The sequence below is a fragment of the Imperialibacter sp. genome (assembly GCF_040222815.1).
In the GTDB taxonomy this organism is placed as follows: domain Bacteria; phylum Bacteroidota; class Bacteroidia; order Cytophagales; family Cyclobacteriaceae; genus Imperialibacter.
In genome coordinates this window covers 576715-634385 of sequence record NZ_JAVKCH010000022.1, presented here as the reverse complement: position 1 = coordinate 634385, position 57671 = coordinate 576715, and the positions used below count along the sequence as shown (strand labels likewise).

The window sequence follows — 57671 nt, the reverse complement described above, 5'->3', positions numbered from 1 at the left end:
TGTCGGCCGACAGTTTTTCGTCTTCAACTATTAAAACCTTCATTAAACTTTATCGAGGGTTAAAAGCGGCAGGGTTACTTCAAACTTACCGTTCTCCTGTGTGACAATTACTTTCTTGCCACTCAGAAACTCATACCTGTCCTTGATATTATCAAGTCCTGTTCCCGAAGAAGGCTCCCTGGTGTGCTTTACCTGAAGGGTATTGGAAACCCGCAACGTTTCCCCGTCAACGGAAATAGCGATTGTCAGCGGATGGTCTTGCGAAATTTCGTTGTGCTTGATGGCGTTTTCTACCAGCATTTGAACTGACAATGGAGGCACCATTTTGTTCATGTATGGGTCTGGAACACTTATGTCATATTTGAGGTTATCACCAAACCGAATCTGCTGCAGGAAGAGGTAGTCTTTCACAAACCTGAGTTCGGTAGAAAGGTCTATCAGCTCCTGCTTTCTTGACTCCAGCACAAACCTATACACTTCCGACAGCTTCTTAATGAACTTCACAGCAGTGTCTGGGTCTTGATGAACAAGCGACGTAAGCACATTCAAGGAGTTGAACAGAAAGTGCGGATTGACCTGGCTTTTGAGCGCTTCATATTGGGATGCCATCTGCTCCGACTTTAGCTTTTCAAAGTTAATAGCTGTTTGCCTCCAGCTAATAAAAAACTGCCGCCCAAACAGGAATGTCATGATCAACATGGTGCAGAACACCGGAAATACCAGGTTATACATGAATCCAGAGGATAGCAGTGTGGCTAAATCCTTCCCCATGTATACCACATAAAATAAGTAATAGATAATAGAAGCTGCAACCAAAGTATACACCACCATGACGACCAAACCCACCCACAACCGCTTGCCAGGTGCCTCCAGCCAGCTTATACGTGTTTCTATAATTTCGGAAAGGTATTGATTACCCTTCCAGAAAAACAGCCAAAAGGATGCGTTGACGCTAAAGATGGCGACCGTAAGTGAATTAAGCTCACTAAAGCAAGATTGGCAGGAAAGGTAGCCACCAATTAAGCCCCCGGCTACAATTAGTAAGGCAATTTCTTTTAACTCCCGAAGAACAGTCTTTCTGGTGATCTGCATCTCTGTTTTTTGAACAAAACCAAACGAAGCTTAAGGTGCAACAGGCTCCATTAAATTACAAGTATTTGATAGGCCTTTACTTTAGTTGCCTTCTCCGGAGGCAGCCTTCTGGCAATTCTTTAGCATTTGCTCCGCCGCCCCTTGTCCCCAGGTGGGCGAAAAATCCCCATTATCCTTTTGCCGACCATAGTTCTCCACTGCTTTGGCAAGGGTTTGACACGAGGCCTCATTACTTTGCCCGAAGAAGTTCTCAGTGCCGTCCTGCATTTGGGCCATAAAAAGTCTCGCTCTTGGATTTGCTGGATCCATTTGAATGGCTTTACCAAAAGTCTGAAAAACTCTCGTAGACAAAGTCTGGCCTCTGGTTCCCGGGTCAAAGGCGATACTCAACATATCGGTGTACCCTTGCATAGTAATCAGCTCCACATTGTCGGGAGACACCGCCAGGCCAGCTTCCACAAACTTCCTCGCCCGGTTCATTTTTTCATCCTGCAAAGTCAATGTTTCTTCTTTTGTGGCCATCCAGGCGTAAGCCAGCGCAGCGTAGTAGCTTGGCTGCCATTTATCCTTTTCCACATTGGCAATTCGCTCAAACTTGTTGGCTGCATTCTGCCAGTTCTCTTTGCCTCCTTCAGCAGAGAACAATTGTTCCAGGGCTCCCTTCATTCCTTTTTCATAGGAGTTTTGTGCATTGGTTTGGCCAACTGAAAACAATGCCAAAAGGGAAACTACTGCGGTTATTTTAAGTGTCTTCATGATAATTAGCGGTTAAGTTTGATTTCAATAGAAGTATCGTTTTTAAAGCTGATCTTGGTCTGCTCAAAGCTGGGCGGGCCAAACTTGCCCATTACATTATTGCTGAAGCCATAAGGCTCGGTGGGAATGACCAGGAAAGTGTCGAGTTCGCCATTTTCATTTTCATCATGAATCACACTTACGGCATATTCTCCGTACGGAAGGTTTTCAAAAACAAGCTCCTGGCCTTCGGCTGTTACTTTAGCTGAAACACCTTTTATTGGTTCTTTCAGGAAATTGTCCTCTTTGTCGAACAAGCCAACCATTACCTGACCTTTCAGGTCACCCAGGTTAGTAACTTTCACAACCAGTCTGCCCTGGTTTTCGCCGGCCTGGCTTTCAATGCCAGCCAACAGCAAAATCATCATTAGTAAATTTTTCATTGCTATGATATTTAAGTTGAATTATAAGTTTTCGAGTTGATTCTTTGACTTGTCCTTCGAGAGTGTGATGAAAACTCCAAGAAACAAGAAACGTTTAGCTGGCTGCCCAATAGCTCTTGACTCAAAGACACCGTCGCTGTTTGGGTTGTCTGCAAACTGATAGCCGAAGATATTGTCACGACCCAGCAGGTTGGTGGCTGAAGCATAGAAGATAACCTGCGGACGAAACAGATAAGCCATATTAAAGCTGAAGTCCTGATAGCTGGGAAGCTGGCTGTTCATGACCCCATCTTTGTTGGGGTCGTTATAGTAGCGGCCGCTGCCATAAGAGTAAGTAAACCCAACCTGCGACTTGATGGCCTCGATAAAATGCTTGTAAACGAAAGAAAAGTTATGTTTCGAAGCAAACCCAGGTACTGCTGACGACTGAAACGTGAGATAATCTCTCTCGGTGTCGAGAAATGAATAGGAGACCCAGTAGTCGATGTTGCGGAACGTTTTGGCGTCTCGGAAGAAAATATCCAGCCCATTGGCATCACCATATCCTTTGTTGTTGAAAAAGGTTGGGTTATAAGGTTCGTTTCCATTGTATTTTACCAATTTGTCATACGCCTTCATGTAACCCTCCACCCTGAAAGTCCTGTTATCTTTTTGAATTTGATAGTTAAGAATGTAGTGGGAAGCTACTTCCGACGTCAAGTCTGTGGTGACACGGAAGCGCTCGTTGTCAGGTGTCTGGTAGAATCTTCCATAAGCGAAGGACACCTGACTAAACTCCGTGGTTTTGTACGCCAGTGATGCTCTTGGTGCCAGGTTCCAGGTACCTATTAGTGAGGAATACTCTAACCTTGCTCCGGTTCTGAATACAAACTTATTGGACAGGTAAACATCAGCCTCTGCAAACGTAGCGGGCAAGGTCTCCGCCTTTTCATTGATCAGACTTTGCCCCTCTGCTGCTGTAATGTTATCGGTGAAATCTCTGACAATTACCTCCTGACCAAGCTTAAGCGTCACCTTCTCGTTACGGTCGTTGGTGAAGACTGACTTTACATGCCATGCGTGCTCACCTGTGTCAACACGGTCGTTGTCGAAGTCAATATTGTCTTCCGAAATGGTTTGGCTAACACCTCCGCTGTAGTACCAACCACCTCCCAGTTGGTTCTTGTAAGTGGCATTCAGGTAGCTGTACCCGTTCTTAATGGCAATTCTATTGCTTCCGCCGGGGTTGTTGATATCAGGTTGACGAAGTGCAAAAGACGCATTGGCAAACGAGCCATAAAGCTTGAAAATTCCGCTCTTTCCACTCTTCTGCCTTACCATAAAAGAACCACCCAGCGACTCAGACGGCTTTTCCCAGTCGTATGCCTGACTGATCAGCGACTGATAGGGCTTCAGGTTAGTATAAGCAAGCTCTCCGAATACTGAACCTCTCTCCCATCTTTCAGTGTGGCTCACACTTCCACCTACACTCATCAAAGAAATGTTTGACTCGGTTTGTTCGGGGAGGTCAAAGGTGTTGAGCACCAGCGCCGACGACATCGCCTGACCATATTCAGCGCTGTAGCCGCCCGTGCTGAAAAAGGTGCCTTTGAACAGGAAGGGCGAAAACCTTGAGCGGCCGGGCATGTTAGGGCCGCTGGTGTTGTAGAAGCTGTTCATCAGCATGCCGTCAACAAATGTCCTGGTTTCTGTGCTGGCCCCTCCCCGCACGAAAAGCCTTCCGGACTCTCCTACCTTTTGAGTCCCTGGCAGTGTATTCAGTGCACCGGGAATGTCGGCTGTGGCCCCCGCTGTCATGGCAATGTCAAGTGGTTTCAGCACTACCGATTTTTTCTCATCGCTTGCCTCGAAAGTGCCTGCCGTAATCGTGACGCCGTCAAGCTTGTTGATTTCCTCCTGGAGTTGGATGGTCAGTTGAATTGGGTTGCCAGTCAATTTCACCTCCGTTACATGCTTCTTGTAGCCAATAAACGTGGCCACTACCTGGTGGTCTCCTGCTTCCTCCGTTTCAAAGGAAAACGCCCCTTCCATGCCTGTGGTGGCGCCGTCGTAAGTACCGTCGATATAGATATTCACACCGGGAATAGGCTCACCTGACTTCTCGGTGATCACCCCCTTGATGACTGTTTGCGCTATAAGTGGTGTTGAAAAAAGTAGCGCCAGAACATAAAAAACGATTTTGAGTAGCTGTATCATTGAATCACTTGTTTGTCGTTGAATGATTCAAAGGTGCTATCCTCCCGGCCGCTTTAATAATAGAAGTGACTGAACTGTGGAAGAAGCCGGATGAAATGACGCAGGGTTTGGATGGATGTTTTTATCTTTAATCGACCTTGAATTGAAAAGCATGAAAACCATACTCTTTTTCTTCGTAATTACGATGGCAGCCACAGCCAGCCAGGCTCAGCGCTCAACTGACCCTGTTGATGTAGTGAGCCGTCAGTTGGACGCCTACAATGCAAGAGATATTGACAAGTTTCTTGAAACATACAGCGACACGGTCAAGATTTACAACTATCCCGACAAACTACTTATGGATGGAATTGAAAACCTTAGAAAAGGATACGAGGGTTTCTTTCAAACTGCCGTTGACCTCCACTGCGACATTGTCAACCGAACTATTCTGGGCAATACGGTTATTGACCACGAAAGTGTGGTCTTTGACAAGAACAAACCCCGGCTTGAGGCAATTGCCATTTACAAAGTAAGCAACGGAAAGATTTTCGAAGTGCGCTTTATCAACGCCAGAACTGAACCTTAGGGAGCACCAGCTGTCGGGTATTTACCTGGTACTAACAAATGAACTGATGCCAGCAAATGAACTAATACTTCTGTTATTTAGCCTGGGTGCTTTTCAGGGAGTTTTACTTTCCGTATTACTCAAAGTAAAATACCGTCGTTCTCATTCAGGCTACCTCTCGCTGATTTCTCTGTTCTTTGCGTTGCTGCTTGCCTTTTATGTGGCCTATTGGGCCAAACTGGGTACGCCCACCTACCTCTGGTGGGTTCAATACCTCACTTTTCTCATCGCTCCGCTTTTCTATTTTCTCATTAGAGGCATCTCCATTCAACAGGCAACGAAATGGCCGACAATCCTACATCTTCTCCCCTTCCTTGTGGCGGTCTTCGTTCTATACATGCCAATAAGCCCCATGTTTCTTTTCCTCTTGCAGCCGCTTCACCTGGTTATATATGTGGTTCTTTCCTTCCCATTCGCAAGAGGCAGGCGAGACAGTGTTCGACACTGGCTATTTATACCATTGCTGGCTTATGCCCTACTGTTTGTGCTCTACTCCATTATGGTTGCCACAAAAACACTGACGTTGGAATTTGACTACCTGATTGCCGTCGCTTCATGCTTTTTTATTTATGCGCTGTTGATCAAATCCTATCTCCAGCCCCAATTCATCAGCCAACTCTCTACAGAAGAAAAGTTGAGCACCTACATTTCGGAAACAGTACTTTCCCAAATTGAGCGCCATTTCAAAGACTGCAAGCCCTACCTTAATGGTGAATACAGGCTCAACGACCTTTCGAATGATTTATCCTTAAAGCCCTATCAGCTTAGCGAAATCATCAACCAGAAATACGATGGATTTAACAAGCTACTAAATGACTACCGGATAAGAGAATCCATCTACCTTCTGAACAACACGAATGAAAAGGTTATTGACATAGCCCACCTAAGCGGTTTCAACAACAAGGTATCTTTTTATAAGTCATTCAAAAGAGCAACGGGGAAAACGCCGGTGGAATGGAGAAACTCTCAAAAAAGGCCGGTTAACATTTCTATAGATTAACCACTTCCATTCATATCTGTGATAGATTGATCGGAAATCAAAAACTATCAATCTATGAAAGGGATATTATTCACCGTCTTACTGTGCTTCGGCTTTGCGCCACATTGCCAGGAGCTTCAACTTAGCAAAATTGACACAACCCAATACTTCGATTTTTGGGTGGGTAAATGGAAAGCAACCTACGACGAGGGAAATGGTGTGCAGCAATATGGCATCAACACAATTGACAAAATTCTCGACGGTACCGTGGTTCGAGAGACTTTTGAGCTCGATGGGGGCCAAAATAAAGGATTTAAAGGCACGAGTATTTCCGTTTACCAGCCACAGCTCAAGAGGTGGAAACAAGCCTGGGCTGATAACCAGGGCGGTTACTTCGATTTCGAAGGAGAATTTATCGGAGACAAACGAATCTTCAAGACCCAGATATTTGAGCGGGGCGAGAAGCGAATCCAGCAGCGCATGGTGTTTTACAACATCAAACACGACTCGTTTACATGGGACTGGGAGCTCTCCTCGGACGGAGGGCAAACCTGGGCGTTGAGCTGGAGGATTTTGTATGAGAGGACAGAATAGTACCTATCCCTGATAAACATTCAAATCCAAATACTCATTCCTGAACTTGCCTTGCGGGTCATATTTTTTGACTAGTTCCAAAAACGACTGGTATTTGGAGTACCTGGCGTGCAAGGTTTCGGGAGCTACGGTGAACAGTTTGCCCCAGTGTGGCTTAACTCCAAACGGAGACAACTCCGCTTCAATCATTGGTAGCAACTTGCCAACCTCTTCCGGGTTTTGCTTCCAGGTAAAATGTATCGCCACGCTTGGCTGCCTGTAGGCTGTGCTCATCCACAGCTCATCGGCTGCAATGGTGCGAATTTCAGTGATCATCAATTGAGGAAAGATCAGGTCACGCTTTTTCTCCAGGGCCAGGATGGCGTCAACGGCGTTTTCCATGGGGACAAAGAACTCTGACTGCAGCTCCTCGCCACTGCTAGGCGTAAAGCCCATTTTAAAGTGTGGCAGGCGGTCGTACCAGGGGCCTGGCTTACCCATTTGCTCCGTGCAATTTTCAGCTGAAAGGCGGGTAATGGGATGCAGGTTTTTGGTGGCAGCAGTTGCTCCGTAGAATTCGACGCAGGCATCTGTTATTTCCTCGTCCATCCGCCGTTTGATCCACACCTGGCTTATCACCTGATTTTGCCAGTCAGTAAATAAGCTGACGCTGTAGCCGGCAGACATGATGGCTTCAAAGTCTTTTTCCAAAGATGCCAGCGGCAAATCCTGAAAAACGTCTTGCCTCACGTCGAAGGTCTTCTCTATAGCGAGCGTCACTTTCGTAACAATGCCCAATGCGCCAAGACCGACGACAGCTCCATAAAAATCGGGGTCGCCTTCTTTCAATTTCACCAGTTTCCCGTTGCCATCTACCAGCTCCAGTCCCTTCACAGCGCTTGCCAGGTTTCCGTTCCCCACACCTGACCCGTGGGTGGCTGTGGTAGCTGCACCTGCAACAGAGATATGAGGCAGGGAAGCCAGGTTGTGCAAGGCATAGCCCTTTTGATGAAGCTCCGGAGCAAACTCCCCATACCTTGCACCCGACTCTACCGTGACCGTCATCGCCTCCTCATCAATCCCCAAAACCTTGTTGAAGTTCTTAGTAGATATCTGATTCTCGGGGCTGTCGGCTATATTGTTAAAGCAGTGCTTAGAACCCAACGCCTTCTGACTGGAAAGCTTTCTGACAAGCCTCTGAAGCTCCTCGGTCGTCTTCGGTTCCAGAAGATTCTTTGCTTTGTACTGATAGTTACCCGCCCAGTTCTTTCGAATTTCCGTCGGCTTGTCTTCGCAAGAAACCAGCGGCACCATCATTGATCCGGCTACAAATGCGCCTGTTGTTTTCAAAAACTCCTTTCTCTTCATAGGATGTCAGGTATAGGTTGGCAAGAAGTTAGCAATTTTCCTGATCAATGCCCCACCTGCATAGCTCAATTTCCTAGAGCATCTCCTCCAGTGCACCCACTAGCATGTTCACATGGTTTTTAGTACAGCTTTCGCCCATAATGCCTATTCGCCAGATTTTGCCGGCAAACACGCCTAGGCCGCCACCAACTTCGATATTATAGTCATTTAACAGACGGGTTCTGAGCGCAGCTTCGTCGACACCCTCAGGTAAGTAAACGGCATTCAGATTCGGCAAACGATGCTGCTCATCGACCACAAACTTAAAGCCCAACGCCTTCAGTTTCATCTTCAAATAGTTGTGCACCACTTCGTGCCTGGCCCAACGCTCTTCCAAGCCTTCTTCCAACACAATATTCAATGCTTCATGCAAAGCAAATATGGCGGAAACAGGGCCTGTGTGATGATAGGCCCGCTTCGCCCCTGCCCAGTAATTCTTCACCATGGTCAGATCCAGAAACCAGCTTTGCACTTTGGTTTTACGATTGTCAAGGACTTTCACAGCCGCTTCGGACAAGCTTACCGGCGAAAGCCCGGGAGGGGCGCTGAGGCACTTTTGCGAACCTGAGTAAATAGCATCAATGCCCCATTCATCGACTTTAAGGGGCGCACCTGTGTAAGAGGTAACCGCATCAACAACGAGTAGCGACCCTGCATTGTGCACCAGGTCACTTATCTCCTGCAAAGGTTGCATGGCTCCCGTGGAAGTTTCAGCGTGCACAATGGCTACCAGCTTTGGCTTTGGGCAAACATCCAACACTTTTTTGATCTGGCTCACTTCGGTCACCTTGCCCCAGTCGGTGTCTATCCTGTGCACCTTTGCCCCGCAGCGCTCGGCTATATCGACCATCCGACCACCAAACACGCCATTGACGCAAATGATGCACTCATCACCTGGCTCCAGCAGGTTGACCAGGCAGGTTTCCATGCCAGCCGAACCTGGTGCTGACACAACGAAGGTGAGATTATTGTTGGTCAACAATGTTTGCTGCACCATGCTTTTCACCTCGTCCATCATTCGAACAAACTCCGGGTCGAGATGGCCAATCAATGGGGTGGCCATGGCTTTCAGTACTCTTGGGTGGGCGTCGGATGGTCCGGGGCCCATTAATACTCTATGAGGGGGATTGAAGGGGTAGGTCATATATCAATAGGGGTTTGACTAGTATTATCTTAATTCCTGTTTAGATCTGTTCAAAGTTTGCAGTTTAATAGTTGAGCATTTGAGTATTCGAGTATTTGAAAGAATCTTTGATTACCTATCAAACATCCGTAATGCCCAGTCTTCCATTCCGTCACCTTTTAAGCTGAGTATTTCTCAATGCGTTCAATTTGTTACTTATCTCTTCAACCATGGGTCTAAGCTGATCCACTTCTTTCTCCTCGATATAATTTAAATCGGAAGCTATCAAAAGCAAATTCAACACTTCCATCAAACTGCCATATGCTATTTCAGTAAAACGAGCTTGGTCCTTTCCTGAATGTCTGCTGCTCCCTTCGGCAATATTGCAGTTTATAGAAACACATGCTCGTCGTATTTGAGATGTCATTCCAAATTTTTCATCGTCCGGAAACTTCTTCGAAAGAGTGTACACTTTCCTGATAAGGATTCTCCCTTTCTGCCAAACTTCTAACCTTTCAAAGTAAAACTGGTGCATAATGTATCTTTTTCAATTTATAGTTCAAATCTCCGATGACCCAAATACTCGACTCCTCAAATATTCAGTTCCTCAATTCCTCATCCTCCTTTCGCACTACTCACTTCATCCAGCAACTTCATCACCGATTCGTAATTTTTTCCTACGGCTTCAGACAGTGCTATCTCACAAGTCTTAGATGTAGAATAATATCCGTCGTATGTCTCTTGTTTCACCTCAGTCGACTCTTTCTTTGTCGCCGCTTTGGTCAACTCTGGGTAGTAAAACCCACGATCGCCAGCCATGCCACAACAGCCCGCAAATTCCGGCACCTTCACCTCTTTGGCGCAGGCACTACCAATTCGTTTCAACTGATCGAGAGAGCCCATTTTTTGAACAGAGCAGACCGGGTGAAAGGCAATCTTGTCTTTTTGTGCAGAAATGTGCAATTGCGGCAACACAATCTCGGCAGCGAAGTCAATTACATCATGAATGATCAGTTTGTCAAACCGAGCCTTGTTGGCAGTTGTAAGATACGGTCTGCTGGATTTTATGGTCTGAGTGCAGCTTGTCACGTCCAACACCACCGGAATTTTTCCTTCCTGCGAGCTTTGCCAAAGTCGTTCAACAGCCTGGTTGGCAGTGAACTTGTAAGCCTCTGCAAAGCCTTTGGAAGAGAATACTTGCCCGCAGCACGTCCCTTTCAACTGATCGGGCAATACGATATTGATATTGGCTTTTTCGCACACTGACAGAAAAGCTCTCACTCCGTTGCCATCCATCATCCTTGAAATGCAACTTGAGAAGTAAACGACTGACTGGCCCTCGCTACGTGCATTGCGACCCGCCTTAAAAAGCTCCCTGATAGCCGATTTTTGAAAGTGATTGGACCAAAGCGGCATACCTGGAATGATCCGTTTCATTCCCGAAGTCAACTTTTGCATGAACTGCTGACCCAACAGCCTGTTTAGAAGAAACCCTTTCCAAAGTGCCAGCCTGGTACCGCTTTCAAGCCATTTGAAGTTTCTGGCAACACCAAGAGCTACTTTATTCTCAAATGACGAATGGTTTTCCCGTCTTAATCGCTTAACCAAATCGCCCGTATTAATATCAACCGGACAATTGGTAGCACACATTCCGTCGACAGCACAGGTTTCTATGCCATCAAATGCATAGTCTTTCAACAGCGCATCTTTCGTAGCATGATCCCCGGCCATTTCTGCCCGCTTGATGGCCCTTCTAACGCCAATTCGCCTCCGGGGAGTTAAAGTATAGTCACGACTGGGACAGCTATTTTCACAGAATCCGCACTCAATGCACTTGTCGACCTCTTCTTCCACAATTGGCATCACCTTAAGGTTGTGCACGTGACATTTCTTGTCTTCTGTTATTACAATACCAGGGTTGAGGAGGTTGTGCGGATCAATTAGCTGCTTTAGCCGCTTCATTACGTGGTAGGCTTCAGGCCCCCACTCTGTTTCCACAAAAGCAGACACAGCTCTCCCTGAACTATGTTCTCCTTTCAACGAGCCGTCGTACTTATTGAGCACCAGGTCAAAAAGGTCATCATTGAACTTCTCATACAAAGCGATGGCCTCCGGAGTAGCGTAACTTTGCGATACCACAAAGTGCAGGTTGCCGTCTTTCGCATGACCGAAGATGATCCCATTTTCGTACTTATGCTTCACAAAAAGCTGTTGAACATCTACTACGGCCTCTCCCAGTCTTTCGACTGGAAAAGTAAAGTCTTCCATCAATGCTGACGTCCCTTTCGCCCGCATGCCAGCCACAGAAGGGTACATTCCTTTTCGGATTTTCCAATACAGTGCCTGCTCGGTTGGGTTTTGCGTAAAGCTTGGCTCAAACAGCATCGGAAGCTTCGCCAAAGTCGGCTTCGCTAATTCGTATTTAGTGTCCAGCCGCTCCTGTGTGCTTTCCTGGTACTCGCACAAAATGGCCGATGCCTGCTCAGGCAATGTTTTAATAAAATCAGGAACGCCTGGCATGTCTTCCACCGACCTGAGCGACGCCCTGTCCATAAACTCTAAAGCCTCGGCTCCAGTATCCCTTAGTGCTGCAATTGTATTGCAAGCCTCAGCAGGGTTGTCAAAATAGAGCATGCCCGTCATTTTGAAAGGAAAATCAGGGATTGTGTTCAAGACAGCCTCCGCAATGAATGCCAGCGTCCCCTCTCCCCCGATAATCACATGTGCCAATATATCGAGCGGATGATCGAAGTCGAGAAAGGCATTCATGCAATAGCCTACAGTGTTCTTCTGCCTGTACTTTTTACGAATACGGGTAACTAATATTGCATTTTGTTCGACCTCCCTCTTCAGCACGAGCAAACTGTTCGCTATTTCTTCGCAGTCCCTTACAAATCTATCGTAGTCCTCCTTCCTTTCTGTAGAAAAAATCTGCCCATTGGGAAGCACAAAGGTGATGTGTTTCAGGGTGTGATAAGAATTGTTCACGACGCCACAGCACATGCCACTCGAATTATTGGACAGAATACCACCCATCATAGCGGCGTTGATCGAGGCTGGATCCGGCCCTATCTTTCTACCAAACTTCTTCAGGTGAATATTTACATGGGAGCCGATTGCCCCCGGCTCCACCCTGACAGTTTCCCCATTATTCTCTGGGTTTACTTTCCGCCAATAATTACTCAAGTCTGCCAATATCCCATCGGTAACCGCCTGCCCTGACAAACTGGTACCCCCAGCCCGAAACGTAACGGGAACATTCAACTTCTGAGAAACAACAAAAAGTTTTTGAATTTCTTCAACAGTTATGGGCTGTACCACGGCTTTGGGCACCAGGTAAAAATGGCTGGCATCGCTTGCATAAGCATAACGGTCGATGAGTCGTGTCTTCACACGTGGCCTGGGTATTATTTTTAAAAGAGCGTCTTCAAGCATATCTCAAAATCTTGAGCACAAGTTCACGTGCTCATTAACGCTCCATATTAACTGATTTCAGGCAAAAAATCTCAGCTAAACTGATAATCGGTCAACAATGATATGTGCGATGGATACCCTGAAATTTTTCACACCAATTTATTATGCATGCATACTATTTTTCCTTACATTTGAAATAGTATGCATGCATACTATTTATCCGAATTACAAAACTTAAAATTCTTCATTAGCCATGGAAACTACAGTTGCCAAAGATGCCATCAAGGGAGGTGAATTTCTGATCAGAGAAACTGACGCCGACGAGATATTTATTCCTGAGGAGTTTTCGGAAGAGCAAAAAATGATGGCGGAAGCCACAAGAGATTTCATTGAAAAGGAAATCAAACCGAACGTAGAAAGGATGGACAGCCTTGAAGAAGGCTTTATGCCAGGAGTGCTCGAAAAAGCAGGTGAGCTGGGTTTATTGGGCATATCCATTCCTGAGCAATATGGCGGCCTTGGCATGAGCTTCAACACAAGTATGCTAATTGCAGATATTGTCAGCTCGGCCGGCTCATTTTCTACCGCATATGGTGCACATACTGGGATTGCAACACTCCCCATCTTGTACTATGGCAATGAAGAGCAAAAAAATAAGTATATCCCAAGGCTCGCCAGCGGGGAATGGAAAGGAGCCTACTGCCTCACTGAGCCAGATGCGGGCTCCGATGCAAATTCTGGTAAAACAAAAGCCGTTCTTTCATCCGATGGCAAGCACTACCTGATCACCGGGCAGAAAATGTGGATTTCTAATGGTGGGTTCGCCGACTTTTTTATTGTATTTGCCAAAATTGATGATGACAAGAACCTTACCGCATTTCTTGTAGAGCGTACGTTCGGTGGCATCACTATGAATGCAGAAGAAAAGAAACTTGGTATTAAGGGCTCTTCAACTCGCCAAATCTTCTTCAACGATTGCCCTGTGCCAGTCGAAAACATGCTTTCTGATAGAGAGAATGGATTCAAGATAGCCGTGAACATCCTCAATATTGGGCGAATCAAGCTAGCCGCCGGCGTTATTGGCGGCTGCAAAGACGTGGCCACCATGAGTACACAATACGCCAACGACCGCAAGCAGTTCGGTGTTTCCATCTCTTCCTTTGGCGCTATTCAGCATAAGCTGGCCGAGATGGCAGTTAAAACCTATGCGACAGAATCGGCCTGCTACAGGGCTGGGCAAAACATCGACGACAAAATCACCGATTTGATAGCTAACGGCATGCCCGAGAATGAGGCCAAGCTGAAAGGTGTAGAGCAGTTTGCTATCGAGTGCGCCATTCTTAAAGTGCATGGCTCTGAAGTATTGGATTTTGTGGTTGACGAGGGTGTCCAGGTTTATGGCGGCATGGGTTTCTCTGAAGAAGCACCAATGGCCAGGGCCTACAGAGATGCCCGAATCACTCGGATTTACGAAGGCACCAACGAAATCAACAGAATGCTTCTCGTAGGGATGGTATTGAAACGAGCCATGAAAGGCGAGCTTGATATACTGCAACCGGCTATGGCGGTGGCCAAAGAGCTTACGTCAGTCCCCTCTTTTGCATCACCAGACCTTACCAAGCCATTTGCAGAAGAAAAGGAAGTATTGAAGAACCTAAAGAAGGCCATACTAATGGTAGCGGGTAAGGCTGCTCAGACTTTTGGGCCTAAGCTGAATGACGAGCAGGAAATACTGATGTGCATCGCCGACATGATGATTGAGGTGTATGTAGCTGAATCGACATTGCTCAGAACTGAAAAGCTGGTGTCAAAAACCGGAGAAAGTGCCAACGCTCTTCAGGCAAAACTTGCCCGTGTATATTTGGCTGAGGCAGTGGAAAAGGTAAATCGTGCGGGAAAAGAGGCAATTGCTGGCTTTGTGAAAGGCGACGAACAGAAAGTAATGCTCATGGGGCTGAAGCGATTCACCAAAATGGGCCCTGTTAACACCATTCTGTTGAGACGTGAGATAGCCAATGTGATGATCGAGAAATCAGGATATCCCTTAGCATAGTAAGGTAGGTGGTTCCCAGTTTAAAAATCCGCCCCAACAAGGCGGATTTTTTTTTGCGTTATAGTCAAAAAGCAACAGGCTTTTGTGAGCTTTTTTGTGAATTAGAAATCAAAACAGCGCTTTGATTGTTTACATTAAAAACACCCAGCAAAGATTCAGTTTTAATAATAATACGAGTAATTTTGTTCAAACAGGACTAAGTGTATGGATGCATCCTTTCGAAAGCTCACTACCAAGGAAAAAGCGCTAAAAATAAATCTTGACGAAAAAATCTACGGTACCTTTGCTGAAATAGGTGCCGGTCAGGAAACCGCAGCTCATTTTTTCAAGGCAGGAGGAGCATCTGGCAGTATAGCCAAAACCATGTCTGCCTATGACATGACCTTCAGTGATGCCATCTATGGGCCTTGCGACAGGTATGTATGCCAGCCTCGCTTACATCAAATGCTGGATAAAGAGTATAACCTGCTCACCAGGCGCTTAAGCTATCGAGCCAAGCGAACGACTTTCTTTGCCTTCGCTAATACTGTAGAAACGCTCAATTTTAAGAGAACCAATAAGGGGCATGGCTGGATAGGCATCCGGTTTCAGCTCCACCCCAATACACAGCCCAACGACTGTATCATCCACCTTGTGCTGAACGACACTGATGCGTTGTGGCAGCAGCAAGCATTGGGTATAGTTGGCGTTAACTTGCTTTACGCCTGCTATCACTACATGGATCCAGAAGAATTTATCATTTCTCTGATCGACAACCTGAGTGAGGGTCGAATAGAAATTGACATGTTCCGCCTGGAAGGCCCCGACTTCCACCATGTGGACAATCGCCTGATGAGCCTGAAGCTTGTTAAAAACGGATTGACACAAATGGCCATGTTTGGTGCCAACCGAGATGTGCTGCAACCGTCGGAAGCACTGTACAAAAAGAACGTTCTCGTTCTTCGTGGAAGGTTCAGACCAGTGACGCTGGTCAATGTTGATATGATGATTGCCGGTTTGAGGCAGTTCAAAAAAGAAGCCGACGTTGACCCAAAGAAGCTTATAGTGCTTTCGGAACTTACTCTCAACGACTTAACCAAGGATGGTAAGATCGATGAAAATGATTTCCTCGACAGGGTTGATATCCTTTGTTCGCTTGGGCAGAACGTGATTATTTCAAATTATCAGGAGTACTACAAACTGGCTACCTATTTCGCTCAGTATACAAGAGGCAAGAAAATCGGCATCATCCTTGGCTTCAACAACTTGCTCAGGATTTTTGACGAAAAGTACTACTCAGACCTCAATGGTGGAATTCTACAGGCTTTCGGTGAGCTATTTGGCATTAATATCAAGCTATTCGTTTACCCCTACATCAAAGATTTTGAATCCAAGGAATTGATGACCTGTGCCAATTTCAAACCGGCACAACACCTCAGACATCTTTACGACTACCTTCTGGAAAACAAAAAAATAGAAGACTTATCAAAAGTAAATGAGAAAAATTTAAGCATCATTTCGGACAAAGTCTTGTCAATGATACAAAATGGAGAAGATGGTTGGGAGAAATTTGTTCCGCACAAGGTAGCCGCTGCTATCAAGAAGAACCTCCTTTTTGACTACCCTTCGCCAGTTGCTATGGAAGAAGATGACTAACGTTTTTATTGCTTTGTTTGGAGTTCAGGAACCCGTGGTTGTCAATAATTTCGAGAAAGTTAGCTTTGAGCGAAACTCTCTTTAAGAAAAATGAATAACTTTAATGTTGAGTCATTTTTTCAAATCTCTTTCACCTTTTGCTAGGTGACATATACTGATTTAAACGCTTTGTAGAGTCAACCTAACCTATTGTAGACAAAGTAGTATTTTAGACTTCTACCTAAACCAATATGTGATGCAATTCAGATTAAGTAGCGCACTGTTTTTTGTAATATCCCTGTACCTGTCTGTCTCTTCGACGCTCTCAGCGCAAAGCTGGGAATCGCTTCTTGACAGCAGTGACTATTATTATGATACCGACCAGAAAAGGGCCCTCATGTATCTGCAAGATGCCTATAGCGCACTCAATGCCGAAAACGCAGGTAAACCCAATGGTCAGGAGGCGGTATTACTCAATAACCTGGGAATGCTGTATTGGGATGTCGACGACTTAGGGAATAGCAAGAAGTACCTTCTGAAGTCAGTCGAGACCTGGCGCAATATTGGGCAAACCAGCAACGAAGACTATGTAAACGCCCTTACCAACGCTGCGAATGTTAGTAAGATATTGGGGGATTTCGGGGCAGCAGAGCGTTTTTATAAAGAGTTGCAAGAAGTAATCGGCAAAACTAAAGGCGATCGCAGTACCGATTATATTAAATCGATGCAGGAGCTGGGAAGTTTCTACGAACATATTGGCGAGTTGGAAATGGCCGCTGTGAATTTTGAGCGTGCACATACACTTATCGAAGGCCATCATTCGACAGTAATGGTTCTAATGGCAAACTCCTATAGCGACTTGGGAAGAATTTACATTAAGCTTGGGCAACCAGACAAGGCGTTTTCGTTTATTCAGCACAGCGACGAGTTGTATGAAGCTAACTCACTCACACACAAGCTGGAATACCTTGAAAACCTGGAACACCTGGGCATAGTGTATGAGTATCTGGGAAAATACGGCGAGTCCGAAAGAGTGCTTCTGAAAACCCTCGACTTAAAAAGGAAAAGAGAAGGGATTGACCAGGGTCTTATTTTGGAAACCTTAAATGATTTGGGAATTCTCTATATCGACCTGGGGAACTATGAAAAAGCGGGCGTGCACCTACAAGAGGCTTTTGTTCTCAGTAAAAAAATATTTGGTCCCCGACATCCCAACTATGCCACGGCTGCCAATAACCTTGCAAGTTATTACAACGACAGAGGCGAATTAGACAAGGCTTTCGAGCTCTTCAAGGAGTCCGCTGATATATATAAAGCCAACTATGGAGAATACTACCCTAAGTACGCTACTTCACTTAACAACATGGCTGGAATTCGCCGCACACAAAAAAAATATGAAGAGGCGAAAAAATACTATGAAGACGCCCTAAGGATAGACAAAGTAGTTTTGGGGGAGAGCCATCCCGACTATGCTACCTTGATCAACAACATGGCCGTTCTCTACTCGAACACAGGCGATCATCAAAGAGCTGAGGCACTTTATCTTCAGGCACTAAACCTAAGAAAAGTGAGCTTGGGCGAAAACCACCCTTCCTATGCCAGGTCGCTGGAGAATCTTGGTCTCTATTATATCACACATGATCAACCCAAAAAATCAGGAGAGTTCTTCAAGGAGGCTATCAAAATACAGGTGGGTCAGGTAGGAAAGATATTTCCTGCCCTTAGTGAAATTGAAAGGGAAGTTTTTTACAACACGGTTCGGGAGGACGTAGAGCGTTTCAATACAATAGCGCTCAAGCTCATGAAAGAAACCCCGGCGATACTGGGAGACCTATACGACAACCAACTGGCAACAAAGGCGATTATATTTTATGCCTCAGACAAAGTGAGAAAGAATGTGCTCGCCAGCGGTGACGAACAGCTAATACAGGACTATATTCTCTGGAAGACGCTCAAAGCCCGTCTGGCAAAATTTTACCAGGTAGGTACAGCCAAACTGAAGGAAATGAATATCAACATCGATGAGCTTGAGGTCAATATTAATAACCTGGAAAAAAAACTTGCCTACGAATCCTCCTATTTTAAATCCGGGGAAGATAAGGTTTATAGCTGGGTCGACATCAGAAGAAACCTTAAAGAAGGCGAGGCGGCCGTGGAAATTGTCAGATTCCGGGAATTCAAAAGCCTCTATGGTGATGACGACAACCTCATCTACGGCTTCTCGGATCATATACAGTATGCGGCCCTTATTGTAAAGTCCGACTCATACACGAATCCAGAGTTGGTATTGCTCGATAATGGTAATCAACTCGAAAAACAGTACTACTCGGCCTTTTTTAACTCTTTGAAATTTGGCGTGACAGACAACGAGACGTATGTGCAATTTTGGGCCAAAATACAGGAACACTTGGGTGGCATAAAAAAAATCTATTTCTCTCCTGACGGGGTCTACAATAAGTTTAACCCTGAAACATTATATATTCCCGATCAAAAGAAGTACCTGGCCGACTTACTTGACGTAAATTTTGTCACAAGCACCAAAGACGTTGTAGAATTTAGCAGAACCGAAAAAAACAACGAAAAAACGGCCATTCTCGTCGGCAACCCTGACTACGGCCATATACCCAGCGAACTGGCAACGAATGCCAAAACAGCCTTTATCAACATGTTTCAGCCCCTGCCAGGCACGATGGTTGAAATACACACTATTGACGACATGTTGCGGGATGCCGGATGGAATTCAAAAATAAGCACTGATAAATTGGCTCGGGAAGAAAAACTAAAGAGTTTGGTAAGCCCTAAAATTTTGCACATATCTACTCACGGGTATTTCCTTGAAAACCCTCCGTTCATTTCCCAGAATGTTAACACAACCGCCAACAACCCGCTATTCAAGTCGGGGCTTGTGCTGGCAGATGCCAACAATTTCTTTGTAGACTATGTAACAGGAAAGGATGCTGACCTGGAATCGGAAGATGGTATTTTAACCGCATACGAGGCAATGAACCTCACGTTGGACAATACTGACCTTGTCGTGTTATCCGCTTGTGAAACTGGCTTGGGAGAAGTGATGAATGGCGAGGGCGTTTATGGTCTTCAGAGGGCTTTTAAGGTAGCCGGGGCCAGGAACCTGATCCTAAGTTTAAACAAGGTAGACGATCAGGTCACAAAAGACCTGATGATTTCCTTTTACAAGTACTACCTGAGTTCTGGAAACATTCGAGACTCATTCCGAAAGGCACAACTGAACGTTAGGGAGAAATATGAAAGCCCCTATTTCTGGGGATCATTTATCCTGATTGGGAAAGGGTAATTCCAGACTCAAAATTGATGCCTGGCTATTAAAGACAGCCGACTAGCCTGAAATTAGCCACCCGTATTTTACTGGCTCAAAAGGGCTACCCGAAAACTAATTGAACGGATCATTCTGTATTTCTGGGGGGATTGTTTTTTGGCATGGGTATTTTGTGCTTGCATAAAAAAGCAAAAGGTCCAAGCGAGACGCATTGAACCAGTTTTGCTTTTTTATTGCAGCCTATTTGCTGAATCGAATAACGTTCCTTTTGAGTTTTACCCCCAGATTTTCCGCTTGATCCAATTGAACGGCGTACAAGCAAATCAAAAACCCCGAAAAAGCCTGATGGAGACTTTTTCGGTGTTTTTTCGTTAGACTCCTAGGCTACCTTTATTGATCAGGAAATTACCGCCGTTCAAAAGGAGTCATTCAGAGCCTCAGCAATATGTCGTCAGACCCCTACACTCAAGCTAAAGCAAAACACCAAACCGGCTGAAGCCATACTGCTAATAAGAAACGTAAATATCAATAACGTCTCCCGGGTTCAATTGATATCCGTTCAGGTTGTTCAATTCAAGTAACAGCTCTTCAGGAAGGTTGAACTTCTCGGCTATGGAGATGATAGACTCTCCCTTTTTCACTTTGTACTGTTTGTAATTAACAGCATGGTCATTTAACTCAACCAAGAGACTTAGGCTCGGTTTGATACTGTTTTTGCCTTCTATTCTAATAGGTGTATATGGCTTAACTACCCCCGATTGCAAGCCATTCATAGCTTGTATCCTATCTGCCGACAGGTTGAATGCCCTGGCAATAGCATCAATAGTAGCCCCGGGACGGGCAACATAAATCTTAGCCAGTTCAGTTTGCAAAGGTTTTGTAGAGTATACCTCAAGTTCCACCCGTCTGTTAAAAGCACGTCCATACGCCGTAAGATTACTGGCAACAGGGTCACCTTCTCCGTTGTAGTAAACGGTCAAGGCCGTCTCATCCACTCCATGACTTACAAGGTATTTATAAACAGCGTCACCTCGCAAATCCGACAGTCTGTGATTATAGTCATGCTCCCCCTGGCTGTCAGCATGCGCATGAATTTCGATCTCAATTTCAGGATTCCTCCTGTATAGTTCGATCAACTTATTCATCGTCACAATTCCCTCATCCCGAATATTGGTGGCATCAGAGTCGAAATAAACCCCTTCATAGTTCAGCACTATGAATCCATCTTTGTACCCACGCACTTGCAAGTCTTTAATGAAAAAGTTGTCCGGCTTTATCGCAGAAACAGTCTGGTTGTTTGAGAGGATCTTATAGGCTTTGTTGCCGTCTAAGTAGTCAAATACAAACTCGCCATTTTGGTTCGTATAACCCACCTTGATTGTTTCGCCGGAGCTATTTGCCAATACAACCGGGTAGTTAGCAAGAGCTTTACCGGTTTTAATATCTACCAAACGCCCCTGAATCTTGATATTCTTAAACTCTTCTGTTTGGTATTGATCGACACTCGCCATGACCATACCTGACTCAACATACTTGTTTTCTAGATCAATCTGATCGCCAAAAATGTAGTTTGATCTTGCCCTGACATCGATCAGAGTCCCAACCAAGCTCTTCTCCTCTGCACTCAAGCCATTGTTAACCCCCCTGTCTTTTGTCAACAAGTCCATCTGGTTTCTACTCTGAGAATAGCTAAAAGCCTCAGTTAAAATCAAGTGGTTGAAAGTCTTTCTGATTTCAGGGTTGTAATTTTTGTATTTGATAAAATCATCCTTAATCGCACCCATTTCAGCCGTAGAGAGCTGATCTTCTGTCATAAACTTTGCCATTCTTCTGGCCATCCGCCTTTCCTCTGAGTCAAACTCAGCGAACCTTTGTTTGTCCTCTTCAAACATCTCCGGTTGGCCCGCATAGTCGTTGTTGATCAGTGAAACAGCTACAATCCTGTCAATTGCCTGCCTTTTACTCGGAGGCAGGCTCTCATAAAGCGCTCTTTGATCAGAGCTCATGCTTGTAGCCGCCCGACTTGAAGCCACCTTCGATAGTGTGTTTCCAGACTCGGGCTCACCCGTCCCCTCTCGTCGGTCGATGATGAGTTGACCACCCTGGTTTGAAGCAAGGTTAGTGCCAGTGGTAGCAGCCGGAGAGTTTTGCGTAGCAACATTTGTACTGCTGTTATTGGAGTTGCCCTGAGCCAGTGCCTGGTTCTCATTTGATTTAGAGGAACCAGCCGCACTACCAAACGAAGATGCAACCATTGGCCTATTGGACTGACTTGCGATAAGCTGCGAGGGCTCAGACGCATTTTCATCGAGTGCCAACAAAGGTCTGCTGGCTAGTTTATCGTAGCTGTCGACGCCGGACACCATTCTTGCAAACCTCAACTTCTCCTCCTCGCTAAGGGAACTATAAGCATTTCTATTGGCACCAGTTAATAAATTACCAACCTCTCCTACAATGACATTTCCGTTTGTTTTGGTATTCAAACTGGTAAGCAACAGCGTCTGTTTTGCTGTGGCATGATTAAAAATATACTCATCTGAGAAAGACAAATTCCGAAGTCTTCTCACAAGAATTTTGTCAATAAGCGCTTTTTGTCCGGCCGGTTTCTTATTGTAAAATTCCAGGTCTGCCGGAGTAATGTTCTTATCGAAGTCCGAAGGCTTCGCAGCCAAAAACGCAGTCACCAGCCTGTCAATAGACTGCTGCTCTTCAGTAGGCAAATTCTGGTAAAATACTTTATCATCTTCACTCAAAGAGAAATCGCTCTCAAGTGCCAGGTTCTTCAGTTGATTTACTATGGAGGCCTCGGCCCTCTCCATAGACTGCTCGTCCTGCTTTTTTAGAAAAACATTTGTATTGACGCCCAGCGAGAGGTTTTCAATTGACTTTTTCTGAAGCAGATAACTCCGTGCCAACGTTTTTACCTGAGTTTGGTCGGCGGCAGGCAAAGACTGGAAATACTCATCTTGAACCTCCTTGTTTCGGTACTCAGTTACCTTCAGTGTGATGTATTGATCTATTTTCTCTTTCGCATCTTTCGAAAGCTGCTCATAGTACGCCTTTTCTTCACTACTTAGCGATACATTCAGACCTAAGCCGTCTTCCTCCAGGTAAGACGACACCATCCTGTTGATTGAATACTTATCTCCGGTAGAGAGCTGCTGGTAATAAAACTCATCTTCAGTTCTCACAGCCCTAAGGTCTCTTTCCGACATTTTCCGTACCCTGGAGTTGACAATCCTCTCGATTTTCTCTTTGTCTGATTCAGATAAGTTATTATAAAATGCCTGTTGCTCGGCTGTAAGCATCGCTTGCGTATTGAACATACGTGCAGCAAGAAAATGAGAGATCACTTCCTCCACCTTCTCTATGTCATTGGTGTCGAAATTGTAGTCATCCGAGAAAACGGAGCTACGGCCTGCTACCACGTCTTCCTCAAGAATTTCAGCTATAATTTCCTGGTCGGTCTCAATATGGAAGGTATAAATATCTTGTCCTCCCACTCCACCGTCTCTGCCCGATGTAAGATAACCACTTTGCTGTCCTAATATAAAAAACCAGTCATCCCGATTTGAGTTATATGGAAAGCCCATATTATAGATCTCCGAATTCTCGAAGTTGTTGCCATTGGTCATGAATATATCAAACCCTCCAAAACCTCTATGTCCATTGGAGGAGAAGAAAAGAACGCCCTCCTTCTGGTCAAAAAAGGGGGTGGCTTCGTCCATACTAGTGTTGATGGCAGATCCAAGATTGATAGCAGGCCCCCAATTATCATTGCCAGCATCTACACTGTACCAAATATCTGTCTGACCAAACCCACCAGGTCGGTCGGAAACAAAAAATAGCGTATCATTCCCCGGTGACAATGATGGATGCCTTGAGGTAGTGTTTTTTGCATTTATATTGGCATTCAGAGGCTTTGGCTCACTCCATTTGCCATCGATAAGCTCCGATTTAGATATCTGAGAAGGTGTTGACGAACCAGCTGGCGGATTGTAGGTAAAGTAGACTTTCGTATTGTCTTTGTTAAAAATACCGGATCCCTCCCCATTTTTAGTGTTCAGGTTGGAAAACTTATCTTTATTTCCAATTTCTGTCCACGCATCTCCGGAATGCTCAAAGCGAAAAAGGTCAGCCGTTGACTGCCCCATTCTCGCATCAAACACGGATCCTGTTGATGATTTTCTTGACGAGGACATCATAAGAGAAGAATCCCCTTTAAATATAAAAGGAGCATAATCGTCGTATTGCGTGTTGACCGGAGAAGGCAGCACCTTGAATTCGGCGTGCCGAACCGGGTTGGCTAACTCATTAAGCGCCAGAAGACAGCCTTCCTTTTCAACAAGCGCCTGTAGCCTGAGTGCCTTAAATGCCGCCATTCTATCAGGGTTGGTATTATACCACTTAAGGTATTCCTGAAAATTCTCCATCGCCTCCTGATACTTGCCGTTGAGCTTTTGCATCAAGGCGAAATAATACCGGCTTGTCGGATAGTTGGCTTCCGAAAGATTAATCATCTTCTCGTATTGAAGCTCAGCCTCCTGATACTTAAAAGTGTTTCTATAACACTCAGCTAACTGAAAGGTCGCCAGCTGGTTGTTCGGTTCTTCCGCAAGTGCCTGGAGGTAATACTGTGCTGCCTCAGCATAATGTCCGTTTCTGAATTGATCATCTGCGTATTCATTTAGTTGAACAGCTCCCTGACCAAAGGCATTAGCTACTAAAACTAAACAGGTTACAAATACTAAAGATAATTTCTTCATGACTAAAATAATGGATTGGACGAGCTACCGCCCTTTTTGTCCTTACCTAAAGTGTAAGTTAATGAAATTTCAAAAGATGGCACAAGCGATTCGTTTGGATCCGTAAACAAATAGGCCTTGTTCAGGTCATAGCTAAAAGCCATCTGTAGATTATTATTTTGAAAGCCGGTTGTGAAAATGAAAGAATCCCTCAGTCGATACCAAAGTCCGAAGGTGAGGTAGAGGTTGTTTGCTTTGAGTGAGCGGTTGTCGCTAAAGCTATAGCTAACGTAGCTTCCCATATTAAACTGATAGCGATTATCGGTGGAATAGTAAAAAATTCCATTGGGAGACCACCTCAACTTATGGGAGATGCTAAATTCCATCCCCCCATGATAGGTCATGGACATTGGCTTGCGAGCTACCTCCCCTCCCATAAAAGAGGTATTTGGCCGATTCAAGTTCTTGAATGAGAACCCCGAGAAGGCGCTATACTTATAAAGCCTGTATGTTCGGGCGGGGTTAAAGTAGTAGGTCAAACCCGCATTGAAGACCGGGTAATGCACCATATCGTTGAACTGTGCAGACGGGTCTGCCGCATTCGGGTCAAAACCAGAAATGAGGTATGGTGTATACTGCGATCCCCACTGTAGATTACCGAAATTAATGCTTTCGTTAAAGTACCCCCCCTGGAGCCCGAAGATCACGTAATCCGGACTAAAGTCGCCCAACCTAAGGTTGTAGGCAGTGGAAACCATAAAACCATTGTTCTTGAAAAAATTATCTCCAATGCTCTCACTAAAAGCTGTCACTCCAATGCCCCCAAACTGTCGTGCATTAAACCCACTTGAAACGAAGGGGTAGAGTATCGAAAACTGCGAAAGTTCGTTGGAAATTCCAGAAGTCTGAAATTGTCTTTTGTGATTAAGAGACACCTGCAAATCTGGCGGAATTCCTGCAAACGACGGGTTTAGAAACAAAGATGATGTATAGTACTGCGAAAATTGGCTGTTCTGTCCAGAAACGCTAAAAGTGAAGCAAGCCAGCATAAGAAAGCATATATATTTCAGCATACTCTTCATCTTATTAGCATTACTTGCCCGGTTTTCGACACTTTTCTCCCATTAAAAAACTCAAACTTTGCGGAGTAAAAATAATACCCACCTGATGCCGGTTTCCCGCTCTTAAGCAAGCCATTCCACCCGTTGGTTTGCGCATCCGACAAATCGTTGGTCTCATACAAAACATCGCCAAAGCGATCATAGATTTTGAAGGAAAACCCATCGGGAATCACCTTCTCACTGTAGAACTTTAAGACCTGATCCTCCTCATTGACTGACAAAGGAGAAAAAGCCGTTGGAATATAGGATACGCCATCGGCAGGTACCTTAGGAGAAAGAGCGACAGCCAGGTATCTTTTTGTGAAACTTTTTTCTCCAGTAAGCAGACCTGAGGAAAACAAGTCGGGATCTTCGACAGAGTCATCTGTTGTGAACAAGTTTGTAAATGGCTCGTCAAGTGACTCCGCCTCTGCCAGCGCAGGCGTGGCGCTATCAAAGGCAATGTCATTTCGGTTCTGACTGCTCTCCAGGTCAGCGCCCACGTAGTCGACCGTCACCCTGCTGCTATCAAATCTACCAAGCACAGTTTCAATATCCCAATAGTAGTCCTCGGCAACGCCTACCAAAAGCCGATCAGGAAAAGGTGCTTGAGAAAAAGCACCAACTTCCACACCTATGAGAGGGTTTTCACCAAAAACGTTCTCCAGGTAGACAGGTAAATAGAGTGCGTCATTGCCCACTGGAAAGAACTTATACCCAAGCCCCCGGTGATAAAGTTTTCCCTCCGAGTAAGAGTTGTCGCTGCCGCCCAGCACCTCTGCCCCGTCTTCAATGACCAAATAAGTGCCGGGATTGGCATCCACATAACCATTAACAAAGTTGATCATTCCGACCACACGCACAGTGTCTCCGGAAAATAGCGTTGTACCAGTTGAATTCACCACAATACTGTGCACATCGGTGGGCGTACTTGAGAATGTTTGATCCGAAGTACCATCCAGTTCAATCTCGCCATCAATACCGTTATAGATTCCTGTGTTGTTCCAATTCCCAGAAACTCTGATGAGCCCTACATTTTCGAGATTGCCTGTATTGTTAATGAGGCCGTTGGAGTCCAATACCGGCGGTGTTGATGCGTTATTGCTGATATTCAACCTGCTTTCGTTGTTGACAGTGCCATCCACAACCAACAGTCCCTCATCATATACCTGGCCTCTATTGGTCAGGCTGCCGCCAATTTTGAGGCTTGCCGAGCTTCCTACTTTCAACTGAACGCCCGACGGAGCATAGAGCCCCTGGGCTGCCAAAGAGGTAGCGGTAAGTAAGCTGAGCGATATGGCGGCCAGTACCTTATTCATTGGTTTTGGTAGCCGACTTAATGCCCATTTGCTCTTTAATAAGGTCGATGTCACTCTTCATGGAAGAGTTTTCCATTTGCAATTGAGCCATGAGCTTCATCTGCATTTCGGAAAGCTTCATTTGCTTGTCAAGCGCCGCCTTCATCTCTTCCTTAGTAGTCTTCTCATTGCTCAGGTCAGCCATCAGTTTCTCAATGAGCTTCTGTTGCTCTTTAATGGCTTCGATGAGGACAGGAACCAGTGCCTGGTAGTTCACTGTTTTGTACCCGTTTGGCAGAGTATTTACAAGTTCTGGATAGATTTTTTCAACTTCCTGAGCAATCAAACCTATTTGTTTTCCATCTGAAAAGTTGTTGTCCGGGAATTCATCCTTTTTCCAATAATAGGTGACCCCCTCAAGCTGACTAACATTTTTGGTAGCATTTTCGATGGGTGTAACTTCTTTCTTGTACCTGGCATCGGAAAAGGTTAAAGTGCCCGACGCATATATATTTGAGTTAGTAATAATATCACCATCCACACCTAAGCCAACCGTAGAAAAGACATTTGCGGAACTCGCCGAAGTTGTACCCATCTTATTCGGGTTGCTCGAATGGGAAGTCGCAGCAGTCAAGAAAGCTGTGTTCCCGATGGTTGCTCGTCCTGACACACCAAACTCTGCTGTAGTAATGGATACACCGCCAGTACCTGCATTGATATCAACCGCAGTGGCACCGGTAGTATTCCCCAATGTTATTGTTCTGGCAGCGGCTCCTGTACCAATATTTATCGGTTGAGCTACAGCATTATCCCCAATATTGATAGCGCCAGCTGCTGCATTGATGGCAACAGTGTTGGCGGCAGCATCAATGGTTACGCCAGTGGCACCGTTAATGTCGGCAATTGAAGTAGCGGTCATCACAAGATCTCCACTAGTGGATGATAAAGTATTGCCGTTAAGGTTCAAATTATCCACTGTGATTTGACCATTAGCCGTCAAGCTACCTGTACCCAAGCTAATGTTATTACTTCCATCTGTAACCAAAGCCTTTGTAGCTTCGGCCGTGCCCGGAGTGGCTACGTCTACGTAGTTCAATTCGGTGAAGGTAGCTGTCACTCCATCAAGGATATTAAGTTCGGCTCCAGTTGCAGTAATTGGGGTTCCTCCAAGCGTTAAAGTAGCTGCTCCAAGGTCATTCACACCAGTAATCGAGGTATTGCCTGCAGCATTGCCCGCCGACAAAACTTGCGTAAGTGTGGGAGTAGCCACTCCGTCTAACGTTGCATCAAGTTCATCAAGTGCTGCCTGGACGGTTGTTGCAGTCAAACCTGAGGTAGTATTATCGAAAGCGAGCTTCGTGCCGTCAATGGCAGCTCCTGCCTTAATATCTGCATTGTCAATATTGGTGATGGTATTAGCGTCGGCATCAATCGACTTATTGGTGAGTGTCTGAGTATCCGTTGTACCTAATATCGTACCTGTAGGAGCGCTCTGACCATCCAGCAAATCCGCATTCAGGTTGGTTACCAGGGTTGTTGAGGCCACAGTCAGTGGCGCAGTGCCAGTTCCAATGTCAGACTGGAACGTCTGCGCCTGTATTTCAAAACTTCCAGCATCCCAATTGGCTGTTAACGCCTGGCTGCCGTCACGCAAAACCAGGTTGCTGTTATTGCTCGTTATGTCTGACGTCAGGGCTATCGTTCCATCAGCATCGGGTACTGTCAAAGTCCGGGTTGTAGCCGTGGTGATTCCAGATAACTCTAAAGCTGCCTTCTTAGTAACATCACCATCGTCCTGCAACAGTGTCGTGTTGTCTGTAAAAGTCTTGTTCGTCAAAACCTGAGCATCACTGATGCCTACAACTGCACTACCTACTGCACCTAATTGCTGGAATTCTGTACTACTAACGCTGCCATCCCCTATTTTACTCGCATCAATGGCAGCTCCTGCCTTAATATCTGCATTGTCAATATTGGTGATGGTATTAGCGTCGGCATCTATCGACTTATTAGTGAGCGTCTGAGTATCCGTTGTACCTAATATCGTACCCGTAGGAGCGCTCTGACCATCCAGCAAATCCGCATTCAGGTTGGTAACCAGGGTTGTTGAGGCCACCGTTAAAGGCGCAGTGCCGGTACTGACGTCAGATTGGAACGTCTGAGCCTGTATTTCAAAGCTTCCAGCATCCCAATTGGCTGTTAACGCCTGGCTGCCGTCACGCAAAACCAGATTGCTGTTATTGCTCGTTATGTCTGACGTCAGGGCTATCGTTCCATCAGCATCCGGAAAACTAATCGTACGATCCGCTGTCGGGTCTACCAAACTGATCGTCGTCTCATTCGCATCGTCTGTCGCTCCCTCAAGTATAAAAGGACTGCCGCCCTGGATCTCACCATTCACTAATATGTCCCCGGTAGCATCGGCACTCAGATTGATAATACCACTGTTTAATGTCGTAACAGGGGCATCTACCGTCAGATTGCCTCCGTTGATATTGGTCGCTGCCGTAATATCTAATGCATCACCTGCTGCATCACCTATATTGATCGCAGCACCCGTTACATTCGTCGTGGCACTGTTGAAATCAGACTGGGGTGAACTTACTGTCAGGTTACCGCCTGTGATTGTCGTCGCTCCTGTGATGTCAACAAGATCACCTGCTGCATTACCTATGTTAATATCATTGTTATTGATATTGGTAGCAGTAGCACCATCGGCTATTGTTACGTCGCCTCCATTCAAATTTGTAATACCGGTGATATCAACTACATCATCTGATTCATCACCTATGTTGATATTCTGAGACTGAACATTGAAGTCCTGCGCCTCAACTGCATTAACTATCTGTCCTGCCCCGTCTGTGCTCAAAGCTATGTCGTTCAACAACGTCGCTCCTCCTGACAAAACAACTGTACCGCTTGCATCCGGAAAACTAATCGTGCGGGCAGAAGTTGGATTAGTGATTGCAAAGCTTGTATAAACGTCATTGTTAGCCGAACCTTCAAAATTAAGTGGCGTCGCTCCCAGTATTTCGCCTGTCACAGTAACGCCGTCTGTCGCAGCATTACCGAGCGTGACATTACCATTTAAAGTAGCATTCCCGTCAATATCAGCATCCTGAGTCACATTCAAGCCCCCGATGACATCAGTCAGCACGCCATTTGCTCCGATATTCACTCCACCGGCACCTTGCAGCGTCAAAGATCCTGCCGAAGTGCTCACATTCGATGCACCGGTTGCGTCCAAACTGAAGGTTGAACCATCAACAGTCAGGCTTCCGTTCAAATCGGTGGCATTGGCTACCTGAAGGCCATTGGTGTTGTTGAACTGAACTTGGTTGGCTCCAGCTACAACGAAGTTACCAGAGGTAACATCGATGTCGTCGCCCTGAACAGCATTGTTTTGAATTGTTGTCGCACCAGCGCTATTTAGGTTAATATCACCAGTCAATGGCAGCGAAGCGGCTGAAGTGCCGTTACCGATAATTAAGCTACCATCATTACTAACACTCAACTGAGTCGCTATTCCCAATGAGTTTCCGATAAAAATACTGCCGTAGGAGAGATTATTGGTAGCAAAATCGCCAATTGGCTTAGAACCAATTACGCCGCCTGAATTGGTAATGATAACCGCATTAGGCCCGGGCTGATTCCAGTTTGGGAAATTAGAAGAGTTATTAACTAAAAAAGAATTTTCTAGGCCTGTAGTACCAACCAACTTATCGAACGTAATTGTTCTACTGGCTATCTTGGCATTGGTAATACCTAAATCCTTCAACTGCAATTCGTCTGAAACCACTTCGATGGTCACGTCATCTGGATTGGCATCAATCTTCTCAACATTCCCTACCAGACCGTTACCTGCCAAATTCCCAATAACAGTAGAAAGGTTTACATAACCAGGCTCTCCAGTGGTTTGATCTGCAACTATCAATTGGGTATCGCCAGGTGTCCCGTTTTGCAGCTTTGCAACGGTCACTTGATCATTTCCAATATCTATTGTTTGGATGGTACCGTCTGCGATATCACCAGTTTGCACTTCTCCATCTAATATCTTAGCAGTCGTTATCGCATCGTCGGCTATTTCAGCAGTCCCAACAGCATTATCAGCCATCTCAGCGTTGGTAATTGCATTGTCCGCCATCTGAGCATTTGTCACAGCATTGTCGGCAAGTTGGGTAGTAGTAATGCCAGCATCCTTTACTTCCAAACTAGTGCCGTTATATCCAATAGTACTATTATCGTACTGCACGTCCAGTTTACCCGAACTTTCTGCGAGTGCCTCCCCTGCTATTCCTGAAAGGTCTACACTAACAACATCCAAAGCAATCGCAATGCCATTACCCGCATTTACATCCAGGGCTCCTGATGCATTTTGAACAAGTCCATCACCTGCCACATCATCATTTAGCTTGGCCGCAGTTACATTATCGTCTAAAATTTTAGCAGTAGTGACGTTTCCATTGAGAATTTTAGCTGTGGTAACAGCATCGTCATCAATCTTAGCGGTGGTCACCGCATCATCAGCTAGCTGATCCTCGGCGATCCCTGCATCAGGCACATAAAGCTCATCACTACCGTTGAGCCCTACCGTTGTCCCATCGTATAGCACATCAAGCACCCCGGAATTTTCTGTGAGCGCTTCACCTGCTATACCAGAAAGATCCACCTGAACAGCGTCCAAAACTATTTCTATACCGTTGCCAGGGTTGATATCAAGCGCCCCTGAAACATTCTGCACTAACCCGTTACCGGCGACATCTTCATTTATTTTATCCTTGTCGACTGCGTCATTGTCAAGTTTTGCTGTTGTTACATTGGCATCAGCAATCTTATTAGTAGTAACATTACCATCGGCAATGTCAGCAGTCTGCACCTGACCGTCCTCTATTTTGTCCGTATCAACTGAGTTGTTAACCAACTTTATATTGGTAATAATATTATCACCAAGGTCACCTGTTTGAATCGTGCCATCAAGTATTTTACCTGTCGACACTGAACCGGCAGCCAACTTATCCTCCGTAACTGCCAAATCTTTTATTCTTGGCGTGGTAATACCATCGACCTTAACTTCCAGATTGTTTGCATTCAATCCAATACTAACATCGTCGTACTGAACATCAAGCTCACCAGTGCCCGTATTTTCAGCAAGTGCCTCGCCAGCAATGTCACCCAGATCGACCTCGATATCATCAGCATTTACCTTGATTCCGTTGCCCTCTCCTATGTCCAAAGCTCCTGTTCCATTCTGAACCAAACCTAAGCCTGCAACAAGTGCATCCAATTTGGCTGGAGTAACTGCATCATCGGCAAGTTTGCTGGTCACTATCGCACTATTGGCGATCTTGGCGGTCGTGACATTTACATCAGCAATATCTAATGTCTGCACCTGGCCGTCTGCAATTTTGCCAGTGGTGATGGCATTGTCATTAATCTTAGCCGTGGTTACGCCCAAATTCACAATGTCAACTGCCTGAATAGTGCCATCAGCTATTTTGTCGGAGGTGACAGCACTGGCACCTAATTTCGGGTTGGTCACAGCACCATCCGCAAGCTCTGGGGTATTCACCGCACTGGCGAGAATTTCGGCACTACCAACTGCATCTGTCGCTATTTCAGTGGCAGTCACCTTGTCTGGCTGTATTTTGGAGTCAATTCGGTCTGTACCAGAGTTGTAAGTCATACTAATGTCTCCTACAACCGTGGTTCCCTCAAAACCCGATGATGTACCAATCAAAAATTCGTCATCGTTAGGCACAATCGCCAGCTGTAACTTTTTATCAGGATCGAATGAGAGTCCACTCCCTACTTTCACCCTCAGCGTTCCATCGGTAAATTGTTCAAGGCCATCACCTGCTACATCAGCATTAATTTTATCTTTAGTTACTGCGTCGTTGGCTATGTCCGCCGTGGTAATGGTAAGATCCAAAATCTCATCGGTACTAACCGCTCCGGTCGCTATGTCGGCTGCACTCACGCTGCCATCAGCAATTTTATCGGAAGTCACAGCATCAGTGGCAAGCTTTGCATTGCTAATTCCCCCACTCGCTACCTGCACAATATCAGAGGCAATTTCCAGCGACGTACCGTCTACTTTGATATCTACTGCCCCAGTCCCAGTGTTTGCGCCCAGGCCCTGGCCAGCCAACTGAGCAATGTCCGCTTCAAGATCATCGCCATTGATTGTCAAGCCGTTGCCTGCATTTACATCCAGGGCACCAGTGGTACCATTGGGGCTTAGGCCAGCTCCAGCCACATCAGCATTGATTTTGGCAGCGGTTACACCATCGTCAACAATTTTTACTGTTGTAACATTCTGATCAGCTATATCGGCGGTCTGTACCGCCCCATCCAAAATTTCATTACTTGTGACGGCACCCGTAGCAATTTCGTTGGCCGTTACCGCATCTGCCGCCAGCTGCAAATCAGCACCTGTAGCTGAGTAGGTAAGAGTGGCATCACCGATAACGGGTTGGGCCGAGGCTGTACCCGTGTCGTTACCTATAAAAACATTGCTTGTAGCTAAAGTAGAGCTCGCAAAATTGCTTAGCGGTATCCAGGTTGGGGCGCCTGCTGCATCCGTCCCCAATACAGAGGAGACCGTCCCTTCGGCATCAATCTTATTAATAGTAATAGTATTGTCAGCCAGGTCAATGTTAATAATGCTCCCATCGACTATATTATCCGATACAATAGATATGGCCACATTTGACACACTCGTTATAATGCCCCGATCGTTTACTGTTACTTGCGACACCGTGGTTTCATCTCCATATGCGCCAGCGGTTGCACCGCTTACTGCCAATTTATCCGACGTAACGGCTCCGTTTTCTATCTTGTCGGTCGTTACAGCACCGGGCGCTATCTTCTCACCTATAACGCTGAAAGGCGCAAGCTTGTCAAAAGTTACAATAGAAGGCTTTAAGACTGGATTAGGGAACGTCCCGGTCAAATCGCCCCCGGCCACGGCTCCTTCAAACACACCCAGTCCCTTGCGCCAGGCTCCGTTGGCCCAGTAGTAGAAACTGTTTTCATCACCGTCGTACACAATCAGTCCATTGTTTGTGGTTCCGCTAGCAAGTATCGGAATCATGGACTGACGCTGGTTGGTAGAAACTTGTGGAACAAGGAATCCCTGGTTACTATTTGGGGAAACCAGATGCAAAACAGCGTTACTGTTGGGAGTAAGAGTGTTAACACCCACTGAGAACTCCTGAGCCCTGGCACCAAAAAAAGGAATAAGGCAAACTATTATTGCCAGTTTGATTTTTGCCAAATTTATCTTCATGACCGGCTAAGGTTAGAAATGGTCCAATTCATATTTTGATCAGATGAAAAAAACACTGATTTATAATTACACTATTTTTGTCAAAAAGTCATAACTATTGACGATACAAATAGCAAAGAACCTGAGCTATTACAAAAAGTTTCGTCGAAGATAAGAGGTGTTTGAACTAAAAGATTGTTGAACGACTAGCTAAACACCACTGACCTCAGATCAAGTTATGATCCTAATAATCCAGGAATAGCTGATGAAAATTCGGGGTTACCTAAAGAAAAACTAAAGTTGGCTATTATTCTATTTTATAGTTTTTGTGGGATTGGTAAACATCAAATTATTCATACAACTTAACCTATAAAATCTCTCAGTAGCGGTGCAACAACCTGTAAAAATACAATTGAGGCATAAACATAGGAATTATATAATTAATACCAATAATATTCATATCAATTTAATTTGGCTGATAATAAATACTTATTTATAAGTAGTCACGTCATTTCCAGTTCGCACGAAATGCAACCCCAGCATTTTTCAAATATAAAAATCGTCCAAGTAGCCTGTTTGTCAATCTCTTTCGAATTAATACACGTGTAAGTGTGGACTACAACCAGTACCTCGTCTCTATTCACTCAGCTAGTTCACCACACCAGAAAAAATTGAATTTTGCCACCTTCAGATGTAAATAATCAGCTTTGGTTACTCACTTTCGCCAGTTAACCTCTCCATAAAAACAAATACACTTAAGCTGAAGACAAAAGGAATTACATTGACTTCGCAAAATACCCCATCCCCGATAAATGACTTCGGATGCTAACCTTACATGGGATGAAACTGAACATCCACCAGTCTCTCCACAAAGAGGCGCTCATCCGAGTTAACTAGCTGATATCCATTCATGGATTGTATCTGTTAAATCAGTTACACACATCGCATGATTAACCGTAGAAATAATTCTCAGACTGTCGAACGAAGATTTTCATCGCATTTGATAGATTGCGTGTTAGAAACAAACTTAACCTAACTACCAAATGGCTTCTAGAGGGAATTTCAATAGTAAAATCGGGTTCATTGCGGCAGCAGCTGGTTCGGCTGTTGGTTTGGGCAACATCTGGAAATTCCCATTTGAAGTGGCTGACGGTGGAGGAGCCGCCTTTGTGTTGATGTACCTCGGCTTTTGCTTCATCCTGTGTTTTCCGGTGATGGTGACTGAAATTGCCATCGGCCGAAAAACCCAAAAGGATCCAGTTGGAGCATTTGGTGCTCTCGGATTTCCAAAATGGAAGTTTCTTGGGAAAATGGGGGTGCTAGCCGGTGTGCTTATCCTTTCTTTCTATAACGTGGTGGCTGGTTGGGCCTTTGGCTACTTTCTCGAAATGCTAATGGGCAACTTTGCCATTGGAGGGCAGTTTGGAGATTACATCAAAGATGTGGTTAAAATTGGAGCCTACGGTGCCGTGTTTATGTTCTCTACAGCTTTTATCGTTTCAAAAGGTGTGTCTGGTGGCATCGAAAAGGCTTCCAAAATTCTGATGCCTACCCTCCTCATTCTTATTATTTCCCTGGTAGCATACGCCATGACCCTACCACACGCCATGGAGGGGGTTAAGTTTTACCTCGTACCCGACTTTTCCGAAATCAATTTTGAAGTAGTATACAGTGCACTTGGTCAGGCATTCTTTTCTCTTTCTTTAGGTATGGGAGCACTCATTACCTACGGCAGCTACGTGTCCAAAGAAGAGAACATCATCTCTTCCGCAGCCCTGATCACCCTCACAGATATTTCCGTGGCATTTTTGGCAGGTTTGATGATGTTTCCATTCGTTGCCTACATGAGCGAGGGAAACTTGCACGAGGTCACCGGTGGTCCGGGCCTTATTTTTGCTACACTTCCTGGCGTTTTTGAGTCATTTGGCCCAATTCTCGGCATTGTGGTCGGAGCCTCTTTCTTCCTTTTGCTTTCTTTTGCAGCTCTCACCAGCACCGTATCGCTTCTAGAGGTACCCGTGGCCTATGCAGTAGATGAACTCAAAATAGATAGAAAAAAGGCTGTTTGGCTTATAGCTGCCATCATTTTTATTGTAGGTATCCCATCGCTGATGGCCAATGGCTATTCTTCTTTCTTCTCTTCTTTTATTACTTATATGGGTAACGACAATCCCACCGATTTCATGACGCTGGTGTCGGACATTGCTAATGATAGTCTGCTGCCACTGGGCGGCTGCCTGATTTCTTTTTTTGGTGCCTATGTATGGAAAAAACACAATCTCAATGAAGAAATTGCCCAGGGTTATCCTAACTATCACGGCTCCTTCGTTGAAAAATTCATCAACATCATGGTAAGCTACTTCTGCCCGATTGTGTTGGGTATTATCTTCGTCTTAACTGTTTTGGACAGGTTCTTTGGAATAGCATTGGTTTAGCAACCAGCATCGCCAATCACTTCTTAACAAACGACTCTTTAAAGCCGTCGAGAATGATGTAATAGTTGCCGGGTTTCAAAAGGCGAAGAGGGATTTCTTTGGCGTTCCCTGTCAGGATTACTTCTTCCTTTTCATTTAAGATTTCGAAAGCGGTGGCTCTCGATAGCGTCATTTTGTCTGACACCACCTTTGGCGTGAAGGTGATGGGCACCTTGTAGTAGACAAACTCTACCTCATCAGAATACAGATAGTTGTTAGCACTTGCCCTGTACTTTACCCTGAATTTATTCGAGCCTTCGGTCAACTCAGGGAAGTAAGAGTAATCACTGGACGCAAATTGCCCCTGTGAAGGAATTTCGTTTATTTCTATCCAGTCTTCCCCTCCCAGTCTTTCTATAATATAAGATGCTCTTTCTCTCTCTCCTCTGGTGTTCCACTTGATTTCCTCTTCAATGAAAACAATGCTATTAAACCGAAAGGAGCTATGCCAGAAAATGGCCTGCGGGTTCACAATCTTCGGAGAACAAATGGTATCGTGCAGCACTCTTATCGAAACCGGCGTGTATAAATCGAGTCCTTTGAAATCAATCTCAAGCGCTGAAAGTTTCAGATTGAGATTCAATGTTCGTCCATTGAGCAATACCTCCCTTACACAAAACTTCTCTACACCCTCAGAGAGTGGGTTTTGAATAAATAAAGATTTGCCCTGGTAAACCCCGGTGATGGCGATCTCCTGCCCCCTTGCAAAAAAGGATAGGAAAATTAGCCCGAAAAAAATCCACAAGCACTTCCAGGTAGTCGATAACATAAATTGTACTTGCACGGAAACAGAATTCTTTAAAAGCAAGAAAGCACAATTTACGAAATTGTTACCACTACATGGCAATTATTCGAATCGGAGGGATTCGATGGGATCAAGCTTCGAGGCTTTGTAGGCTGGAAGGTAGCCGCTGAGTATCCCCACAAACATACCAATAAGTAAGCCTACCATCATCCAAAACCAGGGAATGACGAAACCATCAGCTTCCAGTAATTTAGCAATGAGGTTGCCTACCAGAATACCCAATATAATACCACCTATACCACCCATTTGCGTGATAACTATGGCCTCTATGAGAAACTGCTGCCTAATTTTGGTTGGCGAGGCGCCAAGCGCTTTTCTCACGCCTATCTCCCGGGTTCGTTCCGTTACTGAAACCAGCATGATGTTCATGAGCCCGATGGAAGCCCCCAAAAGTGTGATGAACCCTATTCCAAAGCCACCTATTCGAAGATATCCGGTAATCTCTTCAAGGCTCTCTGCCAACGATTGGTTTCTGGCGACATCAAATGAATCGGGCTCACCTAAAGGGTCTCTGCGAATAGATCGCATGAGACCTGTGGCCTGGCCCATCGCATATTCCATTTGGGTAGGGTCGTTGATGGCAACTGTGATAGTATACTGAAGGTTTCGTCGTGGATCCACCCTTCTTGCTGTTTCCAACGGCACCAAAAAATACCGATCCAGCCCACTATCGCCACCAATATTCCCTTGTTTTTCCAGGACACCAATCACCCTGAACCTGATCCCATAGGCGGTAATGAATTGATTGACAGGGTTTTCGTTCTTTTCGAACAAATTACTATACACCTCGTCGCCAATAATGACGACGTTAGCCCCGTTTTGGGCTTCAATTTTAGAAAAATTACGCCCCTGCGACAACTCGCCACCTTCAACGACCAGAATATTGGCATCTCCTCCCACAATTCGCATGTTTGGGTTGGTTACCTTCGACCCTCTGCTCAACTCGGCTACTCCGGTTACCCAGGTAGTGAGAGAGGGGGTGCCATAAGAGTTGTACAGGTCAAGGAACCTTCGGGCCTCACGGTAATTGATGGCCGGGTATCGTTTCTCTTCCACTCCGCTCGACCGGCGATTATCGTATCGCTTGGTTCTGACATCAAAGGTGTTAGCTCCTAAATCAGACAAGCTATTGTTGATAGACGCCTGGATGCCTTCTATGGCTGTTAGAATACCCACCAGAGATGTAATGCCTATCGCAATGATCATCGCTGTAAGAACTGACCTCAGGGTGTTCGTTTGCACAGCCTTGATACCTTCCCGGATGTTTTCTAAGATGATCATAAGAAATTTAAATTCTTCGCAAATCTAATAAATGTACTGTCAAAACAGTTTCCTAACGCCTTCTATAACTAATGGTGTATCTCTATTAAATGTATTTTGCCGCACGTAAAGCGCACTTCAAAACCCCATTATGAGAAATCATTGACCTCAGAACCGACTACATTTGCCATTCATACCAAGCCCTGTTGTGTGGTCGTCTTCACTTGCATAGCTTTACATTTTGAGAAGCTATCAACATGCAGTTAATGAGTAGGGTTTTATTACTTTTTATTACACTCTTTACGTTTTTTATTCAAGCCAAAGCACAGTTATTGCCCCTGAGCACCGCATCTGACTCCGCTAAACACTATTATTACCTTGGGTGGAAGCAGATCATGGACTATGCCGACTACACAAAAGCTGAGCAGTCATACCGGAAATCCATAGCATTTGACCCTGAATTTATCTTGGGCCAGAGCCTTGTTGGCAGGATATCACCCGACATTAAGGAGCGCTACGAAATACTTGAAAAGATAAATACAAAAAAACATCTTGCTACAGAAGACGAGCAGCTAGTGGCAGATGTGTCGGTGATGTTGATAGAATTCCTGAACGCCAGGGAAGAAATGGACAGCGCAAAAACGGCAGAAAAGATTGCTATTGCTTTACAGACCGGCTTGAAAAACTTCGGCTTGATTGGCCAAAAATACCCTGAAGAGGTATACTTTATCTCCGAATATTTCGAAATCGTAAACTACTTATACGGGCCAAAAAAAGCACTCGACACCCTCAAGAGTTATAATTTATCGCTTAAGAAACCTGCCCCTTTCCTCATTGGCTACGAGTCAACGCTGGAAGCAGCCCTTGGCAATTACGATAACGCACTCGAACTTGCCTTCAAGCTCAAGAAATGCTTCAAAGACAAGAAAGTACCAAAGCCCTATGTTGTTCTTGGCGATATTTACCTTCAAAAAGGCGACCTGGAAAGTGCTTACAAATATATCAACAAGGCGTTGGAACTTGATCCCGCCAACCGGGCAGTGCAGAGGCTAAAAAAGAGAGCAGAAGTGCTGCAGGAAAATAATTTCTAACGCTATCATGCTTAAAAGAGAATTAACTTTGCCTGAAAACTGTTCCCAGCTTTATTGAAAGTGACCAAATTGCTCAACTTTCCGCCAGGAAGAAACGACTCATTGAATTTAACGTTAGTTCTGTTAGATTTAATGGACAAAGTTGCACTTCAGGAGCAAGAAGGTGACTCCGATCAGGCGGGTTCAATTTAAAAATTTTGAGTAGATGAAACGCATTATATTTCTCCTGTGTATCTTTCTGTTTATTGGTGGTAAGGCATTCTCGTCTTCTATCCTTATACCCATGGACAACAGCCAAACGAACCACCTGAAGTCGTACGGTGTGGCCTATTGGGTGCTTTCAAAGGATATTGAGATAGACTGGCTACTCAACTACCGGGGCGGTAGTTTTATGTTCAAATATTACCAGGCTTTTGAGAATGAGCTGATTATCCGGGGCGTAAGCTATGAGGTAATTTCCGATGCCGAAGCCGGCCAGATACTTGAAGTGATTGCAAGCCCCTCCTCCAATATGGACGCCATGCGCCTGGAAAAATACCCAAAAATTGCCGTTTACTCACCAAAAAGTAAGCTACCCTGGGACGATGCTGTAACCATGGTGCTGTCTTACGCTGAAATCCCATACGACGTCATTTTTGATGAAGAAATCCTGTATAACGAACTGCCAAAATATGACTGGCTGCATTTGCATCACGAAGACTTTACAGGCCAGTATGGAAAGTTTTACCGTGCCTATGGCAACTACCCCTGGTACATAGAGCAGCAAAGGGACTATGAAGAAATGGCCAGAAAGCACGGCTTCATGAAAGTATCGCAAATGAAGCTGGGCGTGGCGAAAAAAATCAGAGACTTTGTGGGCAGCGGCGGCTTCCTTTTTGCCATGTGCTCGGCTACCGACTCCTACGACATTGCCCTGGCCGCCGAGGGTATCGACATTTGCGAAAGCATGTACGATGGCGACCCGGCAGACCCACGGGCTCAGCAAAAGCTGGACTTTAGTAAAACATTTGCTTTCGGTGACTTCCTGCTGGAACGCCGGCCACTTGAATACGAATACTCAAACATCGACATGCAGCCCAACGAGCGGGGAGTCATTGAAAGAAACGATTACTTCAATTTGTTTGAGTTCAGCGCCAAGTGGGATCCTATTCCCACTATGCTCACCCAAAACCACGAAAGGATCATCAAAGGTTTTATGGGACAAACAACTGCATTTAGAAATGCCACTGTGAAGCCCGATGTGGTTGTGATGGGAGAAAACAAAAGCATCGGTGAAGTGCGGTACCTTCATGGCATATTTGGCAAGGGCTTCTACACTTTCTACGGTGGCCACGACCCTGAAGATTACCAACACCTTGTGGGCGACCCCCCTACCGATCTCAATCTACACCCCAATTCCCCTGGCTACCGGCTGATTCTCAACAACATACTTTTTCCTGCTGCAAAAAAGAAAAAACAGAAAACCTGAGTTTTTAAACTCCCTGGTTTAAAAAATTTCGGTTATTAATTTGGCCTTGACTAGTTTCACCTTCATTTTTATTGATAGAACCTGATCACCGCCAAACCTCATTCTTAGTTGATAGAACTTTTCTCCTATGAGCTTTCCCACTCCGATTTATGGATGATACTTTCGGTGTCAGTGCTCATCGGCATGTCCAAAACAGGCGTTCATGGAGCAGGCATGATAGCGGTGCCGCTGCTGGCTGCTGTGTTTGGTGGCAAGCAGTCGAGCGGTTTCCTCCTGCCTATTTTGTGCCTTGCTGATATTTTTGGAGTGGTTTACTACCACCGGCATGCGGCGTGGGATCACCTGTGGAAGCTCTTTCCCTGGGCAGCAGCAGGAACCTTGCTCGGCACCTGGGTGGGTAACTACATCGACGACGAGGCCTTCAAGCTCATCATGGCCATCATTATTTTTGTTTCGGTCGGCTTAATGATTTGGCTGGAGAAGAGGAAAAAAAATGAAGAAAAGGTGCCGGCTTACTTTTGGTTTGCAGCACTCATGGGCGTTGCAGGCGGGTTTACCTCAATGGTTGGTAACCTCGCAGGGTCTGTTATGGCCCTTTACCTGCTCTCAGTGCATTTGCCTAAAAATTCATTCATCGGTACGGCAGCCTGGTTTTTTATGGTTCTCAATTGGTTCAAGCTACCTTTTCACATCTTCAGCTGGCACACCATCACAGTTGACTCCTTCCTTTTTGACCTTGTAACTTTACCGGCTATTGGCCTCGGCGCTCTTATCGGAGTGGCCATCATTAAGGAAATTCCTGAGAAGCAGTATCGGTGGTTTATAATAGCCATGACAGTTGTCGCAGCTTTTGGAATGCTGTTATAGAAACGGCTTATCATGGATGCAAACAATTTTTAAGAGTGGCAGTTAAAAGGTGGGAATTCCATTGCAAAAACAATTTTCTGCACGTTATTACCTTCCTGACAACAACCAGGTTAGTAATTAGACTTTTTTATGGGCAAGCCTACACTCAAATTTTGGCAAATCATCAACATGAATTTTGGCTTTTTCGGGCTCCAGTACAGCTTCGGCCTGCAGCAAGCCAACATGAGCCCCATTTATTCATACTTGGGGGCTGAAGAAAGTGAGCTCCCCCTCCTGTGGCTGGCAGGCCCTATGACCGGGCTCATCGTTCAGCCCATCATCGGAGCCATAAGCGACAAAACCATCACCAAATGGGGCCGCCGGACCCCGTATTTTCTTATAGGCGCTATATTCTGTAGTCTTAGTCTGCTCGTGATGCCATACAGCAGCACCGTGTGGATGGCAGCAAGCGTGCTTTGGATCCTCGATGCGGCTAACAATGTCACTCAGGAGCCCTACCGGGCGTTTGTTAGCGACAAACTGCCGACGGAGCAGCATTCCCTGGGCTTTTTAACCCAAAGTGCTTTCACCGGTCTCGGACAAACCCTCTCATACCTCACCCCCACCTTACTTATTTTTTTCGGCGTCAGTGAGCTTGCGAAAAATGAAAGCGGTATCCCTGTCACAACAATCATCGCTTTCATGATTGGCGCTGTGGTGTCCATAGGCTCTATCCTGTGGACGTTGAAAACCACGAAGGAAATCCCTATTTCGGAGGAAGAAAAGGCCCACATCAGAAGCCAACCCAAGGGCCTAGGTTCGACCATTGCTGAAATTGCGACGGCATTCAAAGAGATGCCTCTCACGATGAAGCAGATGCTGCCCATGATGCTGTTTAGCTGGTATGCCATGTTCATCTATTGGCAGTACATCGCCAAGTCGCTATCAAAATCGCTTTTTGGCACCACCGATGTGCTGGATCCAGGCTTCAGAAAAGCTGACCTGCTGGTGGGGCAAATAGGGGCTTTTTACAATTTCATCGCCTTTTTTGCGGCTTTCGGGTTAGCTATGCTGGCACAAAAATATGGCCCAAAGTGGATTCACGGCGCATGTATGTTTCTGGCTGGGGCTGGCTTGCTCGTGATTCCGGAGCTAAACACTCCTGGCATGGTCTTCATTCCCATCGTTGGTATGGGGCTATCCTGGGCAAGCATGATGGGAAACCCCTATGTCATGCTTGCAGGCAGTATTCCGCCGGAAAGAACGGGCGTATATATGGGCATTTTCAACATGTTTATCGTCATTCCTATGTTGCTCGAAACGTTCACAATACCAATGTACTACTCATCGTGGCTTGGCAATAGTCCGGTGAATGCTATCAGGCTGGCTGGCACGCTGTTAATACTTGCAGCTATTTCGGTTGCTTTTATCAAACTAAAAAGACCAGACCAAAGCGATTTACACACAGGAAAGTGAAGAACGCTCATAGCTTCCTGCACGGCTTTATGATTTCGTAAGTGACTGGATAGCATGGTATTCGAAACACTTTACAACTGCATTTTTCCAGCCATCCCAGACGCCTATGAAATCTGACCAATTATTGGTACTTTGAAAGTATTCAGTAAATCAACTCTTACATTATGGCCCAGTTTAATCTAAAAGTTAATGGAAAAGAACACCAGGTTGATGTAGATGCGGACACCCCACTGCTTTGGGTGCTTCGTGACAACCTCGATTTGGTAGGCACCAAATTTGGCTGTGGAATAGCCATGTGTGGTGCATGCACGGTTCATGTTGATGGTGATGCTATCCGGTCTTGCTCGATGCCAATTTCAACGCTGGGAGACAAGTCTGTGGTGACCATCGAAGGCTTATCTGCCGATGCCTCTCACCCGCTTCAGAACGCCTGGAGAGAGCACGACGTACCCCAGTGTGGTTATTGTCAGGCAGGTCAGATCATGAATGCCGCAGCCCTGCTGTCGAAAAATGCCTCTCCAACGGACGAGGAAATAGAAAGCGCCATGAATGGCAACATTTGCCGTTGTGCTACTTACAACCGTATCAAGGCAGCCATCAAGACGGCTTCCGCAAGCGTTTAAGTCTATTCCAAAAATCCGAAATCATGACTTTAATAAAAACATCATACAACAGAAGATCCTTTCTGAAAGTGTCAGCGGCTGGTAGTGGTGGCTTAGTGATAGGCTTCAACTGGCTGGTATCGTGCAGTCCCAGCGCTGAAACTGCGATAAAAGGAGCGCCTAAAGAGTGGTTCAATGTAAATGCTTATCTCAAGATAGGCGAGAACGGCCTCGTTACCATCATGTCGCCGAACCCGGAAGTAGGCCAAAACATCAAAACTTCGATGCCGATGATAGTGGCTGAAGAGCTCGATGTGGCCTGGAAAGACGTCGTTGTTGAGCAAGCCCCGCTCGACACCGAGAAGTTTGTGAGACAAGTGGCTGGCGGCAGTCAGTCGCTGAGAAGTTCATGGAAAGGGCTGAGAATGGCGGGAGCTACCGCCAGAAAGATGCTGATGGAAGCGGCTGCCAAACAGTGGCAAGTAGATGCCTCAACCCTGACTACTTCTGAGGGAGTAATCAAAAACGCAAAAGGTGAAACACTCACCTATGGACAAATAGCCTCCGCTGCTGCATCCGTAACCGTGCCTGAAGAGGTGGAGTTGAAAGACCCATCTGCCTTCAAAATCATTGGCACCGACACCAAAAACGTTGACATAGAAAAAATCATTACCGGCAAGCCACAGTATGGCATGGATTTGAAAAAAGAAGGAATGAAAGTGGCGGTTGTACTTCGCCCACCTTCCTTCGGTGCCAAACTAAAGTCGTTCGATGACAGCGAAACAAGAAAAGTGTCTGGAGTGTCCGATGTTATCCAATTTGGCAACAAAGTGGCCGTACTTGGCAATACGACCTGGGCGGCAATGAAAGGCAAAAAAGCACTGAAAGCTGAATGGGAACAAGAAACACCTGCCGAGAGCACGGAATATCATGACAAGCAAATGATGGCCTTGCTGGGCACAAAAAATGGAGAGCCCAGAAGAAACGATGGCGATGTGGACGCCGCCTTCAAAACCGCCGATAAGGTAATTGAGAAAACTTTCGAAGGCCCTTTTCTGCCGCACAATCCCATGGAGCCCATGAATTTCTACGGACATGTGACGACAGCCAAGGTTGATCTCATTGGCCCTATACAAACACCCGAGAGAACAAGACGCCAGGTGTCTGAGCTACTAGGACGGCCCGAAACGGAAATCTTCATCGACATGACCCGTATGGGCGGCGGTTTCGGTCGCAGGCTTTATGGTGATTTTGTGCTGGAAGTAGCCGAAATTTCAAAACTATCCAACACGCCCATCAAACTGGTGTACACAAGAGAAGACGACATGACAGCGGGCATTTATCGCCCGGCTTCCAAATACAAATTCAAAGCCGGTGTAAAAGACGGCAAGCTTGTGGCTTACCATTTGGTTGGCACCGGCATCAACGGCAACGGCTGGACTCGTGAAAACTGGTTTCCGGCTGGATCCATTCCTAACTACAGGGTGGAGTCGTATGGACAGGACAGCAACATTACCACAGGCGCCTGGCGTGCACCCATCACTAATTTCCTGGCTTATGCCGAACAAAGCTTTATCGACGAAGTGGCTGAGGAAATGGGAGTTGATGCTGTGCAATTGAGGCTTGATTTACTCGAAAAAGCTAAGAGTGACCCTGTGGGTACGGTAGACTATGAGCCAGAGAAAATGATTGGCGCCATAAAACTTGCTGCCGAAAAGGCCAACTGGTCGGCTACTGAAGATGGAGTGAGCAAGGGCTTTAGCGCTTATTACTCACACAACTCCTATGTGGCGATGGTGGCGGAGGTTGTCAACAAAAAAGGCCAGCCGAGCACCAGAAAAGTAACCTGCGCTGTTGATTGCGGGATAGTGATCAACCCAATAGCCGCCAAAAATCAGATTGAAGGTGGTATCATCGACGGCATCGGGCACGCTATGTATGGCGACATGACCTTTGTGAATGGTGCGCCACAGGCAAGCAACTTCAACAACTACAGGCTGATCAGAATGGGAGAAGCGCCTCCGGTTATTGAATGTCACTTTGTGAAAAACACGAATGACCCCACAGGTCTCGGCGAACCATCGTTGCCACCGGCAGGAGGTGCGCTGGCCAATGCTATGTACAAAGCTACCGGACAGCGTTTCTATAAGCAGCCATTTATGCAACAGCAGATAAAACTTGGGTAGTTTCAATTCTGCATTAACAAAAAAGGTTTAGGGGGAGGCTCCTAAACCTTTTTTGTTTTATAACCCTTGAATCTTAAAACATCAATGCATCCTATCGCCTCTTACCTCAAGCGATTTCATTATTGCAGCCTCAGCTTCTAAGAACTCATTCCATCTGGCTTTCACATAATCCTTTGGCATGTATTCTTCCGCCAGCTCAATGAAATTATGATAGTGGCCAGCTTCTGACACCATAAGCTCGTAATAGAACTTCTTCAGCTCTTCATCCGCAATATGCTTATGCAGCAGTTTGAACCTCTCGCAGCTTCTGGCTTCAATCAAAGCATTCAGGAGGAGCTTCTCTACTAACTGCTGGTTGCGGGAACCTCCCTTTCTCACCACTTCGTTGAGTCTTGCCACATACTCGTCCTTCCTTTGCCTCCCCAAGCCGAAGCCCCTCTTTTTAAGTTGTTCTACTACCCTTTCAAAGTGGCTCCATTCCTCCGCCACTACTGGTACCAACATTTCCAACAGCTTTTCTCTTTCCGGGTAGAGCATAATGAGCGAAATGCACGAAGAAGCTGCCTTTTGCTCGCAATAAGCGTGGTCAACAAGAATGTCCTCAATCTGCATACTGGCGATATCTGTCCAGCGGGGATCGGTAGGCAGCTCCAGGCCAAGCGTCGTTTTATTCTTTGCTTCCATTGAGGCTATTATTTAGTCAAAGAAATACCACGTGACCCCAATGTCAAATACCCGGCGCTGCCCGGGGTAATACGGCGAAATGAAATAGCCATCGGCGCTGCCGGGTTGGTTTGCGTGCGTCATCTTGGCAAAGTATCGTGCATTGCCCACTTTGAAGTTCAGGAATACATCTGCTGTCAAATACGAATCGACGGCAAAGCTATTCTGGATGTAAAACTGCTGAATGACGGGATTGTAAGCATGGCCATAGTAAGTCGACTTCCAGTTCAGGTCAACGCCAAGTTGCACAGGCAGATAATCATTAAACCACACCCCCTCATAGTACAATCTTGTATTGATATGCCACTCAGGCATCCTCCAAATTTCTGAGTCAGTACCAGTAACAGCAGTGTAAATCACTTGGGGGTTCAGGTGAAAGCTTTTGCCAATGGTAAGTTCCACCGCAGCACTTGGATTCACCAGCAGCTGTCCGGCAGCTGATTGGGATTGATGTGGAAGAGAGTCTGTACCAAAGTAAACATAGTTAGCCACCCTGGTCAGATTAAGCCCAGGCTTGAGTGTGACAGGGCCAAACTTAACATTCAACTCACCCCCCAATCTATCAGCTCTTTGTGGTTCGAAGTCATTGACCCAGCTATAGTGGTTTCCAAAATAATAGAGTTGCTGGTAGCCTGGCTTGTACCTCATGCTTCGTAACCACAAATTGAGAAATGGCAAAGTGGTTCTCCCTTCAATATCAAAAAGCCCACCCTGTAGGTACTCTACCTTTGCGTCCGTATCCCAGATATCGAACAGCCTTACATTGATTTTTGCCCCTCCATAGCTCTCCGACTGGCGGCCAACAGGAGACGAGAAACGATCATTGTAAGTCACATACCTCTGCTTCAGGTAAAAATTATAGCTCAAACCGCCTATTTTTCCCAGCACTCCAGCTTCGTTAAGCAATGCCCTCATCTGAATCAGGTCTGCCGTGCTATCGCTGGTGATCAGAATGTTTGGATAAGCCGAAGTGTTATTTGTAGGTGTCGGATCCTCAAAACTGTTGTCGTGTCTTCCCTGGTCGAGCACATAGTAGACCTGAAGCTCGTCGGTGATTTTGTACTTCTGAAAAAGGTGGAAGTTGATCTTATAATCATAGGCTTTCACTCCTGTCAGCTTTATGGGAGAATCAAGGTATTGAAAAAGCTCAGCAGTTGTAGCATCTTCGCTCACATCGATCCCGCCCGTTTCAAGCACCTGATGTTTGATCCTGTCAACGTTAAAGAGCAGTTGATACCTCTCGTTTTTTGACTTATAGCTGGTGTACAAATCCCAGGTGGTGCTATTCACATTCCGGTCACCTCGACTGGAAGAAGCTCCAATCTGCTTATCCGATGTAAGCAACTTAAAATCTACCCCTAAATTCCACTGTGGATTGATGTTTCTTGAGTAGCCCACGTCCACTACACTTCTTCCCGAGCCGCCTACAATGGCTTTTATCTTGATCCAGGGTGATTTTGTATCAAAGTATTTTATCTGAGAAGAGGGAATAAAGTAGGGGTCGTAAGCATTGATACCCAACGTGGCGCCGATGGTTGATGGGAACAGGTAGTACAAAGGTCTGGTGGCCGTACCATTATTGCCCAGGTCGACCAGTGTGTGGTTTGAAACGTCAACTGCATCAAAATTCTCCAGCCCGTAGAGCAGTGTGTCTAGCACATGCAGGGAGTCGGACAGCTCTTTAACATCAGCCTCCGTGAACCAGAAAGTTGTTTTGGTAGAGTAAACATTTTTCGTGGAATCGTCCAGCACCTGTGCATGCGAAACACCCAGAGCCAGCCCCAGTGCAAAACATCCAAATGCAGCAATTTTTACTATGATCTTCAAACTGACTTGCCCAGGTTTTTAGTTACCTTCTCTGCTATTACCGCCTCAAAGTTTTCTTTTTCTTTTGAAAAGGAAAACTCTACAGGGATATAAAAAAATGGAGCACTGTCCAAATAGTGTTGAAACTTCGGACCGCCCATCTTCACGTAATCCTTTTCCGTGGTAAGGATAACGCAATTGTGGCTCTTTTGATATTGCTCAACGATCTTTTCCATTTCCTTATCGTTGTAAGCAAAGTGATCAGCCCTTTCCCAATGCGTTACCACCTCAATGCCCTCAATTTTCAAATAATCCAATAATGGTACCGGGTTGGCAATACCTGTGATCAAAAATACTCTCTTATTCCACTCACCTTCCTTCCCAAACGAAACAGGCCGTCCATATTGTATAGAACAAAAAAAGATAGGCGTGCCTACCTGTGCGTATGTTTGAATCTTTGCTCTCATTTCGTCCTTCTTCCCTTGAGACATTTTCTCAGGCGATTTTGTCACTACAATAATATCAGCTCTTCTGGCCCACCTTCGCCCTTCTCTTAAAGACCCAGATGGCATTATAAAGTCTCGATAAAAAGGGTTTTGGAATGAAGTGAGAAGCATTGAAGTAGTTGGTCGCACAGCCCGGTGCTGGAAACCATCGTCCATGAGAATCACATCCAGTTTTGGGTATTTCTCCCTTATACTTTTGATAGCCGTCACCCTTTTCTCACCCACAGCAACAACTACTTTCCCTGCCCATCTTTTGAAAAACAGAAGTGGCTCATCGCCAACTGACTCAGCAGTAGACTGCTCTCCTACCACAAAAAAACCTTTAGTCTCTCTGCCATACCCCCGGCTGATCACCGCCACTTTCTTACCCATCGACAACAAGTAAGCTATGAGATAATTGATAGTTGGTGTCTTACCCGTGCCCCCCACTGAGAGGTTGCCAACACAAATCACAGGAACACTGAAAACAGTGCTTTTTAACACTCCCAGGTCATACAAAGTATTTCTGATATTCGTAATGCATAGCCAGGCAAAGGAAAATGGTGCCGCAAGAAGAACCCTAAGTAGTTGCATTAGTCAATTGTATTGTGGGCCTAAAGATAGTATACTTGCGATAAGGAGAAGCGAATGAGCAAAGAAGAAATAACGATCAAAGAAATTACTTCATACCTGGAGACTCTGGCTCCGGGGGCGTATCAGGAGAGCTACGACAACGCTGGTTTGATAGTTGGAAACTCTTCTAATCGGGTCACGGGAGTGCTGATCTCCCTGGATGCCACAGAAGAAATTGTTGACGAAGCCATCGCTACCGGGTGTAATCTCATTGTCGCCCATCATCCTATTGTCTTCAAGGGACTTAAGACACTCACCGGAAGCAACTACGTGGAGCGAACAGTGATCAAGGCTATCCAACACGACGTTGCTATTTACGCCATCCACACAAATCTTGATAACGTACTAGATGGTGTCAACGCTGAAATCGCCAACATCATAGGACTAGAGAATCTCAGGATACTGGCACCCAAATCAGGGATTCTTTCAAAAATTGTCACCTTTTGCCCAAAAGACAATACCGAAGAAGTTTTGGCAGCTTTGCACGAAGCAGGCGCCGGACAAATCGGAAACTATGACCACTGTAGTTTCCGGGTAGCCGGCACAGGCAGCTTTCAACCAAATGATAGGGCGGTTCCCCACATTGGCACCGCTCATCAGCTTGAGCTAGTACATGAAGACCGTTTGGAGTTAATCTTCCCATCGTATTTGAGTCAGGTGATCATAAGCACACTCCAAACGGCACATCCCTATGAAGAGGTAGCTTATTATCTCTCTTCGTTGCAAAACCAAAACCAGGAAGTTGGATCGGGAATGATTGGCACTCTGCCGGAACCTACGGAGCCGGAAGATTTTCTGGGTCACCTTAAGCAAAAATTTGACCTCCAGGTAATAAAGTACACGCCGGTTGCCAAGAAAATACATACCGTAGCAGTTTGCGGTGGGGCTGGAAGCTTCTTATTGGAAAGTGCCAAAAAACAATCAGCCGACGCATTTGTGACGTCCGATTTCAAATATCACGAGTATTTCGACGCCGAAGGCAAGGTACTCGTGGCAGATATTGGACACTATGAAAGTGAGGTTTCTACAAAAAACCTGCTTCATAGGAAATTAAAACAAAAATTCACTAATATTGCACTCCGTTTGTCTAAAGCAAACACAAACCCCGTCAGATATTACTTATAGAACTGAATGGAAAGCACCGTAGCACAAAAATTAGAATCGCTCAGCAACCTCCAAGAAATTGATTCAAACCTCGACGAAATAAAAAAAATCAGGGGAGCACTTCCAGAAGAAGTGATGGACCTTGAGGATGAAATTGCCGGTTATGAGACCAGGGTTCAGAAGTTCAACCAGGATCTGGAAGAACTGGAAGGCTCTATTTCAGATAACAAGACCGCAATTAAGGACGCAGAAAAACTCATCAAAAAGTACGGTGAGCAGCAAATGAATGTCCGCAACAATCGTGAGTACGACGCAATCACTAAGGAGATTGAATTACAGCAGCTTGAAATACAAATTCTTGAAAAAAGGATCAAAGAGGCTTACGTAAAGATCGATACCAAGAAAGAAGAAATTCAAGGAACGAAGGATGTTCTTAGCGAACGCAGCAAAGACCTTGAAAGCAAGAAAAAGGAGCTTGACGTCATCGTGAAAGAAAGCGAAGACGACGAAAAAGCCCTCAGCAAAAAGCGTGAAGCAGCGGCAGCTAAAATTGAAGAGCGATTGTTGAAGTCTTACGACAAGACAAGGGCTAATGCCGTAAATGGCTTAGCTGTTGTTCCTGTACGCAGAGGCGCTTGTGGCGGGTGTTTCAATATTGTTCCTCCTCAAAGACAAGCTGACATCAGAGAGAAGAAAAAACTCATCGTATGTGAACACTGCGGTCGTATATTAGCAGGAGTTGATGACGAGATTGAAGAAGAAGACACAAAAGGTAAAACAACAAAACGGACGAGAAAGTAATTTCTTGACATTCGTTTGTATCCCATATAAGCAGGTGAGCCTCAAGGTTCGCCTGTTTTTGTTTGCCCTCCTCTCATTTTTTCACACTTCCGCCATGCAAACCGAGCTTGGCTGGGAGCCCTCCGTGGTGGAAGCCCACAAACTAATTCTACAATACAGGCTTTCTGAGGCCAAAACCCTCCTGACAACACTCCCTAATTCTCCGGAAAAAGCTTACCTCCTTAACCTCAGCGACTTTCTTCAGATGATCTACACTGAGGACGACAGCTTCTACGAAAACTACCTTAGAAATCTCCATCAGAGAAGAACATGGATTGAGGAACTATCGGACGGTGATGCAGGAAAAGCCTTCTATTTGGCAGACATGAAATTGCAGGAGGCGCTATTTAAAATCAAATTTGAGGACTACTTGTCGGGGCTGTACAGTTTGATGCAGGCCCACAACCAAATAGATGAGCTTCAAAACCGTGATGACAAAATCCTCCCGTTCTTAAAGTCATCTGGTGTCATCAACATCCTCATTGGTCTCACGCCCGAAAAGTACGAATGGGCCATCCGATTGATTGGTCTTCAGGGCGATATCGCCAGGGGAATTGAACAACTCACTAGGCTTTCATCCAGCAACAGTCCGTTGGCTGACGAGGCCCTCATCATCCTTGGATACTTCTATGCCTACCCACTCCATGAGCCAGCAAAAGCAACTGCCCTGTTTTTGCAAGCCCTGGAAAAGCAGCCCAACAGCACCCTTGCCCAATTTATGCTGGCCACTTCTCTCAACAAAGCGCACAAGGGTGAACAGGCACTGGCCATCTTATCGAAAATACCAGCAGGTCAACAAAAAAAACTCGCTCCAGTCTATTACCTTTTTGGCGACCTGTATCTTGAAAAAATGGATGTGGCAAAAGCCCGGGAGTACTACGCCATGTTCATCCAATCGTGTAATGGCGAGAGCTTCAAGAAAGATGCAATGAGCAAAATAGCGGCCTCCTATTACCTGGAAAACGACACACCCAGTGCAAATAGCTGGAGCGAAAAGGCTGCGAAAATGCAGCGAAGCACCACTGAACCAGACAGAAATGCGGATGTATTTCTAACAGAAATGAACCAATATCCGATCCCGCTCCTAAAGGCCAGACTTTTAACTGACGGAGGTTATTGGGAAGAAGCTCATCGACAACTGTCTGTTGCAAAACCATCGGAACTTGATGGAAAGTGGCTATGTGAATACTATTATCGCTTGGCGAGGCTCTATCATTTGCAAGGAGAAAATTTTGAAGCTATCCCTCATTACCAACAGGCTTTGAAGCTCTCCGAACGGCAGCCGTGGTACATGGGTGCTAATGCTGCTTTACAGCTTGGGCTTATTATGAAGGGCGCTGGAAAAGCCAAAGAAGCAAAAGGGTATTTTGAACAGGCAATGGCATTCGATAACCATCCATACAAAGCCAGCATCGATTCGAGCGCCGAAAGGGAGCTAGCCCGGCTGACTTCAGATTAGTTCAACACCTTCCAGGTGGCTGACATCGTTGGATGTGACCATTGAAAGCTGCCCTCCGGTGTAGTTGAAAACGTACAAACCAAGGTTTGAATGGCCAAAGCTCTCCATTAGCTGAAGTGGATAACCAAGCATCCAGCAAACAAGAATTCGAATAGCTCTTCCGTGCATACATATCAGCACTTTTTCTTCGTCTGATTTGCTTAGAATATAATTCATAGCCATCTTCTGCCTTTCCATGACCTCAATCGGCGACTCTCCCCCATCTATCCGCTGATCCAGCTCACCTCGTTGCCATGCCTCAAGTGTGGTCAGGTAATGACTATGGATGTCTGGTTCAAAGGCAAGTCCCTCTTTATTCCCCCAGCTAATCTCATCCAGTCCTTCAAGTTTCTCGTGGGGTATACCCTGATTAATAAATGATTCCACTGACTGATAGGTACGAATCAACGAAGACACGTATACCTTATTGAACTTTTCATCTTTGTAATGATTGAAAAACGCCCTGGCTTGCTCCTGTCCTGTTTGGTTCAGCGGCGCATTCACTCCTCGCCCCTGTACCTTCTTTTCCCTGTTAAACTGGGTTTCCCCATGCCTAACGATGTATAACTGCTTCACGCTCTAGTTGTCAAATGAGCCACAAAACTACGAGTAAAGAATAAATATGTCCCCCTATAAACATTTTAATTCAACAGGCTGTTTTGCGGGTAATTCATTCAGTGCTAAATTTCGACACCATTCATAAACGACCACTTTTTTGAAGGAGAAGAGCAGTACGGAAACAGAGATCAGAGAGCTTCACATCAAGGAGATCATTTCGGGAGCCATTAATGGAAAGAAATCGTTCGCTTTTTGGAAAAAGCAAGGCCAGTCTCAGCTCCACGGCATTGTTGACCTCGGCGAACAGCCATCAACCGACAAAGGAGATTTAGAGGAGGCAAGCCCTGGTTTTGTTGTAAGCCCCTTCCTGAACGAGGGGAGAAAAAAAAACATCAAAATCAATGCAGACCTAGTATTTATCCCCACCGACAATAATTCCTGTTTCCAGGCAAACCCGGCTGTTGGTGTAATTAATGAGCACACTGACTCATTTATCAAGGATTCATCTGAACCGCTAGACCCAGCATCACTCGAATCGTACTTCCCAACCACGGACAATTCTGTCAATAGTGAAAAGGCCCAGTTTATCGACATTGTAAACAAAGCAAAGGAAAACATAAAAGCGGAAGTATTTCATAAAGTGGTGCCTTCCCGATTTTCCGAGGTTTACTACCCAACAGGCTGGGACTTTATATCCGCCTTTGAAAGGCTTCACCAGCTATACCCCAACGCCTTCGTCTATGTTTTCGGCATTCCCGGTGTTGGCATATGGATGGGAGCGACTCCGGAGCTTTTGCTCAGCATAGTAGATGGCAGGTGGTTCAAGAGTGTGGCTTTAGCCGGCACTCAAAAAATTCCCGAGTCAGGCGATCTTTCCCAGGTAGCCTGGACCCAAAAGGAAATTGAAGAACAAGCCTTGGTTTGCCGGTACATTATCAACTGCTTTAAAAAAATACGATTAAGGGAGTATGAAGAAAAGGGCCCCAAGTCTGTGAAGGCAGGTAATCTGGCCCACCTGAAAACAGAGTTCTACGTGGACATGGAGGCCGTCAATTTCCCGCAGTTAGGTAGCGTGATGCTGGATTTACTCCACCCCACCTCGGCAGTTTGTGGCATGCCACTGGAGCCATCGTTGCAATTCCTTAAGGAGTTTGAAGGCTTCGACAGGGAATTTTACACGGGCTATCTGGGTCCCGTAAATATGCAAGGCAGCACCCAGCTTTATGTTAACTTGCGATCCATGAAACTACTTTCAGATAGGGCCAGGTTATTTGCGGGAGCTGGAGTTACCGAAGATTCGATAGCAGAGAAAGAATTTGAAGAAACCGAACTGAAACTCCAAACGCTGATGTGCCTGTTCTAGCCAGCAAAAATGGTAATCAAAGCAATTAACGATATAGCCAGTATTTGTTACTTGAAAGGACTACGCAATGTGGTGCTTTCGCCGGGATCTCGTTGTGCACCACTTACACTGGCCTTCAATAGGCACGGTGACTTCAACATCTACACAATTCCCGATGAAAGGGCAGCAGCCTTTATTGCATTGGGCATGGCTGAGCGGACAGAAACTCCGACAATACTTATTTGCACATCAGGTACTGCCGTTCTCAATTATGCCCCGGCAGTCACTGAGGCTTACTACCGAAACATCCCCTTGCTGGTATTAACAGCCGACCGGCCACCAGAATGGCTTGAACAATGGGATGGCCAAACAATCAATCAGAAGGCAATATTTGAGCCTCATATAAAAAAGTCTTTCAGCTTTCCCGACAGTTTCGAACATAAGGATGCCTTATGGTTCTCACATCGGTTGGTGAACGAGGCCATCAACTGTTCCAGGTCGCTCGCGAATGGCCCGGTGCATATTAATGTACCCTTGAGGGAGCCTTTCTACCCGGAAAAAGGTGAAAAACTGGTCTTTGATAAGGCAATTAAGCTCATCGACGAACCTGCGTTTGAAAGCTCTCCAGGCAAAGACACACTTTTGCGGCTCTCAGAAGAACTGAGTCAATATGCTAAAATTGTTATTGTCGTTGGGCAGCACAAACCCGACAAGTCGCTTATCGACGCTCTTTCGATTGTATCGCTCAAGCTCAATATCCCTGTCGTGGCCGACATCATTGCCAACTTGCATGGCTTTGCAGGTACTATCAGGCATTCGGATGCCTTTTTACCAAAAGCCCCTGCTAGTTTAAAGCCTGACCTTCTGGTCACTTTAGGGCAGTCGGTGATCAGCAAGAACCTCAAACTGTTTCTCAGGCAGCACCGGGCCAGCGCCCACTGGCATATTGCCCAGGCTGGCGACATTCCAGATCCGATGCAATCATTGACAAGAATTGTCAGGATGAGTCCGCCTAACTTCTTCAAATATCTTGTTGACTCGGATATTGCGCCAAAATCTCCTGAGTTCATAGAAAGCTGGCGAAGCTTTGACGAGAAAGTAAAGGAGAATTTCAACAGCATTTTTGCTAACCAACCTTTCAACGAATTTCAGGCGGTATATAGGTTCATCAAAAGCACTTCGGGAGAAGCTAAATTGCACCTTGCCAATAGCATGGCCGTGAGATATGCCAATTTTGTAGGCCTCAGTTCACAACAAAACAACATTTCGGTGCATGCAAACAGAGGGACCAGCGGCATAGACGGCAGCTCCAGCACGGCTGTTGGCATTACCCTTACCTCTGCCGTCCCCAATTATCTAATTACAGGGGACGTGTCTTTCTTCTATGATATCAACGCCTTTTGGCACAACTACCTGCCGGCCAATTTCAAAATCTTGTTGCTTAACAACCATGGGGGTGGGATTTTCCGGCTCATCCCTGGCCCGGCCCAGCAGCCAGAACTTGAAGAGCTTTTTGAAACGCAACAACCGAGGACTGCAATAAGAATGGCAGAAGAATTTGGTTTTAGCTACTTCAAAAGTGTCGGCGAGCAAGATTTCAATAGCCAGCTGATCTCATTTATGGAAGATGAAAATCGGGCTATCTTTGAAGTAGAAACAGACAAGACAAATAATCAGTTGTTCTTTAATCATTTCAAATCTTATATAAACACCTGATATGGCATCAAAATTTGAATGGCAAACGATAAAGGAGTACGAAGACATTCGCTTCGAATTCCTGGAAGGAATAGCCAAAATAACCATCAATCGGCCAGAGGTGCGCAACGCATTCAGGCCTCAGACTGTCAATGAAATGTCGGAGGCGATGGACTACTGCCGGGAAGACCCGGACGTTTACGTGGTTGTGCTTACCGGAGAAGGCGACAAAGCGTTTTGTAGCGGCGGCGATCAAAATGTCAAAGGCATTGGCGGATATGTGGGCAAGGATGGCGTCCCCCGACTGAATGTGCTTGACCTGCAAAAGAAAATACGGTCACTGCCTAAGCCTGTGGTAGCTATGGTCAATGGCTTCGCCATTGGTGGCGGCCATGTGCTTCACGTGGTGTGCGACTTAACGATTGCTTCAGAAAATGCCATTTTCGGGCAAACAGGCCCCAAAGTGGGAAGTTTCGATGCTGGCTTTGGTTCGAGCTACCTGGCTCGCCATGTAGGGCAAAAGAAGGCCCGTGAAATCTGGTTTCTTTGTCAGCAATACAGCGCCAAAGAAGCTGAAGACATGGGCATGGTCAACAAAGTTGTGCCGCTGGATCAGCTGGAGGAAACTACAGTGGAGTGGTGCAGGATCATGATGCAGCGCAGTCCTATGGCTTTGAGAATGATCAAAATGGGTCTCAACGCTGAACTGGATGGGCAGGCTGGTATTCAGGAACTGGCAGGCAATGCAACTTTGCTCTATTATTTTACTGAGGAAGCCCAGGAAGGAAAAAATGCCTTTCTCGAAAAGAGAGCACCTGACTTCAAAAAATTTCCAAAGTTT

At 45.7% G+C, this 57671-nt stretch carries 38 protein-coding genes (2 of these 38 only partly in view); 19 read left to right on the top strand and 19 right to left on the bottom strand.

The features are described 5' to 3' along the window. From RIF36_RS12430 to RIF36_RS12410, 5 genes are all read right to left on the bottom strand, one after another. Window positions 1-43, bottom strand: partial view of a LytR/AlgR family response regulator transcription factor gene (locus tag RIF36_RS12430; protein ID WP_350123748.1) — the beginning only. It extends 722 nt beyond the left edge of the window; only the first 43 of its 765 coding nucleotides appear in the window; it begins with the start codon at window positions 41-43; its stop codon lies beyond the left edge, outside the window. Next, window positions 43-1092 (bottom strand): sensor histidine kinase, encoded by a 1050-nt coding sequence (locus RIF36_RS12425; protein ID WP_350123745.1) that lies wholly within the window; start codon window positions 1090-1092, stop codon window positions 43-45. Before RIF36_RS12425 ends, RIF36_RS12430 begins: the two co-directional genes overlap by 1 nt. Before the next feature lie 81 nt (window positions 1093-1173). Next, on the bottom strand, window positions 1174-1848 hold the full coding sequence (locus RIF36_RS12420; RefSeq protein WP_350123742.1) for a hypothetical protein: 675 nt from the start codon (window positions 1846-1848) through the stop codon (window positions 1174-1176). Between the two features lie 5 nt (window positions 1849-1853). Continuing rightward, window positions 1854-2270: a DUF2141 domain-containing protein gene (locus RIF36_RS12415; protein WP_350068969.1), complete on the bottom strand. Its 417-nt coding sequence runs from the start codon at window positions 2268-2270 to the stop codon at window positions 1854-1856. Between the two features lie 21 nt (window positions 2271-2291). Then, complete coding sequence (locus RIF36_RS12410; RefSeq protein ID WP_350123739.1) at window positions 2292-4466, bottom strand: TonB-dependent receptor; 2175 nt, start codon at window positions 4464-4466, stop codon at window positions 2292-2294. Between the two features lie 151 nt (window positions 4467-4617). Here RIF36_RS12410 and RIF36_RS12405 point away from each other — a divergent pair, with 151 nt between their 5' ends. Genes RIF36_RS12405 through RIF36_RS12395 form a run of 3 tightly spaced genes read left to right on the top strand, consistent with a single transcriptional unit; the run spans window position 4618 to window position 6643 of the window. After that, window positions 4618-5031, top strand: a complete 414-nt coding sequence (locus RIF36_RS12405; protein WP_350123736.1) for a nuclear transport factor 2 family protein — start codon at window positions 4618-4620, stop codon at window positions 5029-5031. Window positions 5032-5077: 46 nt separating this feature from the next. Further along, window positions 5078-6070 carry a helix-turn-helix domain-containing protein gene (locus RIF36_RS12400; RefSeq protein WP_350123733.1) on the top strand — a complete coding sequence of 331 codons (993 nt, stop codon included), beginning with the start codon at window positions 5078-5080 and terminating at the stop codon, window positions 6068-6070. A gap of 54 nt (window positions 6071-6124) precedes the next feature. Beyond that, on the top strand, window positions 6125-6643 hold the full coding sequence (locus RIF36_RS12395) for a hypothetical protein (protein ID WP_350123730.1): 519 nt from the start codon (window positions 6125-6127) through the stop codon (window positions 6641-6643). Window positions 6644-6646: 3 nt separating this feature from the next. Here RIF36_RS12395 and RIF36_RS12390 read toward each other — a convergent pair whose 3' ends face one another. The 4 genes from RIF36_RS12390 to RIF36_RS12375 form a co-directional block, all read right to left on the bottom strand. Beyond that, window positions 6647-7990 carry an FAD-binding protein gene (locus tag RIF36_RS12390; protein WP_350123727.1) on the bottom strand — a complete coding sequence of 448 codons (1344 nt, stop codon included), beginning with the start codon at window positions 7988-7990 and terminating at the stop codon, window positions 6647-6649. A 73-nt stretch (window positions 7991-8063) separates the two neighbouring features. After that, window positions 8064-9173 (bottom strand): pyridoxal-phosphate-dependent aminotransferase family protein, encoded by a 1110-nt coding sequence (locus RIF36_RS12385; protein WP_350123724.1) that lies wholly within the window; start codon window positions 9171-9173, stop codon window positions 8064-8066. Window positions 9174-9324: 151 nt separating this feature from the next. After that, window positions 9325-9687 (bottom strand): four helix bundle protein, encoded by a 363-nt coding sequence (locus tag RIF36_RS12380; protein ID WP_350068948.1) that lies wholly within the window; start codon window positions 9685-9687, stop codon window positions 9325-9327. A gap of 80 nt (window positions 9688-9767) precedes the next feature. Then, window positions 9768-12545, bottom strand: a complete 2778-nt coding sequence (locus RIF36_RS12375) for an FAD-binding and (Fe-S)-binding domain-containing protein (RefSeq protein ID WP_350123721.1) — start codon at window positions 12543-12545, stop codon at window positions 9768-9770. 274 nt (window positions 12546-12819) lie between these two features. On the opposite strand from RIF36_RS12375, the gene RIF36_RS12370 reads away from it, so the two are divergent. From RIF36_RS12370 to RIF36_RS12360, 3 genes are all read left to right on the top strand, one after another. Then, a complete protein-coding gene (locus RIF36_RS12370) occupies window positions 12820-14619 on the top strand; it encodes an acyl-CoA dehydrogenase FadE (RefSeq protein WP_350123719.1) in 1800 nt (599 codons plus the stop codon). Window positions 14620-14823: 204 nt separating this feature from the next. Next, window positions 14824-16254: a TonB-dependent receptor gene (locus RIF36_RS12365; protein WP_350123717.1), complete on the top strand. Its 1431-nt coding sequence runs from the start codon at window positions 14824-14826 to the stop codon at window positions 16252-16254. 235 nt (window positions 16255-16489) lie between these two features. Further along, window positions 16490-19546, top strand: coding sequence for a CHAT domain-containing protein (locus RIF36_RS12360; protein ID WP_350123714.1), 3057 nt, complete (start codon window positions 16490-16492; stop codon window positions 19544-19546). A gap of 488 nt (window positions 19547-20034) precedes the next feature. Here the strand turns inward: RIF36_RS12360 and RIF36_RS12355 are convergent, their stop codons facing one another. Genes RIF36_RS12355 through RIF36_RS12340 form a run of 4 tightly spaced genes read right to left on the bottom strand, consistent with a single transcriptional unit; the run spans window position 20035 to window position 33959 of the window. Continuing rightward, complete coding sequence (locus RIF36_RS12355; RefSeq protein ID WP_350123712.1) at window positions 20035-24294, bottom strand: LysM peptidoglycan-binding domain-containing protein; 4260 nt, start codon at window positions 24292-24294, stop codon at window positions 20035-20037. A gap of 2 nt (window positions 24295-24296) precedes the next feature. Continuing rightward, window positions 24297-25346 (bottom strand): PorP/SprF family type IX secretion system membrane protein, encoded by a 1050-nt coding sequence (locus RIF36_RS12350; protein ID WP_350123710.1) that lies wholly within the window; start codon window positions 25344-25346, stop codon window positions 24297-24299. Between the two features lie 5 nt (window positions 25347-25351). Beyond that, window positions 25352-26692, bottom strand: a complete 1341-nt coding sequence (locus tag RIF36_RS12345) for a T9SS type B sorting domain-containing protein (protein WP_350123707.1) — start codon at window positions 26690-26692, stop codon at window positions 25352-25354. Continuing rightward, window positions 26685-33959 carry a tail fiber domain-containing protein gene (locus tag RIF36_RS12340; protein ID WP_350123704.1) on the bottom strand — a complete coding sequence of 2425 codons (7275 nt, stop codon included), beginning with the start codon at window positions 33957-33959 and terminating at the stop codon, window positions 26685-26687. The genes RIF36_RS12345 and RIF36_RS12340 overlap by 8 nt, the downstream gene beginning before the upstream one ends. 1022 nt (window positions 33960-34981) lie before the next feature. On the opposite strand from RIF36_RS12340, the gene RIF36_RS12335 reads away from it, so the two are divergent. Further along, a complete protein-coding gene (locus tag RIF36_RS12335) occupies window positions 34982-36373 on the top strand; it encodes a sodium-dependent transporter (protein WP_152000877.1) in 1392 nt (463 codons plus the stop codon). Between the two features lie 16 nt (window positions 36374-36389). Here the strand turns inward: RIF36_RS12335 and RIF36_RS12330 are convergent, their stop codons facing one another. Beyond that, on the bottom strand, window positions 36390-37157 hold the full coding sequence (locus RIF36_RS12330; protein WP_193217979.1) for a hypothetical protein: 768 nt from the start codon (window positions 37155-37157) through the stop codon (window positions 36390-36392). A 102-nt stretch (window positions 37158-37259) separates the two neighbouring features. Further along, window positions 37260-38498: an ABC transporter permease gene (locus RIF36_RS12325; protein ID WP_350123702.1), complete on the bottom strand. Its 1239-nt coding sequence runs from the start codon at window positions 38496-38498 to the stop codon at window positions 37260-37262. Between the two features lie 245 nt (window positions 38499-38743). Between RIF36_RS12325 and RIF36_RS12320 the strand changes: the two genes are divergently transcribed. The 6 genes from RIF36_RS12320 (at window position 38744) to RIF36_RS12295 (ending at window position 46146) form a co-directional block, all read left to right on the top strand. Beyond that, a complete protein-coding gene (locus RIF36_RS12320) occupies window positions 38744-39568 on the top strand; it encodes a tetratricopeptide repeat protein (protein WP_193217980.1) in 825 nt (274 codons plus the stop codon). Window positions 39569-39773: 205 nt separating this feature from the next. Then, window positions 39774-41036, top strand: a complete 1263-nt coding sequence (locus tag RIF36_RS12315) for an asparagine synthetase B (protein ID WP_152000881.1) — start codon at window positions 39774-39776, stop codon at window positions 41034-41036. A gap of 108 nt (window positions 41037-41144) precedes the next feature. Further along, a complete protein-coding gene (locus RIF36_RS12310; RefSeq protein WP_350123699.1) occupies window positions 41145-41903 on the top strand; it encodes a sulfite exporter TauE/SafE family protein in 759 nt (252 codons plus the stop codon). A gap of 129 nt (window positions 41904-42032) precedes the next feature. After that, the gene (locus tag RIF36_RS12305) at window positions 42033-43358 is read left to right on the top strand and encodes an MFS transporter (RefSeq protein ID WP_350123696.1); all 1326 of its coding nucleotides are present in this window, start codon (window positions 42033-42035) and stop codon (window positions 43356-43358) included. Between the two features lie 164 nt (window positions 43359-43522). Beyond that, window positions 43523-43981: a (2Fe-2S)-binding protein gene (locus RIF36_RS12300; RefSeq protein ID WP_350074658.1), complete on the top strand. Its 459-nt coding sequence runs from the start codon at window positions 43523-43525 to the stop codon at window positions 43979-43981. Window positions 43982-44004: 23 nt separating this feature from the next. Further along, window positions 44005-46146, top strand: coding sequence for a xanthine dehydrogenase family protein molybdopterin-binding subunit (locus RIF36_RS12295; protein WP_350123693.1), 2142 nt, complete (start codon window positions 44005-44007; stop codon window positions 46144-46146). Window positions 46147-46227: 81 nt separating this feature from the next. On the opposite strand, the gene RIF36_RS12290 is transcribed toward RIF36_RS12295, so the two are convergent. Genes RIF36_RS12290 through lpxK form a run of 3 tightly spaced genes read right to left on the bottom strand, consistent with a single transcriptional unit; the run spans window position 46228 to window position 49754 of the window. Beyond that, complete coding sequence (locus RIF36_RS12290) at window positions 46228-46830, bottom strand: MiaE family protein (protein ID WP_350123690.1); 603 nt, start codon at window positions 46828-46830, stop codon at window positions 46228-46230. A gap of 12 nt (window positions 46831-46842) precedes the next feature. Next, a complete protein-coding gene (locus RIF36_RS12285; protein WP_350123688.1) occupies window positions 46843-48696 on the bottom strand; it encodes a putative porin in 1854 nt (617 codons plus the stop codon). Next, the gene (gene lpxK / locus RIF36_RS12280) at window positions 48693-49754 is read right to left on the bottom strand and encodes a tetraacyldisaccharide 4'-kinase (protein WP_350123685.1); all 1062 of its coding nucleotides are present in this window, start codon (window positions 49752-49754) and stop codon (window positions 48693-48695) included. The genes RIF36_RS12285 and lpxK overlap by 4 nt, the downstream gene beginning before the upstream one ends. A 54-nt stretch (window positions 49755-49808) precedes the next feature. On the opposite strand from lpxK, the gene RIF36_RS12275 reads away from it, so the two are divergent. Genes RIF36_RS12275 through RIF36_RS12265 form a run of 3 tightly spaced genes read left to right on the top strand, consistent with a single transcriptional unit; the run spans window position 49809 to window position 53196 of the window. Continuing rightward, window positions 49809-50918, top strand: a complete 1110-nt coding sequence (locus RIF36_RS12275) for a Nif3-like dinuclear metal center hexameric protein (protein WP_350123683.1) — start codon at window positions 49809-49811, stop codon at window positions 50916-50918. Window positions 50919-50924: 6 nt separating this feature from the next. Next, the gene (locus RIF36_RS12270) at window positions 50925-51698 is read left to right on the top strand and encodes a zinc ribbon domain-containing protein (protein WP_152000890.1); all 774 of its coding nucleotides are present in this window, start codon (window positions 50925-50927) and stop codon (window positions 51696-51698) included. Further along, a complete protein-coding gene (locus RIF36_RS12265; protein ID WP_350123680.1) occupies window positions 51640-53196 on the top strand; it encodes a tetratricopeptide repeat protein in 1557 nt (518 codons plus the stop codon). The genes RIF36_RS12270 and RIF36_RS12265 overlap by 59 nt, the downstream gene beginning before the upstream one ends. Here RIF36_RS12265 and RIF36_RS12260 read toward each other — a convergent pair. Further along, complete coding sequence (locus tag RIF36_RS12260) at window positions 53188-53811, bottom strand: histidine phosphatase family protein (RefSeq protein WP_350074671.1); 624 nt, start codon at window positions 53809-53811, stop codon at window positions 53188-53190. The two genes, RIF36_RS12265 and RIF36_RS12260, sit on opposite strands and share 9 nt — an antisense overlap. 139 nt (window positions 53812-53950) lie before the next feature. On the opposite strand from RIF36_RS12260, the gene RIF36_RS12255 reads away from it, so the two are divergent. The 3 genes in view from RIF36_RS12255 to menB are tightly spaced (at most 9 nt apart) and all read left to right on the top strand, a layout consistent with a single transcriptional unit that may run on beyond the window. After that, window positions 53951-55156 (top strand): chorismate-binding protein, encoded by a 1206-nt coding sequence (locus RIF36_RS12255; protein WP_350123677.1) that lies wholly within the window; start codon window positions 53951-53953, stop codon window positions 55154-55156. Window positions 55157-55165: 9 nt separating this feature from the next. Beyond that, entirely contained in the window at window positions 55166-56851 is a 1686-nt protein-coding gene (menD, locus tag RIF36_RS12250) for a 2-succinyl-5-enolpyruvyl-6-hydroxy-3-cyclohexene-1-carboxylic-acid synthase (protein WP_350123674.1), read from the top strand. A gap of 1 nt (window position 56852) precedes the next feature. Then, window positions 56853-57671 carry the 5' portion of a 1,4-dihydroxy-2-naphthoyl-CoA synthase gene (gene menB, locus RIF36_RS12245; RefSeq protein ID WP_317491317.1) on the top strand. 6 nt of this gene lie beyond the right edge of the window, so the window shows 819 of its 825 coding nt (coding positions 1-819); it begins with the start codon at window positions 56853-56855; its stop codon lies beyond the right edge, outside the window.

Bases quoted from the DNA above. Each gene is read 5' to 3' on its own strand.
- RIF36_RS12425 (WP_350123745.1), bottom strand. From the start codon at position 1,092: ATGCAGATCACCAGAAAGACTGTTCTTCGGGAGTTAAAAGAAATTGCC.
- RIF36_RS12420 (WP_350123742.1), bottom strand. From the start codon at position 1,848: ATGAAGACACTTAAAATAACCGCAGTAGTTTCCCTTTTGGCATTGTTT.
- RIF36_RS12415 (WP_350068969.1), bottom strand. From the start codon at position 2,270: ATGAAAAATTTACTAATGATGATTTTGCTGTTGGCTGGCATTGAAAGC.
- RIF36_RS12410 (WP_350123739.1), bottom strand. From the start codon at position 4,466: ATGATACAGCTACTCAAAATCGTTTTTTATGTTCTGGCGCTACTTTTT.
- RIF36_RS12405 (WP_350123736.1), top strand. From the start codon at position 4,618: ATGAAAACCATACTCTTTTTCTTCGTAATTACGATGGCAGCCACAGCC.
- RIF36_RS12400 (WP_350123733.1), top strand. From the start codon at position 5,078: ATGCCAGCAAATGAACTAATACTTCTGTTATTTAGCCTGGGTGCTTTT.
- RIF36_RS12395 (WP_350123730.1), top strand. From the start codon at position 6,125: ATGAAAGGGATATTATTCACCGTCTTACTGTGCTTCGGCTTTGCGCCA.
- RIF36_RS12390 (WP_350123727.1), bottom strand. From the start codon at position 7,990: ATGAAGAGAAAGGAGTTTTTGAAAACAACAGGCGCATTTGTAGCCGGA.
- RIF36_RS12385 (WP_350123724.1), bottom strand. From the start codon at position 9,173: ATGACCTACCCCTTCAATCCCCCTCATAGAGTATTAATGGGCCCCGGA.
- RIF36_RS12380 (WP_350068948.1), bottom strand. From the start codon at position 9,687: ATGCACCAGTTTTACTTTGAAAGGTTAGAAGTTTGGCAGAAAGGGAGA.
- RIF36_RS12370 (WP_350123719.1), top strand. From the start codon at position 12,820: ATGGAAACTACAGTTGCCAAAGATGCCATCAAGGGAGGTGAATTTCTG.
- RIF36_RS12365 (WP_350123717.1), top strand. From the start codon at position 14,824: ATGGATGCATCCTTTCGAAAGCTCACTACCAAGGAAAAAGCGCTAAAA.
- RIF36_RS12360 (WP_350123714.1), top strand. From the start codon at position 16,490: ATGCAATTCAGATTAAGTAGCGCACTGTTTTTTGTAATATCCCTGTAC.
- RIF36_RS12355 (WP_350123712.1), bottom strand. From the start codon at position 24,294: ATGAAGAAATTATCTTTAGTATTTGTAACCTGTTTAGTTTTAGTAGCT.
- RIF36_RS12350 (WP_350123710.1), bottom strand. From the start codon at position 25,346: ATGCTGAAATATATATGCTTTCTTATGCTGGCTTGCTTCACTTTTAGC.
- RIF36_RS12345 (WP_350123707.1), bottom strand. From the start codon at position 26,692: ATGAATAAGGTACTGGCCGCCATATCGCTCAGCTTACTTACCGCTACC.
- RIF36_RS12340 (WP_350123704.1), bottom strand. From the start codon at position 33,959: ATGAAGATAAATTTGGCAAAAATCAAACTGGCAATAATAGTTTGCCTT.
- RIF36_RS12335 (WP_152000877.1), top strand. From the start codon at position 34,982: ATGGCTTCTAGAGGGAATTTCAATAGTAAAATCGGGTTCATTGCGGCA.
- RIF36_RS12325 (WP_350123702.1), bottom strand. From the start codon at position 38,498: ATGATCATCTTAGAAAACATCCGGGAAGGTATCAAGGCTGTGCAAACG.
- RIF36_RS12320 (WP_193217980.1), top strand. From the start codon at position 38,744: ATGAGTAGGGTTTTATTACTTTTTATTACACTCTTTACGTTTTTTATT.
- RIF36_RS12315 (WP_152000881.1), top strand. From the start codon at position 39,774: ATGAAACGCATTATATTTCTCCTGTGTATCTTTCTGTTTATTGGTGGT.
- RIF36_RS12305 (WP_350123696.1), top strand. From the start codon at position 42,033: ATGGGCAAGCCTACACTCAAATTTTGGCAAATCATCAACATGAATTTT.
- RIF36_RS12300 (WP_350074658.1), top strand. From the start codon at position 43,523: ATGGCCCAGTTTAATCTAAAAGTTAATGGAAAAGAACACCAGGTTGAT.
- RIF36_RS12295 (WP_350123693.1), top strand. From the start codon at position 44,005: ATGACTTTAATAAAAACATCATACAACAGAAGATCCTTTCTGAAAGTG.
- RIF36_RS12290 (WP_350123690.1), bottom strand. From the start codon at position 46,830: ATGGAAGCAAAGAATAAAACGACGCTTGGCCTGGAGCTGCCTACCGAT.
- lpxK (WP_350123685.1), bottom strand. From the start codon at position 49,754: ATGCAACTACTTAGGGTTCTTCTTGCGGCACCATTTTCCTTTGCCTGG.
- RIF36_RS12275 (WP_350123683.1), top strand. From the start codon at position 49,809: ATGAGCAAAGAAGAAATAACGATCAAAGAAATTACTTCATACCTGGAG.
- RIF36_RS12270 (WP_152000890.1), top strand. From the start codon at position 50,925: ATGGAAAGCACCGTAGCACAAAAATTAGAATCGCTCAGCAACCTCCAA.
- RIF36_RS12265 (WP_350123680.1), top strand. From the start codon at position 51,640: ATGACGAGATTGAAGAAGAAGACACAAAAGGTAAAACAACAAAACGGA.
- menD (WP_350123674.1), top strand. From the start codon at position 55,166: ATGGTAATCAAAGCAATTAACGATATAGCCAGTATTTGTTACTTGAAA.